The sequence below is a fragment of the Porphyromonas sp. C0026D3 genome (assembly GCF_056590775.1).
Genome location: NZ_JBWPWU010000002.1, coordinates 230,686 through 288,356, shown reverse-complemented (window position 1 = coordinate 288,356; position 57,671 = coordinate 230,686). Strand labels below are relative to the sequence as shown.

49 protein-coding genes and 1 pseudogene (1 of these 50 running past the window's edge) are annotated in these 57,671 nt (G+C 49.1%); 22 read left to right on the top strand and 28 right to left on the bottom strand.

The genetic code is table 11. The features are described 5' to 3' along the window. Positions 1 to 91: 91 nt before the first annotated feature. The 12 genes from AC1EK1_RS02735 to AC1EK1_RS02680 form a co-directional block, all read right to left on the bottom strand. Positions 92 to 1,267, bottom strand: a complete 1,176-nt coding sequence (locus AC1EK1_RS02735; RefSeq protein WP_480305574.1) for a discoidin domain-containing protein — start codon at positions 1,265 to 1,267, stop codon at positions 92 to 94. Between the two features lie 35 nt (positions 1,268 to 1,302). Continuing rightward, entirely contained in the window at positions 1,303 to 2,319 is a 1,017-nt protein-coding gene (locus AC1EK1_RS02730) for a BT_3044 domain-containing protein (RefSeq protein WP_480305572.1), read from the bottom strand. Positions 2,320 to 2,350: 31 nt separating this feature from the next. Then, entirely contained in the window at positions 2,351 to 4,351 is a 2,001-nt protein-coding gene (locus AC1EK1_RS02725) for a RagB/SusD family nutrient uptake outer membrane protein (protein ID WP_480305594.1), read from the bottom strand. Positions 4,352 to 4,420: 69 nt separating this feature from the next. Next, positions 4,421 to 7,543 (bottom strand): SusC/RagA family TonB-linked outer membrane protein, encoded by a 3,123-nt coding sequence (locus tag AC1EK1_RS02720; protein ID WP_480305570.1) that lies wholly within the window; start codon positions 7,541 to 7,543, stop codon positions 4,421 to 4,423. A gap of 20 nt (positions 7,544 to 7,563) precedes the next feature. Continuing rightward, the gene (locus AC1EK1_RS02715; protein ID WP_480305568.1) at positions 7,564 to 9,048 is read right to left on the bottom strand and encodes an IPT/TIG domain-containing protein; all 1,485 of its coding nucleotides are present in this window, start codon (positions 9,046 to 9,048) and stop codon (positions 7,564 to 7,566) included. A gap of 1,141 nt (positions 9,049 to 10,189) precedes the next feature. Continuing rightward, positions 10,190 to 11,305 carry a lipid-A-disaccharide synthase gene (gene lpxB, locus AC1EK1_RS02710; protein WP_480305567.1) on the bottom strand — a complete coding sequence of 372 codons (1,116 nt, stop codon included), beginning with the start codon at positions 11,303 to 11,305 and terminating at the stop codon, positions 10,190 to 10,192. Between the two features lie 16 nt (positions 11,306 to 11,321). Then, positions 11,322 to 12,089 carry a 5'/3'-nucleotidase SurE gene (gene surE, locus AC1EK1_RS02705; RefSeq protein WP_480305565.1) on the bottom strand — a complete coding sequence of 256 codons (768 nt, stop codon included), beginning with the start codon at positions 12,087 to 12,089 and terminating at the stop codon, positions 11,322 to 11,324. A gap of 43 nt (positions 12,090 to 12,132) precedes the next feature. Continuing rightward, positions 12,133 to 12,645, bottom strand: coding sequence for an FKBP-type peptidyl-prolyl cis-trans isomerase (locus AC1EK1_RS02700; protein WP_480305563.1), 513 nt, complete (start codon positions 12,643 to 12,645; stop codon positions 12,133 to 12,135). Positions 12,646 to 12,665: 20 nt separating this feature from the next. After that, positions 12,666 to 14,207, bottom strand: coding sequence for a glycine--tRNA ligase (locus AC1EK1_RS02695; RefSeq protein WP_480305561.1), 1,542 nt, complete (start codon positions 14,205 to 14,207; stop codon positions 12,666 to 12,668). Between the two features lie 347 nt (positions 14,208 to 14,554). Next, entirely contained in the window at positions 14,555 to 15,769 is a 1,215-nt protein-coding gene (locus tag AC1EK1_RS02690; RefSeq protein ID WP_480305559.1) for an OmpA family protein, read from the bottom strand. 272 nt (positions 15,770 to 16,041) lie between these two features. Next, entirely contained in the window at positions 16,042 to 16,623 is a 582-nt protein-coding gene (ruvC, locus tag AC1EK1_RS02685) for a crossover junction endodeoxyribonuclease RuvC (protein ID WP_480305557.1), read from the bottom strand. Next, entirely contained in the window at positions 16,620 to 17,678 is a 1,059-nt protein-coding gene (locus tag AC1EK1_RS02680) for a hypothetical protein (RefSeq protein WP_480305555.1), read from the bottom strand. The genes ruvC and AC1EK1_RS02680 overlap by 4 nt, the downstream gene beginning before the upstream one ends. A 163-nt stretch (positions 17,679 to 17,841) precedes the next feature. On the opposite strand from AC1EK1_RS02680, the gene AC1EK1_RS02675 reads away from it, so the two are divergent. After that, the gene (locus tag AC1EK1_RS02675) at positions 17,842 to 18,048 is read left to right on the top strand and encodes a winged helix-turn-helix domain-containing protein (protein WP_480305554.1); all 207 of its coding nucleotides are present in this window, start codon (positions 17,842 to 17,844) and stop codon (positions 18,046 to 18,048) included. A 237-nt stretch (positions 18,049 to 18,285) separates the two neighbouring features. On the opposite strand, the gene AC1EK1_RS02670 is transcribed toward AC1EK1_RS02675, so the two are convergent. Genes AC1EK1_RS02670 through AC1EK1_RS02655 form a run of 4 tightly spaced genes read right to left on the bottom strand, consistent with a single transcriptional unit; the run spans position 18,286 to position 22,734 of the window. Continuing rightward, the gene (locus AC1EK1_RS02670; protein ID WP_480305552.1) at positions 18,286 to 19,191 is read right to left on the bottom strand and encodes a coiled-coil domain-containing protein; all 906 of its coding nucleotides are present in this window, start codon (positions 19,189 to 19,191) and stop codon (positions 18,286 to 18,288) included. A gap of 2 nt (positions 19,192 to 19,193) precedes the next feature. Continuing rightward, positions 19,194 to 19,847, bottom strand: a complete 654-nt coding sequence (locus AC1EK1_RS02665) for a DUF3256 family protein (RefSeq protein WP_480305550.1) — start codon at positions 19,845 to 19,847, stop codon at positions 19,194 to 19,196. Then, entirely contained in the window at positions 19,844 to 21,298 is a 1,455-nt protein-coding gene (locus tag AC1EK1_RS02660; protein ID WP_480305548.1) for a glycoside hydrolase family 125 protein, read from the bottom strand. Before AC1EK1_RS02660 ends, AC1EK1_RS02665 begins: the two co-directional genes overlap by 4 nt. After that, positions 21,295 to 22,734 carry a PDZ domain-containing protein gene (locus tag AC1EK1_RS02655; RefSeq protein WP_480305546.1) on the bottom strand — a complete coding sequence of 480 codons (1,440 nt, stop codon included), beginning with the start codon at positions 22,732 to 22,734 and terminating at the stop codon, positions 21,295 to 21,297. The genes AC1EK1_RS02660 and AC1EK1_RS02655 overlap by 4 nt, the downstream gene beginning before the upstream one ends. Before the next feature lie 531 nt (positions 22,735 to 23,265). Between AC1EK1_RS02655 and mnmL the strand changes: the two genes are divergently transcribed. Continuing rightward, positions 23,266 to 24,201, top strand: a complete 936-nt coding sequence (gene mnmL, locus AC1EK1_RS02650) for a tRNA modification radical SAM protein MnmL/YtqA (RefSeq protein ID WP_480305544.1) — start codon at positions 23,266 to 23,268, stop codon at positions 24,199 to 24,201. Here the strand turns inward: mnmL and ribF are convergent. The 4 genes from ribF to AC1EK1_RS02630 are packed head-to-tail and all read right to left on the bottom strand — an operon-like array spanning position 24,174 to position 28,949. Beyond that, positions 24,174 to 25,151: a riboflavin biosynthesis protein RibF gene (gene ribF / locus AC1EK1_RS02645; RefSeq protein WP_480305542.1), complete on the bottom strand. Its 978-nt coding sequence runs from the start codon at positions 25,149 to 25,151 to the stop codon at positions 24,174 to 24,176. The two genes, mnmL and ribF, sit on opposite strands and share 28 nt — an antisense overlap. Next, complete coding sequence (locus AC1EK1_RS02640) at positions 25,148 to 26,422, bottom strand: murein hydrolase activator EnvC family protein (RefSeq protein WP_480305541.1); 1,275 nt, start codon at positions 26,420 to 26,422, stop codon at positions 25,148 to 25,150. Before AC1EK1_RS02640 ends, ribF begins: the two co-directional genes overlap by 4 nt. Next, the gene (locus tag AC1EK1_RS02635) at positions 26,419 to 27,243 is read right to left on the bottom strand and encodes a hypothetical protein (RefSeq protein ID WP_480305540.1); all 825 of its coding nucleotides are present in this window, start codon (positions 27,241 to 27,243) and stop codon (positions 26,419 to 26,421) included. Before AC1EK1_RS02635 ends, AC1EK1_RS02640 begins: the two co-directional genes overlap by 4 nt. Then, entirely contained in the window at positions 27,240 to 28,949 is a 1,710-nt protein-coding gene (locus AC1EK1_RS02630) for a tetratricopeptide repeat protein (RefSeq protein ID WP_480305539.1), read from the bottom strand. Before AC1EK1_RS02630 ends, AC1EK1_RS02635 begins: the two co-directional genes overlap by 4 nt. Before the next feature lie 261 nt (positions 28,950 to 29,210). Between AC1EK1_RS02630 and AC1EK1_RS02625 the strand changes: the two genes are divergently transcribed. After that, the gene (locus AC1EK1_RS02625; protein WP_480305537.1) at positions 29,211 to 29,465 is read left to right on the top strand and encodes a type B 50S ribosomal protein L31; all 255 of its coding nucleotides are present in this window, start codon (positions 29,211 to 29,213) and stop codon (positions 29,463 to 29,465) included. A 173-nt stretch (positions 29,466 to 29,638) separates the two neighbouring features. After that, on the top strand, positions 29,639 to 31,012 hold the full coding sequence (gene mnmE, locus AC1EK1_RS02620) for a tRNA uridine-5-carboxymethylaminomethyl(34) synthesis GTPase MnmE (protein WP_480309147.1): 1,374 nt from the start codon (positions 29,639 to 29,641) through the stop codon (positions 31,010 to 31,012). Between the two features lie 64 nt (positions 31,013 to 31,076). Here the strand turns inward: mnmE and AC1EK1_RS02615 are convergent, their stop codons facing one another. Beyond that, complete coding sequence (locus AC1EK1_RS02615; RefSeq protein ID WP_480305533.1) at positions 31,077 to 31,640, bottom strand: double zinc ribbon domain-containing protein; 564 nt, start codon at positions 31,638 to 31,640, stop codon at positions 31,077 to 31,079. Between the two features lie 517 nt (positions 31,641 to 32,157). On the opposite strand from AC1EK1_RS02615, the gene AC1EK1_RS02610 reads away from it, so the two are divergent. The 9 genes from AC1EK1_RS02610 (at position 32,158) to AC1EK1_RS02570 (ending at position 41,609) form a co-directional block, all read left to right on the top strand. Continuing rightward, the gene (locus AC1EK1_RS02610; protein ID WP_480305531.1) at positions 32,158 to 32,754 is read left to right on the top strand and encodes a metallophosphoesterase family protein; all 597 of its coding nucleotides are present in this window, start codon (positions 32,158 to 32,160) and stop codon (positions 32,752 to 32,754) included. A gap of 148 nt (positions 32,755 to 32,902) precedes the next feature. Continuing rightward, positions 32,903 to 33,529, top strand: a complete 627-nt coding sequence (locus AC1EK1_RS02605; protein WP_480305530.1) for a hypothetical protein — start codon at positions 32,903 to 32,905, stop codon at positions 33,527 to 33,529. A gap of 297 nt (positions 33,530 to 33,826) precedes the next feature. Next, positions 33,827 to 34,762, top strand: a complete 936-nt coding sequence (gene tnpA, locus AC1EK1_RS02600) for a transposon Tn4555 protein TnpA (protein WP_004292844.1) — start codon at positions 33,827 to 33,829, stop codon at positions 34,760 to 34,762. Between the two features lie 141 nt (positions 34,763 to 34,903). Then, entirely contained in the window at positions 34,904 to 36,022 is a 1,119-nt protein-coding gene (locus tag AC1EK1_RS02595; RefSeq protein ID WP_004338318.1) for a tyrosine-type recombinase/integrase, read from the top strand. Between the two features lie 247 nt (positions 36,023 to 36,269). Further along, positions 36,270 to 37,127, top strand: coding sequence for a transposon Tn4555 protein TnpC (gene tnpC, locus AC1EK1_RS02590; protein ID WP_004339687.1), 858 nt, complete (start codon positions 36,270 to 36,272; stop codon positions 37,125 to 37,127). Between the two features lie 199 nt (positions 37,128 to 37,326). Continuing rightward, complete coding sequence (locus AC1EK1_RS02585; RefSeq protein WP_004338328.1) at positions 37,327 to 37,701, top strand: excisionase family DNA-binding protein; 375 nt, start codon at positions 37,327 to 37,329, stop codon at positions 37,699 to 37,701. 5 nt (positions 37,702 to 37,706) lie between these two features. Continuing rightward, positions 37,707 to 38,804, top strand: a complete 1,098-nt coding sequence (locus tag AC1EK1_RS02580) for an AAA family ATPase (RefSeq protein WP_004348225.1) — start codon at positions 37,707 to 37,709, stop codon at positions 38,802 to 38,804. 3 nt (positions 38,805 to 38,807) lie between these two features. After that, entirely contained in the window at positions 38,808 to 39,923 is a 1,116-nt protein-coding gene (locus AC1EK1_RS02575) for a DUF6371 domain-containing protein (protein WP_480305528.1), read from the top strand. 282 nt (positions 39,924 to 40,205) lie between these two features. Then, entirely contained in the window at positions 40,206 to 41,609 is a 1,404-nt protein-coding gene (locus tag AC1EK1_RS02570; RefSeq protein ID WP_004292734.1) for a hypothetical protein, read from the top strand. 92 nt (positions 41,610 to 41,701) lie between these two features. Here the strand turns inward: AC1EK1_RS02570 and AC1EK1_RS02565 are convergent, their stop codons facing one another. Further along, positions 41,702 to 42,667 carry a CfxA family broad-spectrum class A beta-lactamase gene (locus AC1EK1_RS02565; RefSeq protein WP_004339683.1) on the bottom strand — a complete coding sequence of 322 codons (966 nt, stop codon included), beginning with the start codon at positions 42,665 to 42,667 and terminating at the stop codon, positions 41,702 to 41,704. Positions 42,668 to 43,760: 1,093 nt separating this feature from the next. Between AC1EK1_RS02565 and AC1EK1_RS02560 the strand changes: the two genes are divergently transcribed. Then, positions 43,761 to 44,882, top strand: a complete 1,122-nt coding sequence (locus AC1EK1_RS02560; protein WP_480305526.1) for a hypothetical protein — start codon at positions 43,761 to 43,763, stop codon at positions 44,880 to 44,882. A 97-nt stretch (positions 44,883 to 44,979) separates the two neighbouring features. On the opposite strand, the gene AC1EK1_RS02555 is transcribed toward AC1EK1_RS02560, so the two are convergent. Beyond that, positions 44,980 to 45,807, bottom strand: coding sequence for a hypothetical protein (locus AC1EK1_RS02555; protein ID WP_480305525.1), 828 nt, complete (start codon positions 45,805 to 45,807; stop codon positions 44,980 to 44,982). A 638-nt stretch (positions 45,808 to 46,445) separates the two neighbouring features. After that, entirely contained in the window at positions 46,446 to 46,601 is a 156-nt protein-coding gene (locus AC1EK1_RS02550) for a hypothetical protein (protein WP_480305523.1), read from the bottom strand. 512 nt (positions 46,602 to 47,113) lie between these two features. Here AC1EK1_RS02550 and AC1EK1_RS02545 point away from each other — a divergent pair. From AC1EK1_RS02545 to AC1EK1_RS02520, 6 genes and pseudogenes are all read left to right on the top strand, one after another. Then, positions 47,114 to 50,212, top strand: a complete 3,099-nt coding sequence (locus AC1EK1_RS02545; RefSeq protein WP_480305593.1) for a DEAD/DEAH box helicase — start codon at positions 47,114 to 47,116, stop codon at positions 50,210 to 50,212. A 2-nt stretch (positions 50,213 to 50,214) separates the two neighbouring features. Continuing rightward, positions 50,215 to 50,607, top strand: coding sequence for a (deoxy)nucleoside triphosphate pyrophosphohydrolase (locus AC1EK1_RS02540; protein ID WP_480305521.1), 393 nt, complete (start codon positions 50,215 to 50,217; stop codon positions 50,605 to 50,607). A gap of 100 nt (positions 50,608 to 50,707) precedes the next feature. Continuing rightward, positions 50,708 to 50,830: pseudogene (locus AC1EK1_RS02535) on the top strand (site-specific integrase); the annotation flags it as partial. A 384-nt stretch (positions 50,831 to 51,214) separates the two neighbouring features. Then, positions 51,215 to 52,066 (top strand): ATPase domain-containing protein, encoded by an 852-nt coding sequence (locus tag AC1EK1_RS02530; RefSeq protein WP_480305519.1) that lies wholly within the window; start codon positions 51,215 to 51,217, stop codon positions 52,064 to 52,066. Positions 52,067 to 52,068: 2 nt separating this feature from the next. Continuing rightward, entirely contained in the window at positions 52,069 to 53,136 is a 1,068-nt protein-coding gene (locus AC1EK1_RS02525) for a hypothetical protein (protein WP_480305517.1), read from the top strand. Positions 53,137 to 53,152: 16 nt separating this feature from the next. Then, positions 53,153 to 53,671, top strand: coding sequence for a phospholipase D family protein (locus tag AC1EK1_RS02520; RefSeq protein WP_480305515.1), 519 nt, complete (start codon positions 53,153 to 53,155; stop codon positions 53,669 to 53,671). Positions 53,672 to 53,941: 270 nt separating this feature from the next. On the opposite strand, the gene rnc is transcribed toward AC1EK1_RS02520, so the two are convergent. From rnc to AC1EK1_RS02505, 3 genes are all read right to left on the bottom strand, one after another. Beyond that, positions 53,942 to 54,724, bottom strand: coding sequence for a ribonuclease III (gene rnc / locus AC1EK1_RS02515; RefSeq protein ID WP_480305514.1), 783 nt, complete (start codon positions 54,722 to 54,724; stop codon positions 53,942 to 53,944). A gap of 35 nt (positions 54,725 to 54,759) precedes the next feature. Then, positions 54,760 to 56,016, bottom strand: coding sequence for a beta-ketoacyl-ACP synthase II (gene fabF, locus AC1EK1_RS02510; RefSeq protein WP_480305512.1), 1,257 nt, complete (start codon positions 56,014 to 56,016; stop codon positions 54,760 to 54,762). A gap of 187 nt (positions 56,017 to 56,203) precedes the next feature. Then, positions 56,204 to 56,449, bottom strand: a complete 246-nt coding sequence (locus tag AC1EK1_RS02505; RefSeq protein WP_480305510.1) for an acyl carrier protein — start codon at positions 56,447 to 56,449, stop codon at positions 56,204 to 56,206. A gap of 153 nt (positions 56,450 to 56,602) precedes the next feature. On the opposite strand from AC1EK1_RS02505, the gene purN reads away from it, so the two are divergent. Together purN and AC1EK1_RS02495 are read left to right on the top strand one after the other, a co-directional pair. Continuing rightward, entirely contained in the window at positions 56,603 to 57,187 is a 585-nt protein-coding gene (purN, locus tag AC1EK1_RS02500; RefSeq protein ID WP_480305509.1) for a phosphoribosylglycinamide formyltransferase, read from the top strand. Further along, positions 57,174 to 57,317 carry a hypothetical protein gene (locus AC1EK1_RS02495; RefSeq protein ID WP_480305507.1) on the top strand — a complete coding sequence of 48 codons (144 nt, stop codon included), beginning with the start codon at positions 57,174 to 57,176 and terminating at the stop codon, positions 57,315 to 57,317. Before purN ends, AC1EK1_RS02495 begins: the two co-directional genes overlap by 14 nt. A gap of 10 nt (positions 57,318 to 57,327) precedes the next feature. On the opposite strand, the gene AC1EK1_RS02490 is transcribed toward AC1EK1_RS02495, so the two are convergent. Continuing rightward, on the bottom strand, positions 57,328 to 57,671 hold the 3' portion of the coding sequence (locus tag AC1EK1_RS02490) for a LysO family transporter (RefSeq protein ID WP_480305506.1). Its footprint extends 277 nt past the window's final position; 344 of the gene's 621 nt are visible here — the last part of the coding sequence; the start codon falls outside the window, past its right edge; it ends in the stop codon at positions 57,328 to 57,330.

The window sequence follows — 57,671 nt, the reverse complement described above, 5'->3', positions numbered from 1 at the left end:
TCCTGTGGCACTACAAAAAAAGCAGGGATTGCCACATGCACTCTCCTGAGGCAGTAGAGCAACCCCTGCTAGGCTTAGTCAGCTGTCAGATCTATAGATCCGTTGTTGTCCAGAGGTAGATCTCACCCATGTTGAACCAACCGTTTTTTCCGGACGGGTCGATGGGGTCGGCATTGCGTCGTGCGACAGGTACAAGCCGAATGTGCTTGACCGGAGCTTCAAACTTGATCCGCTCGTTGCTCAGGCTCTTGGCCTTGCGTCCACCCGGTAGGGGGAAGTGCATGGTGCCGACCTTGGTCCACTCGGAGTCGTCGGTGCCTCCTGTTTCGCTGGTGTAGACTTCGGCGCGCTTGATGTCACCGCCACCGTCGCCATTGTGACGCGAGCTGTACTCCACCTTGAGGTCCGAGATAGGATTGTCGAGCGCTATCTGCAGATAGTGGGGCTTGCCACCCTCCGATGCTTTACTCCATAGGGTATGGAAGTAGGAAGTGGCATCACCGTCACAGATGTTCTTTATCGGGCCTTCACTCGGCTCCTGAGCATTGGTGGAAAACATCTCAGCCCTCAGCGGGATGAGGTTGTAGATGATGTTCTTCTGCTTGATTGAGAAGGAGGCTACCTTGGAGATATCGGATGAGGTGTAGAGGTAGGCTGAGGCATACCGCGGACGCACACCTTCGGAGGGGGCTACTGTGAAGGAGTACTCGACCACACCATCCGAAAGGTCTTTGCGATCCTTGAGCTGCATCCATGCACAGCTATCCGGTATCACGATGTCGGTGATGGGGGCATTGCTACGCACCTGTATCGACACCTCACCTCCGGCCGCCGGTAGGGTCTTGACAAAGGCCTTGGGGTCGGATAGTCCGATCACCTCAAACACCACACTCTTGGGAGAGGTCTGCTCTACATGGATGGTGTAGGCCTTGTGACCGTAGGCTATGTAGATATCTCCCTTGCGGGCACCAAAGTCGGTGTACTCTGGGATTTCTACCAGTACTTGGCCCTTGGAGGGGGTCAGCTTGATCCAATCGGCATTGGCCTCTACGGTCCATTCTTTCACCGGGACATTGGAGAGGATGTGTAGGGTTTTCTCACCACCCGTGTGGGTCATTGAGATCACTCCACGATCCTTGTAGACCACCTCGAAGTGCTTGGCATCAAACTTGGTCTGGTAGTCCGGGGTGCACCCGCCAATGAGGAGCGAGCCTATCGCCACCGCCAGACCGGTAAGTGCACGGAGTCTATATTGGTTACTTTTCATATCTATACGTCTTTCTATTGATCCTGGAAAAAACATCAGTACTTGTCGGCGTGCTTGTCGACACGCAGGCGGAAGCAGGCCTTTACCTCTTTGAATGGTTCCTCGGCCTTCACTCTGTACTTGTAGTGCAGCCTAAACTCCTTGTAGTACTCACTGCGTCCGCCGGGTAGCTTATCCTCGACGAGGCGATAGGTATTGGGGTACTCATAGAGAGCCGGCATCTGCACCACCTCTATTGTCTTGTAGGGCTTGATGGTCACCTTGTAGGAGCTACCGTCGCGCTGGTCTTTTTCGCCTACTTCGAGGACGATACTCCGCTCGTTGATGATCTCGAGAGCATCCTTGTACTCTTTCCAGCGCTCATCTCCGGCCAGCATACGCACCGACCGAGGTCCTACGGGGAAGAGCTGCACAGAGGAGGAGAGCTTGCGTGCCGCATTGGCACCCTCCGTGAGGGTCGCAACGACGGTATTGCGATAGGTGTAGCTTGTGTTTTGCGCTGTGCTGGCAAACTCGTTTTTGACCAGTAGCTTGATGAGGACATGACTCTTTTTGGCGTTGGTCGCCGCTGAGTTTTCGGGATCGAGCTTGAAGTTGAGGAAGTAGGTGGAGTCCGGGGAGAGCTCTCCAAGGTTTTTGAGCATGATGGGGATGCGTCCCTGGCGCTCTCCGGCCTTGATCACACCGGATTTTTCCGGCATGTCGTAGCACTTTTCGGGCAGGATGTGTGCAAACCTTTTCGTGTCGATATCAAAGTTGGTTTTGTTGAATCGATTGAAAAGTGAGTCGTTGGGGAGCACAGCAAACGGCAGATCTTTCTTGGCGTTGCGTGAGCCACTCAGGTTGCCCACTACAGCGATGGTGGGGTTTTCGTCCGTGAGATCCACCACTTGGCGGTCGTAGATCATCTGGTTACCCTTGCTTAGCAGGCCTATCTCGTTTTTGTAAAACTCCTGCTTGAAGTCGTAGTTGTTGCAAGCCACCAAGGTGCTCAGGAGGAGACACGAGAGGGGTAGCTGCTTTATCAGGTTCTTTTTAATGCTGTATATCATATGCTTACTATCCGTCATCTGGGGTTCAAAATTACCTTTCATAGCCCGGGTTTTGGCTGATCTTCGGTGCCTTGATCAACTCATCGTGTGGCCACGGCAGGAGGACCTGCTTATTGGTAGCCATACGGTCGCGTATGTTTTGCGTATCGATCGGTACCAGCTCCCAGAATCCACTGTTGTTGCCCTCTTGGCGCTCTTTCTTGGTATTCAGACCATACCAGTTGGATGACTTGGCATCCTCGGTCAGGTAAGTGCCCCAGCGACGGGTGTCAAAGTAGCGGTAGCCCTCGTTGAAGAGCTCCACCTGACGCTCGTTGGCGATGATGTTTTGCATCTTGGTGGGATCCTGATAGTCTGCCAAGTCCGGTCCAGGGAGGCCGACACGGTAGCGGATCATATTGAAGTACTTTTGCATGTCGTTCACATCGCGGGAGATGGTCAGGGTCACCGGCTCGCCGGCAAGCCCCATCACCTGTACTTCGTGTGAGCCCTCAACATTGTTGAGTGCCTCGATGTACTCTAGTAGGACCTCAGCGTATCGGATGATCGGGAAGTACTTGGGTACCACAAATGCCCCCTTGACGTTGCCCTTGCCGTTGGCATAGGAGTCGTCATCGTGAATGTACTTGGTTGGAACATAGCCGGTGACGGTATAGTCGTTGACGTTGTTGCCGGCGCCACCCTTTCCGGAGTTGTCCTCGCTGGAGAACCAGAATTGCTTATTCGTATAGTCTCCCTCGCTGGCGGAGCTCATCTTCCACAGCCGGCCGGGGAAGCCTATGGAGGCATAGAAGCGAACCTCACGGCCATCATACATCTTGGGGACACCGGCCATGAGAGTGACAGGTCCCATGACCTTCTGTGAGGTGATAGTCTGAGTCAGGTCAGGCTCGTACGCTCCGGACTCCTCGATAGTCTTGCCGTCGCTCATGTAGAATGCATCCACGACACGCTGAGGTACTGCCATACCACCCCATCCACCGTAGTACACGGGGAAGCTGTGGCGAGTGTAGCCGGTGAGTGAGCCTGAGGGTGTTGCCCAGATAAACTCGCGGTTGTTTTGCGCCAAGCTCTCACCGGTAAACATCTCCGAGAAAGAGCGGTAAAAGTCGATGCCACCGACACCGTCGGGGAATGCCGCGGTGGAGACGCCTGTAGGCATAGGCCATGGATTGGCTTCGCGGGGATCGGCATCCACGGTGTGTAGCTTGTAGTACTCCATGTCGATCACCTGCTTGGCGGCTGCGGCGGCCACTGCCCACTTCTGTGGATCGTAGACTTGGCTTACGTAGTGTGCGTTGTCGGATGCACGCACCCAATCACCAAAGCAACGCTTGGCCGCATCGCCACCGTTGAAGAGCGGGGAGGCCTGGTAGAGTCTCAGTCGAGCAATGAGTGCCAGAGCTGCTCCCTTGGTCGGGCGACTGAAAAGGATAGAGGACTGTGCCTGTGGATGCGGTAAAAACTTCGCAGCCTCCTCAAACTCCTTCACGATATAGTCCACACTCTCATCGTAGGTGGCTCGCTCGCGGTTGTACTCCTCGGCCGGACGGTTGTTGGCGAGGTACTCGTCACCAAGAAGGAGGCAGGGACCAAAGTTCATCAGGAGGTGGTAGTACGCATACCCTCTCATGAAGTGGACGTAGCCCTTGTAGAGCTGTCGCTCGCGGGTATTCATGTCCTTTACCTTGTCGATATTGAGGAGCATTTTGTTGCAGCGTCTGATCACCGAGTACATGTTGGTGTAGACGTTGTTGAAGGAGTTCGGTAGGTTGCGCTCGGTGATGGTGCCCTTGGTCAGGCCGATACCGGAAAATTCACCGGTGTCCCAGATACAGGTCATCTCATCGGAGGCCAGCTCACCGGGGTTCCAAGAGCTTCCCCAGATCGCTCCGGGATCGGGAAAGCGAGTAGGGGTATTAAAAAGGTAACCCTCTGCATTGACTTTGGAGTGGAAGATCGAATCCTCGGGGAAGAAATCCTCAAAGTACTTGTCTACATCCAAAAAGCTACAGGACGATGAACCTGCCATCAGGAGTAGAGCGGCAAGAGGAAGTAGGGTTCGTTTGATATATCTATTCATAGTTTCGTCGGTACTGGATTAGAAGTTGAGGTAAACCTGGAATGTGGCGGAGAATGGTATCGGGTATGCGGCACCATTGAATTGCGCCTGATCGGGGTCAAAGTACTTGACCTTGTCGATAGTGAAGAGGTTATTCATCACAAATTCCAAGTCGATGGAGGAGAGCCCGGTGTACCGCTTTACTTTTTCGTCATTCAGACGGTAGCGGGCACTCACCTCCTGCAGACGGATAAAGGATCCATCCCTTTGCCAGAACGTGGAGAGTTGACTGTTGTTACCGTTACCTCCGTAGGAGAGGCGCGGGAGCAGTGCCTTGGGGTTTTCCGTGCTCTTGCTTCCGGAGTACCACTCGGGGGTCCAGCGGTTTTTGGGGTTTTTGGCGTAGGCCAGTACGTTACCGATATCTTGGTTGAGGAAGGGGATGGCTCCTGCATCGTGACCGACTCCGGCGGCATAGTACTTGGAGAGTGCAGAGCCTCTGAAGAGGCAGCCTAGGGTCAGTTTCTTGTACGAAAAGCTGGCACCGATACCGTACATCACACGTGGTAGTTGCGACGAGTAGGAGAGGGGCACCTTGTCGTCGTCATTGATGACTCCGTCACCATTGACATCGCGGTACTTGATGTCTCCCGGGCGAATTTTGCCAAATCCGGATTGGTCCGGGCTGTGGATGATCTCGTCTCGGCTCTTGAAGAGTCCCTCGGCGATATAGCCACGAGCGATGTAGAGTGGCTTGCCGGTATAGTTGAGGTAGTCATACTCACGAGTATTCTCCTCCCAGTTGTCCACCATATTCTGTGACCAGGTGTAGTTTCCTCGCACGGTGAAGCTCATATCTTTATTGATCACATGCGTGTACTCCGCATTTCCGTCAGATCCGAAGCTATACATCCTACCTACGTTTGAGTAGGGGAGGTTCACCAGACCCAAGTACCTCGGTAGAGTAGCGCGCTGCATGAAGATATTGTCACGCCTGTCGTAAAAGAAATCGGTCACAAACTTCAGCCGGTCATTTAGGAAGTTGACCTCGAGGCCGACGTTGGCCTTCTTGGCGATCTCCCACTTGAGGTTGTCGGCACCCACCTGGTTTTCGCTGATACCGTCACCGGTGTAGCCCCAGGTTGTACCTGCATGGTTGTTGATGATGGTCAGGTAGGGGAATCTCGTCCCGGAGATTCGGTCGTTACCCGCCGTACCGTACGATCCACGGATCTTGAGGAAGCTCAGCCACGGGAGGTTGTCGGACATCCACTTGTAGCTGGTGGGTACCCATCCTGCCGCAATAGAGGGAAAGAAACCAAAGCGCTCACCCTTCTTGAATTGGCTGGATCCGGTGTAGCCAAAGTTGGCATCGATGAAGTAGGTGCTCTTGTAGCCATAGGAGAGGCGGCCGGATACGTTTTGTCTCCTCTCGGGGATGCTGTTGATACCCAGCTTGTCGGCTTTCCACTTGGTGGTCTGGTAGTCCTCCATGTAGTAGTAGAGCAGTGCGCCCACGTTGTGGTTGCCAAAGGTGCGGTTGTAGTTGGCCTTGGCATCCAGGTAGTACTTCCGGCCGTAGTTGTGTTGGCGGCTGTAGTTGAGGTTGGATTGCTTCAGTCGCAGCGACTTGATCAGCATACCCTGTGCGTTACGCCCGGTGGCACGGTAGTAGTCCGGCGACTTGAGTCGGTTTTCTTGAGCCTCGTTGTAGAGCTCAAATGAGCCCAAGACATCTAGGCGTAGCCCCTTGAGGAAACCTTTGTTGAAGTTGTGGCTCAGGGAGAGTGTCAGCTTGTTGCGGAAGCTCTGACGCTCCGAGAGTCCGGTGTAGTTCAGCTTGGCATAGGGTGAGGAGAGGTCGTTGCGGCCGTAGGTTGGCAGCGTGCCATCCGAGTAGAGTTTCGGGAACATCAGCGGGGTGAGGTTCATCACAGCGCCCCACAGTGAGCCGGTGTCCTGGATACCCGGCAGAGCATGGTAGGTCAGTGCTCCATCTGCGCTAAAGTATATACGGGTGTCCGGTGTGAGGTTCATGTTGATATTGGCACGGTAGGTGTGCTGGTTGTAGGCAAGGGGTTGCCTAAAGGAGGCCTCGCCCTGCTTGTATGCCGCTCCTTGGAAAGAGGAGCCGAGGGAGAGGAAGTAGTTGGCTACCTTGCCACCACCACTCGCACTTGCATAGTAGCGGTGGGCGATGGAGTGGTTGGACATGATCTCGTCCATCCAGTTGATATCGGGGTAGAGGTCTTGGTCCAGCTTGTGCTTGATCAGCTCCAGCTCCATGTCAGTGTAGACGACATCCTGGCCATTCATGGCACGTGCCTCATTGGCGAGGACTGCATAGTCGTAGCTGTTGAGAAACTTGGGCATCCGCCTCAGGTGGTTGTACTGCACCGTGGCGCGAGCACGGATATCCAGCTTGCCCTCGCGTCCCTTTTTGGTCGTCACGATCACGACACCATTGGCACCTCGCACACCGTATACCGCTGTGGCGGCCGCATCTTTCAGGATCGAGAAGGACTCGATGTCATCCGGGTCCAGTAGTGAGAGATCGCCCTCCAGACCATCCACCAGCACCAGGGCTCCCGAGTTGGCACCAAAGGTACCGATACCACGGATCCAAAAGTTGGAGATGTTCTTTCCCGGCTCACCGGAGGTCAGCGAGGTGATCACACCCGCCACACGTCCACCAAGCATATTGGGGATGGAGGTGGCCGGAGTCTTCAGCTCGGAGACATCCACATTGGTGATTGCACCCACGACCGAGACCTTGCGCTGCGTGGTGAGTCCGGTGACCACCAGCTCATCCAGCTCACTGGTCGATGCCTTGAGGACAATGCGCATCTCGCGATTGGCGTCCGAGGACTTCACCTTGTGCTCACGGGTCTCCATACCGGCCATACTAAAGACCAGCACCTCACCCGTGGCCACCTTGATCCTGAACTGGCCATCCAGGTTGGTGGCGATACCATGCGACTTGTCGGTCTTGACATAGACCGACACACCGGGGAGGGCATCACCCTCCTCATCTACCACGACACCCTTGAGCTCGATGTTGCGCCCCTTGGCATTTTGGGCCGCCGATGTGCCCGGCAATAGGAGCAGCAGGGCAAAAAGCGCCGTGGCTATGCTTAGAATATATTGACTAGAGTGTTTCATATACTATAGATTAGAGATCGTTATTGAATCGCCAGCTTACGTATCACGTGGTTTTTGTGGTCTGCCACGTAGAGGACGGAGCCGTCACTACTTACCGCCACACCTGTGGGGTAATTGAAGAGTGCCTGATCCGGACCTCCGTCTCGGAATCCCGCAGTGCCGGGGATGCCGACAGCGGTATTCACGATAGCTCTCTCTGTCGGAATTGTCGTGTCGATCACACGTACACAGTGGTTGTCTCTGTCTGCAATATAGAGCTTGCCATCACTGGTAAATGCCATCTGTGTAGGCTTGTTGAACTTCGCCCTCAGCAGTGGACCATCCTCCCAGCCCTTACCGCCTTGGGGACCTTCCGACACAGACAGCCCGGCATAGTCTTCTCCTTTATAGTCCGGGTCGCTCGCCAGCTTGTCTAGGTCGATGCGTTTGATCAGGTTGTAGTCGCACAGCCCCACATACATCACGTTCGGATCAATAGGTGAGAAAATATAGTAGTTATCACTACCATTCTTACCGTTGATATTAACCTTGTCCGGCAATATGCTCCTGATCAAAATCTCAGACTGGCGAGTCTTGGGGTTGATCCGCACCAGTTCGCCCTTCCAGAGAATCGTGTACAGCATTTTATCTACCTTGTTGATCAGCATACAGTGCTTCCAGTTCCTACCATCTCCACCGAAGGGGTTACCTTCTGCAAAAAGCATAGCTTGTTTTTGTACAGCATAGTTAGCACCTTTACGCAGACGTAAGTACGACTGCGCCTGATCCTCCGGCACATATATAGACTCTTCGCCCTCTTCGTCTGAAAAGGTAGGGGCATTGAGAGGCTCCCAGTTGAGGTACTTCAGCACCTGCACCTCCTGCTTTTTGGTATCTGCCAGAAGCAGGTTTCCGGCATAGCCACCGTGGTCGGTTCCGCCTTTCTCATTACGCGCACTGACACCGAGATCAAAGCTCCGCTCTGTGATAAAGAGGTTGTCCTCATCATCTAGAGTCACAAACGCAGGTGCAGAGAGCGTAGCGGAAGCAAAGGTTCCTCCTACTGTAGGGAGTTGGTTATTATCCGACACCTGTCCGATCACCGTCGTGACAGAAATCTCAGTACGATACTTGAAAGGCATGCTCTCCGCTTTCGCAGTATAGGACTGACCACCCTTTCCTTCACGCTCTACTTCTACCAGTAGGGTACGTAGGTAGGTTAGCTTTGGGACAGTCAGGTAGAGTTTTTCGCCATTGGAGCTCACGAGACCGGCACGGTGGCGTTGCCCCAAGCTGTCGACGAAGTAGACCCTGAGACCGGTAGTGTCGGACCCAAAGTTCTTTCCGTCGATAATCATCTGTGTGGCGATGCCACCGGAGTCGGGCTGAAACCCTGTAATCTCGATGGGCCTGCTGGAGTCAAATGCCTGATGGGCTCCTCCTAGAGCACCTTTCGGTCGACAGCCTGTGGCGACAAGTCCCAGGAGCGACATCAAGAGCAATAAACTTTTGACTTTGTACTTCATACGATTATTAAAAATTAGTATTTGGTTGGTATATAGTTCTTCTCCACTTGGGGCTGAGCGCCACAGAGCGCAGACAGAGGTGTCGCGCCCGATGTAGAGCATGGCTCACATCGGACGGTACAAAAGTCCCGACCCTCGCCATAGGTGGCGGAGTCGGGCTCCAAACGAAATAAATCTATCGGGATAGTGGTAAAGACGACCTTGGATGTGCGACGATCGCACACCCCGGTGTAGGCTAGCTGATAGGCAGATCCTTGCGAGCCAAGACGACAGAGTGAGTAGTGGTGAGGGGAGCTCTCTCTCTCTCTCTCTCTCTCTCTCTCTCTCTCCTAATTTTTTGGACATAGCCAAGCCAAAGTCGCTAAACATCCTAAAAAAAACGTGCAGTGTAAAAAATACAACAGACAACAATCAGTAGTCATCATACATCGGCATCCCTATCACCACGATGGGCGACAATAAATATCAAAAGCGAAAAGTGATTTTTTGCTTTTTTTGATACCAGGTAGGCAAACATACATAATTAACCCGACAAAAACCCAATAAATACGTAGGTTTGGGCGCTGTTTTGAGTACTCTGGGCGATGTGTTTAATAAACGAAAGAGATAATCATGTGTATATATTAAATAATATTATACAAAGGCAGGCTATTGTTAAAGCAAGAAGAGGAAGGGTCAGGAGTGTTTTGACCGGAGCCTCCGCATTGCCGATTTGATATTTAATTTTTGTGCAAACGTACCGCTCGTAACAAAATAACGCGTCGGCTCTCTTTTTGCCAAAAAAAACTTACAGTCCGGGTCCATTTTCTCCTATTTTCGTGTGAAGGTCTTTTTTTTTGTTTCGGAAGGTGGGGTGCCTTTGATCCGTCTAAGCGATCGCTTCTATCCGTGAAAAGTTTTGCTCCTATCCGTGAAACCAATCGCTTCTATCCGTGAAACTCGAGGGGACTTGTAAGTGTATGAGTATCAATGTTCCCCAGAGTGGCTTTTTGGGGTCCGAAAATCACCTTTTTTGCGCCGTTTTTCGGGGTGCTTGGTCGGGAAATAGGCTCCTAGGCCCCTCGGGTGGCTGTGCCTATGAATAAAAAAAATGACCCTGAGAGGGGTCGTCAATTGGTTCCCGACGGGGTTGGTCGGGAGGTTAGTCTGTGAAGAGGTTGAGGATAAGTGTGGCGGCGTTTTGGGAGGCCGGGGTGTCGGTATGGAGGAGATGGTGGACTTGGTCGTAGCCACTCAGCATGTTGGCTCGTGCTGCGGGGTCGTGTAGGAGACGGGTAAGGTGTTGGCGTACGGTGTCGTCACGGAAGAGCCCACCAAAGAGTTCGGGTACAATTTCGGAGCCGGCAATGAGGTTGACCAGCGAGATGTAGGGTGCGGTGAAGAAGTGTTTGTAGACGAAGTTGGCAAGTCCACCTCCTCGTACTGCATAGCAGACGACTTGGGGGGTGCGGAGTAGAGCTGTCTCGAGAGTTGCGGTGCCGGAGGTGACGAGTGCGACTTTTGCCTCGGCGACTACACGATAGGTGTCGTGCTCGACGATCCGGACGTGTGAGTAGCTGGCGGCGATCTTCTCTATGATTTGTCGGTCTAGTCCGGGTGCGGCCGCAATCACTGCGTGCAGGCCCAGCTCTGCTGTCACTCGGAGCATGAGTGGGAGGTTTTGGCGGACTTCGGATCGTCTGCTGCCACAGAGTAGTGCGATGTACTCTTGTGGAGTTGTCTGCGGTCTGCTGTGGGTGTAGCTGTCGATGGCCTCATAGGTGGGGTTGCCGACGTAGTGGGCTTGGCGAAGGTTGTTTTGCTCAAAAAAGGGTACCTCGAAGGGTAAAATGCAGAGGACCAGGTCGGTGTGTGTGCGGAGTGTGGTGATGCGGTGTTTTTTCCAGGCCCACACTTTTGGGGGGATGTAGTAGACGACTTTGGTGGTCGGTAGGTGGGTTTTGGCAAATGGCAGGATGTAGCGAAAGCAAAATCCGGCGTAGTCAACGCAGATGATGGCGTGTGGCCGGTAGTCGATGAGGGCTTGCTGTGCCTTTTTGGCGATGGCTCGGATCTGTGGCAGGTGTGCCAGTACGTCCACGATCCCCATGTAGGCGAGCTCTTCGGCCTGTGCGATGCAGTGCCCTCCTCGCTTGCGCATCTCTCCGCCTCCAATGTAGGCAAAGTCGGCCTCGGGGTCTTGCTCTCGGAGCTGATCCATGAGGTGTGCGGCGTGGAGATCACCGCTCGCCTCTCCCACTACTAAAAAGTACCTCATCTCCTCCCTTGGGTCACTAGAGCTCCTCCCAGTGCTTGATCTCCTGTATGTACTCGTAGTCGGTGACGTCGATATTGCAGGGGACGAGTGTCGCATACCCTCGGTCGAGGAGTCGCTGATCCCAGTTTTGGTTGATGGGCTCGTTGAGCACCAGCTCACCACTGAGCCAGTAGACGTCTGACCCCTGTGGGGTGGCTTGGCGTACATACTCGCCCTGGTAGCGTCCGTCTGCTTGGCTGCAGACCTTGAGACCTCGGACTACGGGGACGTCGGGGACGTTGATATTGAGGTAGACTCCGTGTGGAATCCCCTCCTTGAGGATCCGTCGGGCAATGTTTCGGGCAAAGCGGCAGGAGTCGAGGAAGTCGCTCTCTTGGTCTCCGTGGATGAGTGAGATCGCAAAGGAGGGTATCCCGTAGATTGTGCCCTCGATGGCGGCACCGAGTGTGCCGGAGTAGTTGACAGCGATGCTTTGGTTGCCGCCGTGGTTGATGCCGGCGACTACCAGGTCGGGGGTGGTGGGTATGATCTCGTTGAGGGCTAGCTTGACACAGTCGGCCGGTGTGCCACTGCAACTGTAGACGGATAGTCCCGGCTCTGTGGAGACGAGTGCGAAGTGTATAGGTACGGCTGTGGTGATCGCACTGGACTGTCCGCTGCGTGGGCTGTCGGGTGATACGACGACTATGTCGCCCAAGTCCATGAGTGCTGTCGCCAGCTCACGTAGTCCTTTGGCAAACACACCGTCATCATTGCTGACAAGTATGAGGGGTCTTTGTGCCATTGTTTTTGGTGTGGATTTGTGAGGCGTGTGGGGAGCCGTCTTTTTAGCTGATGACCTCGAGCAGTGTGATGTGGTACTTGAGGTTGGTGTACGGCGGGATGTCTCTCAGGTAGCTGTACGACCCAAACCCAAGCTGCCATGGTATGATCACCAGCCACTCGTCTCCAACCTCCATGAGCTGGAGGGCGATCTGTAGTCCTCGTGTGATGTTGCGTGCATTTTGTGCGGTGCTGAAGATCGAGAGTGTTTGCTCGTGCGAAGTGGCCAGGATCTGGTCTGTCTGGGCATTTCTCATCTCGATCCTCACTCGGACTCTGCTGTTTTGGTAGGGGCGTCGGTCTCGGTTTTCCTCGGGTGCATTTTTGATCTCTTTGTAGTAGATCATGTAGTCTTCGTTGAGGAAGCGGTAGGGGGTGTACTCTCCGCTTTTTGCCAGCTTTTTGATGAAGGCGTTGCTCTCCTTTTCTTGCTGTGTCAGGACCTTTTGGCTGTCGTCGCAGGCGAAGGCACAGAGTAGCAGTACGGTGAGTAGTAGGGTGTGTTTTAGTCTCTTCATGACCGTTCTTTTGGGGGTGATCAGAGCTTGCGTAGGAGTCCTCTTAGGCTGGTGGCCTCATCGACTAGGTCGTGTAGCTCGGCTATGGGTACTCGCTTTTGCTCCATGGTGTCGCGGAATCGTATGGTGACGCAGTTGTCGTTGAGGGTGTCGTGGTCCACTGTGACGCAGAAGGGGGTCCCCAGTGCATCTTGTCGTCTGTAGCGCTTGCCGATGGAGTCTTTTTCGTCGTACTGGCAGGTAAAGCTGTACTTGAGGTCGTCTACGATCTTTTGGGCAACCTCGGGTAGCCCGTCTTTGCGTACCAAGGGGAGGACGGCGAGCTTGATGGGTGCCATCTGCACGGGTAGGCGGAGGAGGATGCGTGTCTCTCCGTTGTCGAGTTGCTCCTCACAGTAGCTGCCAAATAGTACGCTGAGGAAGAGGCGATCCACGCCTACAGAGGTCTCCACCACATAGGGGATGTAGCTCTCTTGGAGCTCGGGGTCGTAGTAGCGCATCTTGCGTCCACTCATGTTTTCGTGCTGGCGGAGGTCGTAGTCGGTCCTGGAGTGAATCCCCTCCACTTCCTTGAACCCAAAGGGCATCTCGTACTCTATGTCGGTGGCCGCATTGGCGTAGTGGGCGAGCTTTTCGTGGTCGTGGAAGCGGTATTTGTCGTCGCCCAAGCCCAGTGATTTGTGCCACTTTAGACGGAACGCTTTCCAGTGCTCGAACCACTCCAACTCGGTCCCGGGACGTACAAAGAACTGCATCTCCATCTGCTCAAACTCTCGTGTGCGGAAGATGAATTGCCGAGCTACGATCTCGTTGCGAAAGGCTTTTCCGATCTGTGCGATGCCGAAGGGTACTTTCATGCGTCCACTCTTTTGGACATTCAGGAAGTTGACAAAGATCCCTTGGGCTGTCTCCGGACGGAGGTATAGGGTGCGGGCATCCTCGGAGGTGGAGCCTACTTCGGTGGAAAACATGAGATTGAATTGCCGAACCTCGGTCCAGTTGCGTGTGCCACTGATGGGGTCGGCAATCTCCAGGTCTAGGATCAACTGTCGCATGCCCTTCAGGTCGTTGTTGTTCATCACCTCTGTGTAGCGTGCGTGCACCTCGTCGAGTTTTGCTTGGTGTTGGCGTACTCGCTCGTTGGTCTCGCGGAAGAGTGCTTCGTCGAAACTGTCGCCAAATCTGTTTTTGGCCTTGGTTACCTCTTTCTCGATCTTCTCCTCGATCTTGGCCATGTACTCCTCCAGTAGTACGTCGGCGCGGTAGCGTTTCTTGGAGTCTCGGTTGTCGATCAGGGGGTCATTGAAGGCATCTACGTGCCCGGATGCTTTCCACACGGAGGGGTGCATGAAAATAGCGGCATCGATACCTACAATGTTGTCGTGCAGCAGTGTGTTGCTCTGCCACCAGTATTGCTTGAGGTTGTTTTTGAGCTCCACGCCGTTTTGCCCATAGTCGTATACTGCTGCGAGTCCGTCGTAGATCTCGGAGGAGGGGAATACAAATCCATACTCCTTGCAGTGTGCTACTATCTTCTTGAATAGGTTGTCTTGCTCCGCCATATCTTGTGCATTGAATTTGAGTGTTATTTCTTGATGTATGAGTTCCGTTCCCCCAATTCCTTGCAAAGTTACCCAAAAAATGGCCCATTTCAGCACCTTTCGCCAATCTCCTCTTCCGTGCGTACCATCGGACTATCGTATGTGGGCGATCTACTCTGTTGCTTTGGGGGTGCCGGGGGCTGGCTTTTGTCCGTTTTGTTCTGTTACTACGCATACTTGATGGGTGGGCTCTGCAATCGGTTTGCCGGCCACTCAGGGGATAAAAAAAGATCCCCCCGGCTTTTGGCCGAGGGGACTTTTTCAGGGTCGGTATCCTCTTGGAGGATCCGATCGTAAGGTGTTGTCTCTTACTTTGTCTTCATGATAACGACACGGTTCCATGCGTTCTTGCCGTAAGGCTGAGTCTCAGAACCCTTGTAGTCGATTGTGATGAGCTCGGAAGAGATGCCGTACTCCTTGATCAGTCGGTCAGCAACGTTGCGAGCACGCTTCTCAGAGAGCTGCATGTTGTACTTGGCTGTGCCGGTCTTCACGTCAGCGTAGCCAGTCACGGTGATAGGAGTGTTGTTGGCCTTTACGAACTCAGCGGTGTTGAAGAGGTTGATCTCTTGGTTGCGATCAATCTTCGCGCTACCGATGCGGAAGTAAACTACGTTTTCGTAGCTCTTGTCAGCGACAACAGGTGCCACTACCTCGGGGCAGTCAGGGCAGCGTACAGGACGCTTGCTGAGCTCTGCGTTTTGGCTACGAAGGTCGTTGATCTGGCTCTGGAGACCGTTTACGAGCTCCCAGTCCATAGGCATAACACCGTTGAACTCAGTTTCACCAACATTGAAGGTCAGACCACCACGTACACCGTAGAGCAGGTCTGCGTTTTCAAATCCTGGGGTGAAAGCTACTGTAGGAGCGATGGTCAGGGCTACACGACGGTTGAAGTGGATGTTGAAGTCCACACCTAGGTTGGCCGATACAGCGTGGTCGATCTCACCAAAGAAGCGGTGCTTGGTACCTGCTACTTGATCCTTTTTGAAGATAGCCTTGAAGTTTTCGTCAGATGCCTTTTGGTCTGCACCCTTGATGTTGGAGCCAAAGTAACCCACACCGAGGTAAGGAACAACTGAGAAACCACGATCAGCGTTGTACGGGCTGAAGTAGCTTACGAGGTCGAACATGAAGTCGAAGTGAGGGTTGAAGGCACGTAGCTCAACGGGCTTTGCACCACCAAGAACTTTCAGATTGTTGTAGTCAACGGACACACGGGTACCGAAGTAGGGGTTGTGCCATTGGCCAACGCTGAAACCGGTGCTCCAGCTAAACTTGTCGTTGAAGGAGGCATTGTTCGTGCAATTGACGTTGGGGCGCTCATTCCAATAAACAAATCCGGGGACATTGATGCCACCGAAAAGCTGGATGAACCAGTGCTTTGAGCTGGGCTCAAAAGCCACCTTTCTAGCAGGAGTGGTTGCGAGAAACTCCTCGTTTGATCTTACTTCCTGTGCGTTAGCAGAAACAGCCATTAGGCCTGCAGCTGCCAGCGAAAGTGCAATAACAGTCTTTCTCATAATCATTAATTGTTTGTTGTTACTTTCAATTATTAGTCTATATCTCTCTAATGTTTTGTGGTCTACATTCGGCGCTAATCAGTCGATTCTCTAGCGTGCTGTGTCTGTGGTACCACCATTACACTGCACAAATATAAGAAAAAACCAGCAACTGCAAAAATAAGCCCCCGTTTTTGCCTCTTTTTTCATGGGTTCTCTCTTATTGTTTTTGGGGAGATGGTGGTCGGTGGGTGAGGGGGTTGGCCTCCGTTGCTCTTTTGTGACGGCTCTTTTTACTTGACTCTGTCCTGGTTTTTTCGGACAAAGTCCGCCCACGAGGAGGATCCGGAGGTGGGTATCGGTGTGCTCTGCTGTAGATGGTGGCAGAGTGCGACGGCGACAGCATCGGTGGCATCGAGCGCATTGAGGAGGGCGTCTGCCGGGATCTTGAGCTGTCGCTGTAGGATGAGGCTTACCTGCTCCTTGGAGGCGTTGCCTCTGCCTGTGATGGCACGCTTGATGGTCGATGGTGCATACTCGGTGACGGGGAGGTTGGCACTCTTGGCGGCCACTATAGCGGCACCTTGGGCCCGGCCGAGCTTGAGCATGGATTGGACGTTTTTGCCGTAGAAAGGTGCTTCGACGGCCAGGGCTGTGGGCGTGTATCTGCGGATGAGGGCTTGTATGCCGTCGTAGATCTTGTGGAGTCGCTCGTAGTGGTCGTCGAGTGTGCTCAGCCGGAGTACGCCCATGGCGAGTAACGACAGCTCTTTTCGGTCCGAAACAGAGAGGATGCCGTACCCCATGATGATGGTGCCTGGGTCTACACCGATGATGACTTGTGGTTGCGTTTGAGGTTGTCTCTTGGGGCTCATTGGGAATGTTGAGTGGTGCGGTGTTTGCGTCGTTTGCGGTAGAGGAGTCCGAACCCGATCAGGTGCCAAAGTATGAGGGGCAGGGGGGATACGTCACTTATCCGAGGGCGGAAGAGGTGGTCGTGATCAGAGGTGAAGGTGAGTTCAAAGGGTATAAGGGCTTTGCGGATCTTCTCTCTCCGTGTGGCTTGGGGTACGGGCTCGTTGTAGGGGTCTAATGGGTGTGGGCTGTGGGGGACAGTGTCTGTGGCCGTTGCTGATGGGGTATAGAGGTGTGTAGGTGATCCTGCAGTATCCTCCGGTACCAAGCGTAGGAGTAGGGGGAGTGCCCAGCAGAGGAGGGTGATGAAGAGGAGGGAGTAGAGTCTCCCAAAGAGACGGGCGACGAGTGACTTTTGGGCCACTGATCTGCGTGTCTGCCGGCGATCAACAGTCACCAGTGGCATGTAGAGCATCGCCAGACTAAAGAGGACTACGATGGGGAGTAGCTTGGCGTAAGCACCAGGTGCGGTGGCTACATAGTATAGGTGTATGATGGCGGTGGCAAAGAGGAGGTCGATGATACGACGAGGAGTGCTTGACTCCAGCCTGATCAGTGCGGTCAGCCCATAGCCGGCTACTCCGGCCATGAACCATGGTAGTGTAGTCACATGTATCGGCTCTGTCTGCACTTGGGGAAGGAAATGAGTCAGCAATAGTTGGTTGAGCCCCATCTGGATCCCAAAAAGAAGCAACAGTGCTGCACCGCCTCGGCTGAGCGCAGTGGCTATCTGTCGGACTTGCCCTGTCTCTTGCACTGCTTTTTTGAACCCCGATCGTCCAAACTGTATAAGTGCCAGGAGCACTCCGACCACTGCCGGCTGATACTTGAGGAGCAGGAGGGAGGGCTTTTCACCAGTGAGGATTACCGTCCGGAGGTATGCGGCCCCCTGTGTGTGCGCCATCTCGCATGCGGATAGCAGACAGTAGAGTGTCAGCCCTAGACTTGTGACGTAGAGGAGTAGTTGGGGGCAAAGGCGATGCCACGCAGTATGGTGTGGGGGCTCTGACATCATGCTGTCCGTCGGGTGTAAGGATCGTGTGGGGTTAACATCGGAACAAAGTTAAACTATTTCAGGCGATTTCCGATGCTGGAAGCTCTTTAGGTTTAGAGATAATTAAGTATATTTGCGATAGCTATAAGGTTGTGTAACCCCAAAAGATGAATGTACAAAAGTTATGATAGCAACAATAGGAACTAATGCCGGTATCGTATGGCGAGCTTTGGACGAAAGCAAGGATCCACTGACCGTAAAGGAGCTAAAGCGGGTGACGAAGTTGCGCACCGAGCGTGATGTAAACTTGGCTCTGGGCTGGCTTGCCAAAGAGGGTAAGGTGGACTTTGACGATTCAGAAAAGGAGTTTACGGTCCGACTGAGAAGATAGAGCTCGCACGAGTAAGGAGGGAACTTGCGGTACAAAGCCTCTCCATAGCGAGAGGAAGGGAAGGTAAGTGTCGCGCTTCATCCGAAGTGTGAGTAAGGAATCCGAGGGTGTCCAAAACGGTAGTTTTGGCACCCCTTTTTTGTTTCGGTCGGTGCTGTGTAGAGCTAAACAAGGGTGTGCCAATAAGATTTGGCACACCCTTGTTTTTTGGCAACGATGCCGATCGTTAGCTCAGTGTCACTGTAGTGCAAAGCCGGCGTGACCGATTTTGTAGCCGTCGGCGAAGAACTCTATCCGATAGCTCCCCTCGACCAAAAACTCCTGGATATCCCAGTATATGGTCATCCCGACCGGCTCTCCACCGTATTCTACTTGTCGGGATACCGAGTAGGGTACTTTCCCGCTCTCAAAAGGAAAAGTGCCGCTTACACCGGGTTGCTCAAGCAGGACTCCATCCGGCTTGGTGATGCGTAGGTAGATGGTTTTCATCCCCGGCTCGGTCGTGACATTCCGATCCAGTTGAAAGGCGATCTCGAGTTGCTTCATGTTTTGGACCCGCTTGGTGGGTCGGCCTCTGGAGTTGAGCCCCTTGACTTGCAGACCGGATATCGAGAGCTTGGCCGCCAGTTGTACTTGGTTGGCGAGCTCATCTTTCTCGGCTTGTAGACGCTGGCGTTGTGAGGTCACTTGGGAGATTTGTTGCTTGACCTCTTGGTTTTCGGTTCTTAGCTCTTGGTTGGCACGGTTGAGTGAGTCGATCTGTACGACGTAGCTCCTGAGGACTTTTCGGAGTGTCTCAAGCTCTCGTTTGAGGTCTGCGATCTTTGCCGCATTTGTACTCTTCACAGTTTGGAGCTCCTCCATGAGACGCTTGACCTTGGCCTGCTCCGAACTGAGTTGTTGGAGCAGAGAGTCGTCCTCTACTGTGAACTTGAAGCCCTCGTACTGGAGGACTAGATCGTTGTAGTCTTCCTCCAGTAGCTTTTTGTCCAAAGTGGATAGCTCCTGTATCTCTGTGATTTTCTTTTGCTGGTGTACGATGTAGGTGGCTCCACCAACGATGGTCAGAGCAACCAATAGGCCCAAAAGGATGTAGAGGGCTTTGCGTTGTCTGGCTTTGTCTTCAGTTGTGTTTGTGATCATGGTCAGTGAACAAAGCGGTTATGTCTCCACCGGTAGGTGATCTCTTTCAGTAGCTGTGGAACGGTCGGGTGTTGCTTTTTGGCCAATGGCTCATCAAAGGCACTGATCCGAAAAGTAAGGGTCGGCCTATCCGGGTCAAAGGTGGCCACATACTCCCATACCTCTCTCTCAATGCGGGCTTTTTTGTAGTCCAATCTGATGGAGTCCGCCGGTGTGATCAAAAATTGCTCCGGCTCGGGTAGCGCCACCATAGACGATCTGGGGATTGGAGCCCACTTGGTGTCAAAAAATGAAAGGACCGATAGTGCGGGTGATATGGTAGAGGTCACGGACATCCCATAGTATTTGGGCCGAAACCATCGCCCTCCCAGTTGCTTAAACTCAACGACCATGGTGGAGTCTAGCTCCAGCCTCAGATAGCTGTCGGTGATTTTGGTGATCCGGCATGGCCCATTGTAGAGGTTGCGTAGCTCGGTATCAGTCCGGTCATAGTATTGCTCCACTAGGTCGGACTTGAGGTCTTGGTTGAGTGCCGGGATCAGCTCCTCCGGTGTTTGGACAAATATAGAGGCCATCTTGGCCTGCTTTTGGGCCACTATGGGGAGGGCGCAAAAGCAGGCTAAAATGGTAGTGACGATCAGTTGCCTCGGGGTCATAGACTATTGAGGAGCTCCAGCTTGCCCTTCTTTTCCAGTGTCAGGATCAACTCACCAAAGAGTGAGTTTTGCCAGGCAAACCATGGGCGGGTGTAGTTGGAGGCGTCGTTTTTATTGAACGACTCGTGGATCAGCCCGGTATTGCTGTCGGTGGATATCAGCATGCGGAGGCAGTATAGGATCTCGCTGTCGTCTTGGCTGGTAAAGGCTCTCATCATGATGCTCATGGGCCAGACCATATCGTACCCGATGTGTGGACCCCCGATGCCCTCTCCGGCTGTGCCTTTGAAGAAGTAGGGGTTGTCCTCGCTGAGGACGAAGCGACGAGTGTTTTGGTAGATAGGGTCGTCTACGCTCACATCACCGAGGTAGGGTAGTGCGATGAGGCTTGGGACGTTGGCATCGTCCATCAGGTAGTGATTGCCAAAGCCATCCACCTCAAAGGCATAGATCTCCCCATACTTGGGGTGCGTGACTACAGCGTACTCCTTGAGGGCTGCCTCCACCTCGTTGGCAAGAGCTTCAAAGTCCGTGGCCAGCTTTTCTTTCCTACCGATGGCGCGGAGCATCTCTGCTGCCTTTCGGCAGGAGGTAACTGCAAAAAAGTTGGACGGAACCAAAAATTGGAAGTGGGTCGCATCATCCGATGGGCGAAAGGCCGATACGATCAGCCCCACCGGTTTTACCGGCTCTCCGTATCCTTCGTTGGACTTGGTGTCGGTGCTGCGTGTGGTCATGCGTTGAAAGGAGTAGGAGCCCAGCCCTTCTTTGCGTTGCTGGTCCTTGAATGTGGCCAGTATTTTTTGCAGTGCAGTGATGAACGTGCTGTCAAATATTGAGGTATCTCCGGTGACCTTCCAGTATTCATAGGCCAAGCGTATTGGGTAGCAGAGCGAGTCTATCTCCCACTTGCGTTCGTGTAGTTCAGGTAGCATTTGGGTCAGGTCGTCATCCCAGGGCGAGGGTGCGGGTCCGTCTAGAAAAGCGTTGGCAAAGGGATCGAGACAGATTTGTCTCATGTGCATGCGGATCGTCCCCTTGAGCATGTCCTTGACCTTGGGGTCTTGGTTGGCAAAGCGCAGGTAGGGCCATACTTGTGCTCCGGAGTCGCGTAGCCACATGGCGGCTAGGTCGCCGGTGTAGACAAAGGTCTCGGGGTTGCCTTGGTCATCGTACCGAAAGTGTACCGTGGTGTCTATTGTGCTGGGCAGACAGTTCTGAAACATCCAGCGCAGTTTGGGATTTTTTAGGAGTTGGCTTACTCTCTTGATTTCGCGCTCTATAGCATCGCTCGTGAAGAGTCGTTTCTCCACATCGGGGCGTTTGGAGATGTAGGTGTTGTCTTTGACTTCGATACGTGCAAGCTCCATGTAGGGGTGCTTCTCATCAGTCTGTGCAAATGCGCCGGTTGATAGGAGCAAGGTGGGGAGGAGTAGAAGGATCTTTTTCATTTTAGTTCGGTATAGTTTAGTGTGACGAGCTTGGGCGTGACGAGTGCCGATAGTGGCTCTCCGTTTCGCTCGATTTCAAAAACAATCTCCTTGATGATCGGGGAGTTGATGTAGGTCCTGTGGCTAAAAAGGTAGGAGAAGGCCGCACAGTACTTGGGCTGCTGAAGTAGATCGGCCACCTGTAGGTACTTGTCTACGCTCCAGTATCTGCACTGTTGCAGTCCACGGTCGTTGGGGAAGGTAGTGTCCGGGTTGCGTAGTCTCCATGAGGCTTTGATGAAGTCTTTGTAGGCTTTGGTCATCTTCTCAGCGTCACTGTCGAGGGGCATCCCGTTGATGGACTTGATGCGATCCCCCTCCTGCAGTCCGGCTTTGGCAGCCGGACTATTGGGTGCGACAGCTCGGATCAGCTGTAGGTCATTGGCATCGTAGCTGATGCCGGTGTAGCGGTAGGTGTTTTGGTGACGGACAAAGGTGGGGTTCATCACGTAGCGCATGAACGGGAAGTTGGCCAGCAGGAGTGGTGCAAAGGCATCCACGTAGTTTTCAGGGCTGTAGTCTGTATTGAGTAGTTCGCGAGCGGTGACACTCCATACCAGGGTGTTGTCTTTTTGGTCGTATAGCTCTATCTCCAGCCGGAGTCTCTTTTTCCCCGAAAAGGCCGGGGCATTGATGCTCAAAAAGGGGAAGGCCTCGAACCACTCGGTGCGGTAGTCGTACCGATAGTTGCGAAAGTTTGGGTCCAAGTTTGCTTCGCTACCCTCTCGGTAGGAGGGGTTGGGGGTCACTTCTCCACGGATGTTGAGCATCAAGTCTCCTCCGGTATTGACTTCCACCAGTCCTTTTGCTCGGAGTTCTTTGGCTATGGTGCGTCCCAGGTGGGTGTGTCGTTGGTCAGGCAGGACGGTGAAGGTCTTGTAGGCCATGAAGTCTCTCATCGTCGGGAGTGTGTGGATGAGTGGCATGGTGAACCTCCGATCCACCACATCCTCCAGGCTGTACATGGCAAAGGCACTTGCCATCAGGCGTTCGTCCAACTCGTCCACAGGGGTGCACTCATGGGTCAGCTTGATGGGGAGTGACTCGTTGCCCAGTCGTGCCACCTCCAGTGTCACTGATTTGGCGGAGGGGTCGAGGAGTGCATTGGTGATGGCCTCCTCGGACATTTCACGGGTTTCCTTTCCGTTGATAGTCAGGAGGATATCACCTACATGGACTCCGGCTCGTGATGCCATGCTACCGGGGATGACCTCTACCACCACAGCGTGAGAATCGCCCCAGTTGGGTTGGTAGCTGATCTGGTAGAGCAGACCCACATCGCAGTGGGGCATGCCGGCCGAGAAGTTTGTCTTCTTTTGGGCATGCGACTCGGATCCGACCAAGAGGGTGGCTAGGACAACACTGGCAAGTAGCAGCAGTCTTCTTTGTGTATTCATTCGTTGGGGTTCTGTATTGTGTCTTGATTATGGGGGTTGGGAGTGCTCGGTAGTGTACCGGGCATTCCACATAGACAAATGTACCACTTTGTGAGCGATTTACCCACCATTGCGCTCTTATAAATGGCTCGGAGGTGTCCTTTTTGGGGGGCTAAAACCATCATCGAATCCTCTGCTGTGCCGACCTTATTTTTGACCCCAAGTTTAGTGTTTTGTAAGTGTCAGGTTGTCAGTCAATTGTATATGACTGTCGATTTCACGGATAGAAGCAATCTTTTTCACGGATAGAAGCGAAACGTTTCACGGAAAGAAGCGATCGCTTCGACGGACCAAAAAATTCGGCTCCGTGGATGAAAATGTGTCCCGGGCTTTGTGGGGCATTCTTTTTTTGCAGATATCGGGGAATATATCTAGATTTGCGAGTGTTTTTCATAGTATTAGATTTTAGGTTAATAATTAGGGAGAGGTTGTCGTGAGACAGCCTTTTTCTATTTATCTTTACGGGGAGGATACTGTTGTTTTGCTCTAGTTATGACGAAGCCCTACTTAGACTTTTCAGAGTATTACAAGGCTCACTTTGCCTACAAGGTCCAAAAGATCTCCCTCAATGCCGGAAGTACCTGTCCGAATCGTGATGGGGCGCTGGGGCAGGGCGGGTGTACCTACTGCAACAACCACTCATTTTCCCCCGGCTACACCTCTCGTATCAGGCCAATCGTGGAGCAACTTCGGGATGGGATTGATTTTTTTTCGCACAAGTATCCTCAGATGAGGTACTTGGCCTATTTTCAGAGCTATACCAATACCTATGGCGATCGTGGGCGGTTGCGGGCAATGTACGAGGAGGCTCTGGCGCAACCCGGGGTGGTGGGTCTGGTGGTCGGTACTCGTCCGGACTGTGTGGATGAGGATTGGCTCCACTACTTTGGCAGGCTGGGTGAGCGTACTCGGGTCTACATTGAGTACGGAGTGGAGAGCACTCTGGATCGTACACTGAGGAGGGTGAATCGTGGCCACACTTTTGGGGAGGCGGCTGCGACCATCCGTGCCACTGCCGAGATGGGAGTGGATTGTGGAGCGCACCTGATCATAGGGCTGCCGGGGGAGTCGAGGGCGGACTTTCGGCATCATGTGGCTGAGCTATCGGCACTGCCGATCACATCGATCAAGCTCCATCAGCTACAGATCCTGAAAAATACGACGATGGGTAGGGATTACCTACGAGATCCGGAGTCTTTTTCGCTCATGAGTGCGGAGGAGTATCTGGAGGTGGCTATTGAGCTCCTCCGGCACATGCGTCCGAACCTGTATGTGGATCGATTTGTGTCGCAATCACCGCCGGAGTTGATCTTGGCTCCACGGTGGGCTGTCAAAAACTATATTTTCACCAACAACTTGGTCAATACGATGGTGAGCCGTGGCTGTCGCCAAGGTGACCTTTACGGCTTGGGGTCGGATCCGATCTGAAGGAGTAGTGTGTGGTGGGCAAAGAAAGCCTGGGTGATTGCTTCGTCCAAGGCAAGTCGCTGCGCCAGCTCTGCACGGGTCGCAAAGGTTTGGTCGGGGCGGAGGTGCTTGCGGAAAGCGATCTCCACTTGTCGGTCGTACAGGCTGCCGGAGTAGCCGAGGAGGTAGGCTTCGAGCCTTTGTTCGAGGTCACGACCTATCGATGGGCGATGTCCGAGGTACGCCATGGCGGGGTAGACGGATCGACCAACCCTTACCTCTGCGGCAAAGATCCCCTCTCCGGGTAGCACTTGTTGGGCAAATGTGGGGCGTATATTGGCAGTGGGGTAGCTGAGTGTGCGCCCTATCCGGCTGCCGGTCACCACTTCTCCGACCAGTGAGTAGGGTCGTCCGAGCATCTGGGTTGCGGTCTCAAAATCGCAAGTCTTGATGCAACGGCGGATTGCTGTCGAGCTCACTCCCTTGTCGTGTACAAGTACTTGGCTGATGCGGTGTACGGGGAGCCCGAGTGCGAGTAGTCGGGTGTCAAATTCTTGGAGTGACTGACCGGGCTCTTTTCGTCCAAAGCGGTTGTCGTATCCCAGGACCAGCCCTTTTAGTCCCAGCCGGATGAGTGGTTCGAGGAAGGCCTCGGGGGTTTGGTCGGCCAGGTTTTTGGAAAAGGGGATCACCAAAGTGGCCTCTATCGGTTGTCCGGATAGGAGCCTGAGCTTGTCGGGTAGGGGGGTCAGGCACTCCGGTGTCGGGAGGTCGGGGCGGAGCACTTCTTGGGGGTGTCGGTCCAAGGTGATGAGTACGGAGGCACAGCCCTGAGTGGAGGCTTTTTGGGCGAGTGTGGCAATCAGGGCTTGGTGGCCGAGGTGCATGCCATCAAAGTACCCCATGGTCGACACAAAGGGTCGGCCACAGAGGTAATGCTCTAGCTCGTCAATGCTGTGTAGGACTGTCATCGTCGGATCCAGGTGAGAGGGTTGAGCTTAGTCGTCTCTCGCCATACCTGGAAGTGTAGCTGTGTGGCTCCTCCCAGCTCGGGGTCGGAGAAGATTTTACCTATTGCTTGTCCTGTGCTGACCTTGGAGCCTGTGGTGACGTAGACTTCGGTGAGGTTGCTGTAGACGGTGAGGTAGTTGCCATGGCGGACGATGATGGAGTTGTTGAATCCCTCAAGCGTGAATACACGGGTCACCACACCGTCATAGACTGCTTTGGCTTGTGCATTGGGCTCGCCTTGGAGGTCTATGCCGGAGTTGTTGACACGCACGTGACGAAGGGCTTCGTGCTGCTGTTCGCCAAATTCGCTCACCACACGGTACGATCCGGTGATGGGAGCCGGGAGCCGGCCCTTGTTGTTTTCGAAGTTTCCAGAGAGCTTGAGTTCCTCTTGCGTCATTGCGTATCCTCCGGTGGTTGCAGATTTTCTGGTGGTCGCTTTTTCTCCCTTTCGTTGTGCCTTCTCTGCTGCGAGTGCGGCTTGGCGTGCCGCCTCGATCTCTTTTCGGATCTGAGCTTCAATCTGTCGATTGAGTAGGCGTGCTTGCCTTTTTTGCTTGTTGAGCTCTTGCTTGAGCTGTGCTTCGTTTCGGCGTAACTTTTGGAGGTGTGTTTCAGCTTTTGCTTGGTCGGACTTGATCTGGTCGGTCTCCTGCACACGCATCGACATGAGTTTCATCTTATCGGCTCTTGTCGCTTGTAGCTCGGTTTTTTGCTTTTCGATCTCTGCACGCAAGTCTCGGAGCTTGGAGGCTTCTTGTTTTTGCCACTGAGCGTACTCTCGGAGGTATCGGGCCCTTCGCATGCCTTCTGCAAAGTCCTTGGCTGATAGGATAAAAAGCAGTTGGTCCTCTGCGTTGGCACCATACTGAAGTGCCCGAATAGACTTCACGTAGCTCTCCTGTCGCTTCCCAAATTTTTCGCTGAGGCGGTTGACCTCTTCTTCCAAGGCAGTGATCTGGCTGTCCGTCTCCCGTATTTCGTCGTTTAGGGCCTGGACCATCTCTTGTCGTTTGCGGACTTGCTCGCGGATCAGCGTGAGTTGACTCAGCTGTTGCTTCACCGTCGTTGCCGCTTCGCTGAGTAGGGTGTTGATACGTGCGATGTCGGCTTGGAGGTTTTTGCGTCGTGCTTCTAGGCGCAAGACCTCTGCCGATTTTTTTTGTTGCGCAAAGCCTACTACGGGTACTTGTAGTAGGAGTAGGATCATGAGGTACCAGAGTCTCTTCATAGGTTTTTCAGGATCTCTATTAGTTCTTTTATGCCGATCTCTCTATAGCCCTCCGTGGGTGTCGTATCTGCTGTGGTCGTCGCTTGGTAGCTTAGTTTGTTGAGCTTTAGATCGAGGCAAAAGGTCCGATCATCAGAGAGAGTGATTGCCACACGGGTGCTCTGTGGTACTCCGGTCTCGGAGTAGTCCGCATAGATCACCTCCGCATGCCAGCCTTTGTGCTGCGAGAGGAGACTCCGCGTCAGTCGGAGCTCGTGGTCAAACTCGTGTCGCACCCCCTCCTTTTTGTTTTCAAAAATGTACTGCCCGTCCTCCCCGTAGTGCATTTTCATATGACGGAGTACAGTCGCCCCCACCTCTCTCCTCGTGAAGGGCTCGCACAAGGCGATCGCACGAAGTAAAGTGGGGTCCAAGCCGATCATGGCACTTGTGGCATGTCGTAGGCCTTGTGAGGTGTGTGATATCCGGAAGTATCGCCTATTGATCCGATCTTGTACCAGCAGGGTCTCTCGGTCGACATCAATGCGCCCCGCCTCCACAAAGGGCAGAGGACGCAACGACAGTACCAGCCCGGCACTCCGATCCAGTGAATAGCGCACGGGGACCCGCATCCCATCGTCTCCTAGACGAGCGGTCAGTGTCCCTGTGGCTTGCACACACTGTGGCGGAGTCTTGGCTAAGTATTGGTCCAAAAAAGCACGCTCGGACAGTGCGACACCACTCCGATCGCCCTTGTTTGTCGCTTTCCGAGACAGACTACAGCCGGATAGCAATAGCAGGAGGGGGATTAGGATCGCTAGGATTAGCTTAGAGGTTCTCATTTTGCTTCTCCTTTGAGGGCTTGGATCTCCAGTACTTCACGACTGACGAGGTCAGCATCCGCACCATGCTCCAGTGCTTTGCGCCAAGCCTCTATCGCCGCATCGTACTCCTTGAGGGCTTTTAGTATATAGGCGTAGTGCTCATAGTACACCGAAGACTCCTCATCGCTTTTTCCTAGGGCACGTTCCATGTATACTTTCGCTAGAGAGTATGCCGAGCGTTTGTACAGGATCCAGGCGTAGGTGTCGAGGTAGGTTGGTTCGTCGGGAGAGGCTTTCACGACCGATGCCGCGAGTTTTTCGGCCAGCTCCAGATCCTCCGGGCTGTTGCCGTGCTTGGTCAGAAAGTAGGCAAAGTTGTTGGTGCCCATGATGTGTCCCGTCTCAACTACTTTTTCGTAGTACCGACGGGCCTCATCCCAGTTGCCAATCTTTTCCAGCGCATCTGCCTTGATGGCCAAAAATTGTGGGTAAAGGCGATCCTTCTCCGACACAACACTGAGTGCGGCATCCACTTTTTTCAAAAGCTCCGTTGTCTCGGGTTGTTTTTGAGAATAGACAAATAAGTCGTTTAGCAAGAAAAACGCATCATTCGGAAACACCTGGAGGGCTTGCTTTGCCAGAATACCTATTGAGTCGGTGGCTTCTTTGGCGATTAGGGAGTTGAGGGTGTACTCATAGGCTTTTCGGACCTTTGCACCCTTTGCGATCAATGCATTTGCCTCTTTGGTGGCCTGGATCGAGTCGGAGACCAGTAGGTAGTAGTTTAGAGCATAGCCCTGTATTGTTTCGTCGTCTTGGTACCGTTCGTTGAGTCGCTTGACCATCGGAACCAAGGAGCCCATCATCTGAATCTTGTCCTTGGCGTTGGGAAATGCAGAGGAGAGCATCGCACCTATCTCATCGGCCGTGCTGCCTTTCATTTGCCCATAGGACTCAATGACTTTGGCCATCTCGTCGTACTTCCCCAGCCCCGAAAGATAGATGACTTGGACGGTAATGGCTTTTGGCGAGTTGGGGTGGTACTTCATCAGCTCATCCACTACTCTCGCCCCGACCTCGGGTGTCTGCCCCATTTTTTGCAAGAGCATCACCACAAACAGCGAAGCCTTGATCTCACCGGGGTGATCTAGTAGGTATCCCTGTAGGACCTTCAAGGCCTCGTCGTAGCGTTCGCTTGCGATCAGTAGGTCGACCAGGCTGTAGGTGTAGCCACTGTTTGACCGATCCTTGGCCAACAAGCCCCTAAGGACCTCAATGGCTTGATCCTGCTGTTGCGACTTTTCGTAGATCTCCATCAGCAAAAATAGGACCTGCTTGTCGTCCGGATACTTTTGGAGCAGTGCATCTTTGGTTTGGCGTAGCACAGACCACTCCCCAAAGTAAGCCGATGCCACCATCAATTGTAGACCAATATCCAGGTCATGATCCGATTCGCGAAAGGCACGCTCAAGCAGATCGACAGTGGCCACTGACTCAGTGCTACCGGCGAGGTCGACCAGCGCAGAGGGCTGTAGCGAATCGGCCAAGTAGGCCATCCAGATGTGATTCATCCTGGAGGAGAGAGCCGTCCGAGAGTTGTCGGGACTCATCCGTAGTGCTCTGGTGTACACCTGGTCATAAAGGCTCTGGGCACGCAGTGGTGCTACCCCTAGTAGCACAAGTAGCAGTCCCCACACGGTATATTTGATGTATTTGCCGATCATCCGTTGCGCAATTAGTCATTGATTGCGTAAAGATACCCATTTCTGCCAATGTGAGACCTTTGTGTCTCAATCCGAACTCTATAACCGCACTACTTGGTTGTTTTGGGGGAATGAAAGGGCAGGGAGCTCTTTTTAGGCGAAGGGGACTGCATGGAGAAGGGTGAAAGAGAGTTTGAAAAGAAGAAAAGAAAATGGTACCTTTGCGGAAACATTACACTCCCCCGGGAATATAACAATAACTAAGGCAGATAACATACAGCGATGAAACAGGGTATACATCCAGAAAACTACCGTGAAGTGGTATTTAAGGATATGTCGAATGATGAGATCTTCATCACTCGCTCTACTGTGGAGACAAAAGAGACAATCGAGGTGGATGGGCAGACCTATCCGCTCATGAAGGTCGAAATCTCCAATACATCCCACCCATTCTATACCGGAAAGGCCAAGCTGGTCGACACCGCAGGACGTGTGGATAAGTTCATGAACCGCTACGGTAACCGTAACAAGAAGTAATCCCGGCTGAGAGGGAGCACTCCTCTCTCGGAGTAGACCTCTGTGAATCGGTACAGGGGTGAAAGATAGATTGCGTGGATAGCCACGTACCAAAAGAAAAGGCTACATCTCGGGTGGATATCCATACCGAGGTGTAGCCTGAACTATATCCACACTTTTCCTCCAATCACTACATGATGAATGATATCATAGTCGCTATAGCCACAGCCCCGGGCAGAGCCGCCCAAGGGGTACTCAAGGTCTCCGGTACAGGATCGATAGAGCTGGTAGGGAGGATCTTTCGGGCCGTGCGTACCCCTCTGGAGGAAATGGAGGGGTATCGGGCTACATATGGGTGGGTTTGCGATCCGACCATAGGGGAGCAGATTGATGATGCTATGGCCCTCGTCTATCGAGCCCCACACTCCTATACAGGCGAGGATACGGTGGAAATTTCTCTCCATGGCAATCCCCTGATTCTCTCGCTGGTGATGCAACTGCTTATCGACCAAGGTGCTCGGATAGCTGAGCCTGGTGAGTACACAAGACGTGCTTTTGCCGCAGGCAAGATGGATCTGAGTCAAGCTGAAGCGGTGGCAGACCTGGTGGCCTGTCAGAGCAGATCGGCGTTGCGGCTCTCTGTCACCCAGATGCGAGGGGGATTTAGAGACAGGATAGAAGCATTGCGCAGTGAGCTGATTGACTTTGCCTCCCTGATTGAGTTGGAGTTGGATTTTAGCGAGGAGGATGTCGAGTTTGTGTCACGTGATGAGCTAGCTCGGAGGTGTAGGGAGATACTCAAGGAAACAACCGACTTGGCTGACAGCTACCGTGTGAGTAGGGTCATCAAGGAGGGTATACCAATCGCTATCGTAGGGGAGACCAATGTGGGCAAATCAACGCTCCTCAACGCCCTGCTGGGCGAGGAAAAAGCGATCGTGTCCGACATTCACGGTACGACTCGAGACACGATAGAGGATACCCTATTCATACGAGGGCAGCAGTTTCGGATCATAGATACTGCCGGGATCCGGTCCACGGAGGACACCATCGAGAATATCGGAATCGAACGCTCCTATATGGCTGTGGCCAACGCCGAGCTAACCCTATGGGTGATTGATGCGACTGCGGAGCCAAATAGGCTCAAGGCTATGTATGCTGGTCTCTCCGAACATACCGATCCGCAGAGGATTGTCCCGATCATCAATAAGTGTGATCTGGCGGATCCGACCGGTATTCGTTGCGAGGTGGGAAACGATGCTTTGGCGATTTCAGCAAAAGATAGCTCATCGGTGGAGCGGGTGAAGGAGCTACTAAGCGATCGTTTCGGGGGGTACCAGGCTGAGGTGGGTGATGTGATGGTGACCAATCTCCGACAAGCCAATGCATTGCGCGAGGCGTCCGATTACCTAGAGGGTGTCCTCGAAAAGCTTGAGCAGGGCTTGTCGGGCGACCTTGTTGCGCAAGACCTGAGGGCGGCCACTGATACACTGTCTACGGTGATTGGACAAGTCACCACCGACAACCTGCTTCACAATATTTTCGACCACTTCTGCATCGGCAAGTAACTCCTTCTTACTTATTATCTATTCTTTCAATTATTTGATTCAAAGTCTTTTACAAAATAGCTGGTCACTTGCTAGCCACTTCGCGTATAGCAATCAATGTTTGAGTGAACTTGGGCAGAGCTGTAGCTTTGTCTTCCTTGTTGAAGGTTGCAGTGAGAGTGTAAGCTATATCAAGGATTTTAGCCTGTACTCGTATTGACGTAAGGGAAATTATGACGTCCAACTTGCAATCAAATGAAACATAGGACTTGATATATTCAACTATCTCGTTGATTAAAATAGTCTCTTGAGCCTTCTCAATGGCAATCCGCTCTTCTCTCAATTTTTTTTCCTCTTTTAATTTTTCCCTCCTCGCCTCCGCCTCCGCCTCTTCTTCTGCCTTCTTTTGCAGATAGGCTTCAGGTAATGCTATTTTCTCTTCATCGGTAAGTTGATTGTACCTCTCAACATCTTCTTCGGTTATTTCCTTTCCACAGTTATTACAGTGGAGGGAGGGTTCATAAGCTCCGCAATAAGGGCAGAAAGAACCTCCTTCTGTCATTTCTTCTCCACATTCAGTACAGGTGTTTGCTTCGTAATTAATTTCCATCCCACAATGTGGACAATATTCAATATCAAAATCAATCATAATAATATGGTCCTTGTTTGTTATTTGTGAAGTTACGATTTTTTCCTTCTTAATACTCCAAACATCTTTCTCAAATCACAATATCTTTCTCGCAATCCAAGCAAAGCCTCTGTGTCAGCCAATGCAGGATGATGGTATAACTTTTTGTTCTCTGTCATTGTCCATATTCATTTGTTTTTCAGCAAAAATACGACAATGGTATGCCAGATTAAGGCCGGGCTTTGAGGGTGAGTGAGTTTTTCTCTCTTTCTTTCAATTATGTCTATAAATGTGTCGTAAATGAGTGGATCGGTTTTGTTTGTATAGGATGATATGCCTGGAGGCAAGTGTTTAGAGTATATTGATTGTAAAATATGTACTTAAATAAATGCAGCCAAATCTAATCAATGCCCTAATTTGGCATAGGTGAGTATTACCTTTGTGGTGTAGATAAACGTGGGGTATTTGCCCGCATTTTGTGAGCCAAAATAAATGTGACAATTATGTCACAGATGATTGAAGTATTTAAGAGAAACCGATGAAAGTATTAGTAATGAGTGATACGCATGGAATGCATTGGCATATAGGGAAGCTCCCGGAGGCTGATTTGCTGATTCATGCGGGTGATTTCTCTATGATTGGAACTAAGGAGGAAGCCCTAGACTTCTTAGAGTGGTTTACTGCCGTACCTTACGAACACAAAGTATTTGTTTGCGGAAATCATGATGAAGCACTATTAAATGGGAAAGTAAAAGGTTTGCCTTCAAACTGTCATAATCTCAACTATTCAAGTGTAAATATTGAGGGGATACGTGTGTATGGGATTCCCTTTTTTGTGGAGAGACACGATAATAGTGAAACAATGCCTGAACTTGAAACTATCTGTGACACAGATATATTGATTTCCCACCAACCGCCTTTTGGAATTTTAGATTACTCGGAACGATATGGACATTACGGAAGTCAGACTCTATTAAATCTGGTAAAGAAGCTAAAACCGAAATTTCATATCTTCGGGCACATACACGAAGACTATGGCGTAAGAGAAGAGAACGGAACGACCTTCATTAATTGTGCTTTGATGGGGGAGAGATTTGAGGTTTTGCCCAAGTCCCCAATTCAATTCGAAGTTTGAAATATGGAAATGAAATTCTTTGACTGGAATAAACGTGATCCGCAATTCGAAGAAGTGGCTCATTTTGTAGTTGAGACACAGAATGTCAACATAGATACTATATAACAGAAGTTCTCCCTTGGTCGCAGAAGAGCAAACAAAATTATAATTGGCGCAAACTTATATCGTTGAGAAGGAGGATATATTTGGGATAGCACCTCGACAAATCTATTGTTGTTGTGACCGCAAGCTCGAAAAGAAAATTAACGCTTATACGACTTTGTCTCGTTTGCAGCCTTTAGAGGATAAGTGGCAACAAGATATCCAGACTAAAGTCGTAGATGAAGAAGCGGATCGAAAAGACTTCAATACTATTGATATCGATCAAGAGGCAGAGGAGTTCTTTAAGTTTTTGCGTCATGATATGAGCAAGGAGGACTGGGTAGCATACACAGGCGCTTTCAATGAGCTGAAGGAGGAGTGGATTATGCGAGAATATCCATGGGGTGGAGATGGTTCCTACACAGAAATACTTGAACTCATAAAATTTAAGATTGAACGAATGCTGGATTATTTAGAATTATTTGGACAATCTTCAAATGGACATATGGTCGTAAGCACTATGCGTACGACATGTCGGGTGATTGATATTGTACTCAATTATGGCAATGAGAACAAAGGCTGTGATGTATTTCCGCACCGAGTAAATATGCGAAACGCCCATAGATTTCCTAAATGTATTTATAACCATAGAACAACCAAAACTAATCAGAAATATCCGAGTGTAAATCTTTAATTACCAGCATATTCTAAAATTTAACACTTTTCGGTTGCCATTTGTCGCTTCCCAAATTTCCACATATTTTTGAGACGTATTTCTGACGTGGAGAATTTGCGGGGCTTGTTTTTTGTCACACCGTGCAGACAGTTGACAAGGGTTTACAACCGTTTACGACAAGCGACAATAACCGCCCCGATATGCGGAAACAGTCACACTGTGTAGAAAAGCGACAATGGTTGACTTCCGTTCACATCCGTTTACCATTTCAGAGATATAGGATTGAAGAAATGAACCATTAAACGATAAAACGGTATGAAAGCAACCAGAAAATGCAGTTTTTGCGGCAAGTCCTTTGTAACCCGAAGCGGTATGCAAAGATATTGCAGTGAGGCTTGTCAGGCAGAAGCCAAACGAGCCAGAGTGATGCAGAAGAACAACCTCTTCAAAGTCGCCCAACCCTTGATGGAGATACAGCATCAGGAGTATCTCACCTTTTCCAAAGCAGCCATCCTCATGGGCTGTTCCCGACAGTACATTTACAAACTTGTAGCCATCGGCAAGCTGAAAGCCTCACGCATCAGCAACCGCATGGCATTCATCCGCAGAGCCGACATCGAGCAGATGTTGGAGGGCAATCCCTATCACCGCATCCTGCCCGGCAACACCTCCACACCAAGGAAATCATCTTCATCTTCCTTACCTGCCAAAAGAGAAAAAAGGGAAAAGGAAAGCGAAGAAGTGTTGGACTTCTATTCGGGCGAGGAGGTGATGTCCCTTTTTAAGGTAAAGCAGTCATGGCTTTACACTTCCGCCAAGCGTAACCATATCCCCATCTGCCGTATCGCAGGAAAGAACTATTACAGCAAGAAGCATATTGACGAGTTTTTCGGTGTGGCAGTTGATATTAGCGAAATTACCGACTGGCTACTGACCGAGGAGGTGGAGGAACTGTTCGGCATGAAGCCGACCGCACTCCGTGCCTACACCTATCGCCATAAGATACCCACTAAAAGAGAGTACGGGCGTACCTATTACTCCAAATCACATTTGAACGAACTCCGCAGAACTGACCTTGTGAACGATGAACGCTACTATACCGTTGAGCAGGTGCAGCAAATCTATGGTCTTTCGTCAGCCAACATCTGCCATATCGTCAAGGTGAAGCACATCGAAAAGATAAAGGTGGGTGTGAAAAACCTGCTTTTGCGCTCAGATGTGGAGCGTGTCATGGCTGAAAGGAACAAATAACCGTGAAAAATCGGGATTATCGAAAATTATTTCAAAATGATGTATCGTGGAGGTATTCACGGATATTTCACGTTGTTCCTTTGCCATCGGAAACATGGATACAACTCCAAAATGTATACAACCAATTAAAACATAATTATTATGAGTAAATGCAAAACAGTTACCTTGCGTAAGCGCAAGATTAAGAACGGGACACAGTATTCACTATGCCTTGACTACTATCCCGGCTACCGTGACAATGTCACCATGAGAGTGATTACACGTGAAGCCTTAGGAATTTACATCTTCGCCAAACCTGCAAACCAGCAGGAACGGGACTTCAACGCACGCATGATGAAGAAAGCGGTCATCCTGCGCAACCAGCGCTACGAAGCCATTTTCAATGAAAACAACGGCTTTTTTGACAAGACCAAGATGAAGGGCGATTTCCTTGCCTATTTCAAAGGACTGGCTGACCGCAAGAATATCAAGTGGCAGCACGTATACAAGCATTTCCAGCGGTTCGTGAACGGCAAATGCACCTTTGAGGAGGTGGATGTGGATTTGTGCCGCAAGTTCATGGAATACCTGCTTGATGCACCCCAATCCATCCACACCAACCAAAAGCTGCACATCAACTCCGCAGCAGGCTATTGGTCAACTTTCCGTGCCGTGCTGCACACCGCTTACCGTGACAGGAAGATAAAGGAGAACCCAAACGGCTTCTTAGACCGCATCGAGTGCATTCCCACCATCAGGGAGCATTTGAGCCAAGAGGAACTGATACGGCTTGCCGAAACACCCTGTGAGGAGGAGGTCTTGAAAAAAGCTTTTCTTTTCGCCTGTCTTACGGGACTGAGAAAGAGCGACATCAGACAGCTCACGTGGCAGCAGATACAACCATACACCAACGGCAGGATGTTCGTTACCACCCGTATGCAGAAAACCAAAGAAATAGTGCATAACCCCATCAGTGATGAAGCCTATGGACTGCTGGGAGAACGGGGCGAGGGACTTATCTTTGAGGATTTCAAGGACAAGATGCTGCAAGGACCACTCCAACGGTGGCTCACGGCAGCAGGGATAACCAAGAAAATCACCTTTCACTGTACCCGCCACAGCTTCGGAAGCCTGCACGTGGAAATGGGAACGGACATGGCTGTCATCCAAGCCTATCTCGGACATAAGAACATTACCACCACACAAATCTATTCCAAGATAGCAGCGCAGCAGATGTGTCAGGTGGTGGACAAGATAACCTTGAAGCGCAAGGAGGCATAAATGTCTCACATTGACAGGTATTCAGAGGGGCGGTTATGGCTACAAGGCTATAATCGCCCCTCTATGTTTTTGGCTTGATGCCACCATTTATAAGCCCCTCAGAGTATGAAACAGAGTATGATATGATGACATTTCGTGAAATACATTGAAAAAGACCGTTCTAACCGCAAATAACGGGCAGTAATTGGGAAAAATAGCATTAACTTTGCACAAAATAATACAGGAACATTCAATCTCTCAACGAAATATGGAATCATCAATCAAGGACAAATACATCATCTTGGGCTTTGTCGGCTTCGCCATCGTCCTAATATCTTCCATTGCCACGCTGGTAATAGCGGACAGCTTCAACCAAGACAACTTTGTCAGGTGGATAGTATTCGTATGCTGTAACCTGTTGGGATGGTTGCTCTATCTCTCCTTTCAGACACTTATCTTTGATACATACGAAATCTACAAAATCAAGTTCGGCAAGAAAGAAACGATTGCCGAAGCCATAGAGGTGCAGGAAGAACTGTCACAAAATACACTTGAAGAAGCCACATCTGTGCCTGGACCTACATCAGTCCCTGAGCCTGTACCCGAATCATCCCCGACAAAAGAAGAGACACTTATCCAAACACAACCGATAGAGCTTACTATCGCCCCGGATCTTCACGAAAAGAACCGTGCCAATTACGCAAGCAGAGAGCAACGGGAAAAGGAAGAGCGCATCCGCATGGTCATGGAGTATTGCCATTATTACCTGCCTCGCATTGCCGACCAAGAAACCGTGAACCACATCTGTACTGAGGTGGACAAATGGATGAATCTTAACACTTATACCCCGAAGCCCATACAAAGACCGTTTACCAAAGACATCAACAACATTCCACTCCGTCACTTCGTATGGAATATCTCTGAGCGTTTCCTGTACAAGAGATACTACAATGGGGATAACCGTGCCAAGTTCATCAAAGCCCTTTTCCCGAAATCGTTTGCTGATACAGACTTATCAACCATCAAGAATTTCAAGGTAGAGCCGTTAAAGACGGAAATTCCCATTGATGAACCCGAAAACGGCAAACTTGATTTCCACTATCCCGAGGATTATGTGCGGAATTAGGATAATCACGACACCAACGACAACCATCCGGTAACTCATAACCGCCTGTTTTACATCGTTTCCCGAGTAATTTTACCCGTCATTTATGGCTGGGCTTAATTATTCGGGAATTATTTTGCAATGACGTGTCGTGGAGATATTCACGGATATATCATTTCAGTCCTTTGCGCCAAGTCTTACAAAAGAGACGAGTACGCGAATGGAAAAATCAATTCTTACCTTCAACGACCTCCCCGAGGTTGTCGCTCAGCTTCGAGACGAAGTGATGAGCCTGAAAAGCCTGCTCGCCGAGCAGCGCAGTGTGAACAATGCCAAAACGGTGGACACCCACGTGCCCATGTCTGTGGACGAGGCAGCAGAGTATTTAGGTATCCCTAAGGGTACGCTCTACATGAAACTGTCAGAAGGGACAATCCCTGCCACCAAGCCCGGCAAACGCTATTGCCTTTACCGTGACGAACTGGACAAGTGGCTGGAAACCGCCCGAAAGAATCCCATACCGTTGTCAGACGAGGAACTGAACAAGTCCTTATCCTCTTCCCACCGTCGCAAGCCCAACCCACGTAACTGGTGAATGATATGGAAGAGGATAAGAACTATATCAACCTGATACGTGGCGACCTCACAAAAGCATCCCAAGCGCATAACGGTATGCCCGACAGTGTAGGCATGATGAATATCAAGACGGCAAACCAAACCATTCTTGAAGCATCGTTATTGCCTACGCCCCGTGCGCTGTGGGACAGCTTTTGGTACGAGGGGGAACTCTCCTGCTTGTTTGCCGATTCCAACGTGGGCAAGTCCATCCTTGCCGTGCAGATAGCCGACCGCATCGCCCGAACCGACAATGTGCTGTATCTGGACTTTGAACTGTCCGAAAAGCAGTTCCAGCTCCGCTATACCAACGAGCATGGAGAGCTCTACACCTTTCCCGACAAACTCTATCGGGTGTCTATTGACTGCAACCAGCTTTTGGATGCCAACTTTGAGGAAGCTATCATAGGCGGCATTGAACAGATGGCTGTGCAGACCGACTGCAAGATTTTCATCATTGACAATCTTACCTACCTGTGTTGCGCCATGGAGAAAGGCGATGCCGCAGGACGGCTGATGATTCAGCTGAACAATCTCAAAAAGAGATATGCGCTCTCTATCCTTGTCCTAGCACATACGCCCAAACGCTCTTTGGATTGTCCCATCACATCCAACGACCTTGCCGGAAGCAAACGGCTCTACAATTTCTTTGACAGCGTGTTCACCATTGGAAAAAGTGCCCAAGACGGAGGGCTTCGCTATGTGAAGCAGCTTAAAGTGCGCTATGGCACGTTCTCTCATGATGCGGATAATGTAATCGTTTACGAGATTGACAAGGTGGATGCTTTCTTGCAGTTCGTGTTCAGGGGCTATTCCACGGAAAAGGAACACTTGAAAAAATTGGGCGACAATGAATCAAGCCAAAGGGATTGCCAAATTCTGCAACTCTCCCAATCGGGCAAGTCCGTCAGGGAGATAGCCTCACAGGTGAATTGTGGCAAGTCCACCGTAAACCGTATCATCCAGCGCAGCAAAGAGAGTAAAAACGCAGGTGTCCCAAGTGTCCCACTGTCCCAACCCTTAGAGTGTGGGACAATGGGACAGGATGGGACAGCCGACAATCAACCATCAAAAACGGACTAAGCTATGGGCAATTATTCATTACAGAAGTATAAAGGAACGGCAACACGGCATACCTGCCCCAAATGCGGAGACAGGCATTCTTTCGTCTATTACGTGGACGAAAATAATGTGCCGTTGCATCCATCGGTCGGCAGATGTAACCACGAAAGCGGTTGTGGGTATCACTACACTCCGAAAGAGTATTTTCAAGAGCATCCTGAACACAGAACTACCAATGATTTCTCTTTTGACAGGCAAAGAGCAGAGCAGAAGAAAGTGAAGCAGCAAAGTAAGCCGACAGCCATCGGCTATATTCCCCCTCACTATGTGGAGAAGTCGCAAAGCGAGCGTAGCAATTTCTTCCGTTTCCTCTTCACACTCCTTACTTCCTACTATGGCGACAAGGCGAAAGAGGTGTTGAAGCGGTTGTTGGAGGAATACCGTTTGGGGGCTACCCATGACGGCTCTGTTATCTTTTGGCAGATAGACAGGACGGGCAAGGTACGCACGGGAAAGGTGATGCAGTACAATCCCGAAGACGGACACCGTATCAAGGGAGGACAGACATCGGCAGTGAACTGGATACACAGCATATTGAAAAAGCAGCGTGTGTTGGCAGAGGATTGGCAACTATCCCAATGCCTTTTCGGGGAACACTTGTTGAAAACGCATCCCGACAAGGTGGTGGTCTTGGTGGAATCCGAGAAGAGTGCCGTTATCGGTTCTGCTATCTTCCCCGATTATGTATGGCTGGCTACGGGTGGTAAGAGTCAGATGAGAGAAGAGAAACTCCGTGTACTGTCAGGGCGAACCGTGCTTCTCTTTCCCGATGCCGATGCTTATGCCGAGTGGAAACAGCGAGCCGAGAGCATGTACTTTTGTAAGGTGGTGGTTTCGGACATCATCGAAAGGAATGCCACCCCGAAACAAAAAGAAGCCCATATCGACATAGCCGATTGGATTATCTTTCAGATACGGGAGGGCAAGGTGATGAGTACAGCCAACCACTTGGTCGAGGCTGAGAGAATCCTCCAGCGGATGATAGAGAAGAATCCCGTCCTGCAAAAACTGATAGACGATTTAGACCTTGTGCTGGTCGGTGCATCTCCAATCGGCAACGATGATGAAAAACCTCCCTGACGGAGGAGAGCGGAAGCCGTAGGCTGGAGTTTGCAGACAATGGCTTGCCATTGATATAGCCCACTATAACTACACGCTCCGCTTACGTAGTTGTGGGCTCTCCCGAGGGGATTAGGGTTTTACCCTAATGACCCACTCAGGGCGTTTCTCCCCTGAGAACCCAGAGCAAAGAGTGACCCTCTCTTTGCAATCTCCGCTTATGGGTTGCACCCCTAAGAACCCCATGCGTTTACGGACAGCGGAAAAGCAAACAATAAAGTACAAACCAAAAAACAAGTATCTATGGCAACAAAATCAAGCATACATATCAAGCCCTGCAACATCGCATCGAGCGAGGCTCACAACAGGAGGACTGCCGAATACATGCGCCACATCGGAGAGTCCAGAATCTATGTCGTTCCTGAACTATCCACCGATAACGAACAGTGGATAAATCCCGACTTCGGCAGTCCGGATTTGCGGATGCATTATGACAATATCAGACAGATGGTAAAGGAAAAGACCGGACGTGCCATGCAGGAAAAGGAGCGTGAACGCAAAGGCAAGAACGGTAAAATAGTCAAGATTGCGGGATGCTCCCCCATACGTGAAGGAGTGCTGCTTGTCAGGTCGGACACCACACTGGCAGACGTGCGTAAATTCGGTGAGGAGTGTCAAAGACGCTGGGGAATCACACCGCTGCAAATCTTCCTGCACAAGGATGAAGGGCATTGGCTGAACGGTCAGCCGGAAGCGGAAGACAGGGAAAGCTTCAAAGTCGGGGACAGATGGTTCAAGCCGAACTATCATGCCCATATCGTTTTCGACTGGATGAACCACGAAACAGGAAAGAGCCGAAAGCTCAATGACGATGACATGATGCAGATGCAGACCCTTGCATCCGACATCCTGCTGATGGAACGCGGGCAGTCAAAGGCTGTCACTGGTAAGGAGCATCTGGAACGGAACGACTTTATCATTGAGAAGCAGAAAGCTGAACTGCAACGCATGGATGCAGCCAAACGGCACAAAGAAGAACAGATAAATCTTGCCGAGCAGGAACTGAAACAGGTGAAATCAGAAATACGCACTGACAAGTTAAAGAAGACAGCCACCACGGCAGCGACAGCCATAACTAGTGGAGTTGCTTCTCTTTTCGGGAGTGGAAAACTGAAAGAACTGGAACGTGCCAACGAAAAACTGCAAGACGAGGTTTCAAAACGGAACACCAATATTGAAAAATTGCAGAGCCAAGTACAGCAGATGCAGAAACAGCATGATACGCAAATCCACAATCTCAGAGAAATGCACAGGCAGGAACTTGACATGAAAGAAAAAGAACTGTCACGGCTCGCCAGAATCATAGACAAGGCTTTCAGGTGGTTTCCGATGTTCAGGGAAATGCTGCGCATGGAAAAGTTTTGTGCCATGCTGGGATTCTCTAAAGAAATGACTGAAAGTCTTATAGTCAAAAAAGAAGCCCTGAAATGTAGCGGTAAAATCTATTCCGAGCAACACAGGCGGAACTTTGATATAAAGGATGATATTTTAAGGGTGGAAAATGACCCTGACGATGAAAGCAGGCTGAACCTGACAATAAACAGGAAGCCGATTGCCGACTGGTTCAGGGAGCAATGGCACAGGCTTAGATATGGAGCAAGAGTGCCGCAACAGGAAGAAAGAAAAAGTAGAGGATTCAAATTATAATAGAAGCAATTTGATTAGTAATCTAAAAGCACTCCGATAACGATTAGAGTGCTTTTAGATTGTTTATCATTAATTATCAAAGCAAGTGCAGTTTAAGATTTTACTGAAGTTTGCATTAATAAAGAATATACTACAGCTGATATATGCGCAACATATTGTGACGCTTGTGATTCATTTCCCTTGAAATCCTTAACAAATACCGCTAAGGTATAACTGATATTATTAGGCAGACATATATAGGCAACATCATTGTGAGCTGCAAGAACACCATTTTCATTAACATAACCTGAACCTGTCTTATGCGCTATAACAACCCCTTCTTTATCAAGAAGTGGAGCTGCTATCCTATCTACACCTGTTTTGCATTCTTTTAACGTATTCTTAATGAAACTTTGTTTCTCATCATCGATAAGACCTTCAGTAAACAAACGATTCATCAACATTGCAGCACCAAGAGGAGATGTATAGTTAGAGTAAGCCTTGTTATGGTCAGCCGACATTTCCTCTTCCGTATAAGCTATCTGAAAACTTGAACGAGGAATGAGTGTGGCTATAAAACTATCTGTTTGAGCGACATTAACCATATCCTTAAACATAAGGTTGCTTGCATTGTTGTCACTCTGAGTAAGAGTATAACGCAGCAAATCTCTCACTGTCAATGATATGACTGGCCCTGAATAATCTTTCAGCATAGGACTCCAAGTCTTTGGGTCAAGTTTATCCCTATTTATATTTACTAAGGTATCAAGTGAAATTCCTTTATTGTCAAAGTCATTACAAAGAGCTAATGCCTGATGAACCTTAAACACACTCATCATAGGATAAACACTCTTATTATTGACCTTAACCGTATCTCTGTTATTAACAATAACCGCCACACCAATTTCGCCAGGACAAGCTGAGACAATTTGAGAAATGCTATCAGTCAAAACATTTGTTAAAGGAGGATTTGCGCTATCTTTTGTCGCTGATTTATGGAACAATGAAAATACCAAGATGAAAATGCAAACTAAAGCTATACTCAAAACTACGATTTGTTTTTTTCTGTTTTTTTCCATGTTTATATTATTTATATTTGTTTGACGAGAATATCTTTATTTGCCGACAAAGGTACATAACTTTACGGAAAAATATGTTTCTAAAATATATAAATAGACAGCTGTGGGGAAAATGTGGGGAAAAATTAGATAATTAAAAAGGCTAAATGACTGGAAATAATCACTTAGCCTTTTAATCCGTACCCAGACCCGTACTTCGTAATTGCTGCGCCCATCATTCAAGACTGTCAAATCGGGTCTTTCCTGTCAAGCCAATGATGCCTATGCGTATGCCAAACACATGGATTACGGATTTCTCGTTCCGTGAACAAACACTTTATCCGCAACTCTGCTATGTGGTGTATTGGCTTAACTCCATTTCTATGGGCAACACTTTTGTTGCAGATTTCAAGCAGCTTTTATCGAAATACCCATCAGTAAGAACTCGTTTATTAGGCTTTCCTCATAATTGGGAACAAGAGCCTTTGTGGAGATAAAATAATTGCCCTGTTTCTTAAAAAGCACTGGGGCAAACCAGCTCCGTCTTTAATTGTTTCCAATAAATGGATTGTTTCAAGCCCCTATAGAAAGAGAACAAAAATTCCTGTGTGAAAATTAATCTACGACAAGGAGCAAGCAAGGAGCAATATCAAACAAAAATCAATACCTTTGCAGTACATATGAGATAGACCAAAACAAAAGTGGAATATCGGAAACGAATAGCAAGGAAAAGAGAAGAAACGACCCAAGTTGATGTCCTTTTTGAGTTAATAATCAATAAAAGCGTTAAATCTTCACCTTTTAGAATGTGCAATTAAAAATAACAACCATATTTCTGACTTATTATCTATAAAATATTGAGTAATAATCGGTTGTAAATACTGATTATTACAGGAAATCGGAGATCCTTATGATCACGGAGAGAAGCAAAAAGTACGATATAATAAAGCTTACTGCCTGCTTTTAGGTTTTTAGGGAGGCATTTGATATATTGGTGGAGTTAAAAGTAAGTGTAGGCTTGAAAGTGCACTTAATCATCCACATATTTCAAAATAAAAAAGAGTAGCTATCGTCAACGATAAGTCTTATGCGACATAACAATTACAAACAAAATATGCTTGCTGCCATTACAGATAAAGGACACGAACATCTTAGGCAGTTGTCATTCACTAAAGCTAAGGAGCTATACGGAGAACAACTTCCCAACGATGTTTCTGATAGAATAAATTTTGAGTTGCAAATCATTGAAGAACGTGAGGTCTCGGATTTTTTCCTTTTCTTGCATGAGGTAGTCACCGTAGCACAGGCTCATCTCGGTGTATGGGTGGGCCCTGGTCGTGGTACTGCAGCCAGTAGTTTAATAAACTATTGCTTGGGTATAACTAAAGTAGACCCATTGAAGTATGATTTGTTATTTGAACAATTCATTAGACCACTAGATGCACTAACCCCATATGTTGCGTTGGATATTGACTTGGAAGGCAAGGAATCTGTCATGGATTGGTTGCGACAAAAATATGGTGATCCGTGCGATTTTCTTAATGGGGAGTTTGAGCTCTATGGATTGGAGGCATTGTCAATAATGAGGGATACCATAGAGGTAATCAAAGCAAGTAAAAGGGTAAGCATAGATGTAGAGAAAATTCCAATAGATGATACTAAGACATTCGAGTTGTTCCAAAAAGGGAGAACGGAAGAAATATTTCAGTTCGAAACGAAAGAGATGCGGGAGCTTCTCATTGAGTTTCATCCCACATGCCTTGAGGAATTAGCAGCATTGAATAGTTTATTTCAAGCGTATAGGACAGCTGACATCAGAATGCTTATTAAACGAAAAAACAAGAAGCAACCAATACGGTACCCTCTTCCAGAGGTTGGAAAAATTCTGGACAAAACATACGGAGTAATCGTATACCAAGAGCAAATAATGCGGATAGCACGCTTAATCTCAAACTTCACAAGGGACGAGAGTGATCTGCTAAGGAGGGTTGTATGTAAAAAACGAATAGCTTTAATTCCTACGTTAAAGGCTCAATTTATGGAAGGTGGTCTTGAAAATGGACACCCAAGGCATAACCTAAAAAAGACTTGGGACGCAATTGAGAGAAATGCTGTCTTCGCTTTCATGAAAGCACATGCCGTTTGCTACACTTGGATCGCCTACCAAATGGCTTATTTGAAAGCAAACTATCCTGAGGAGTTTAAGGAAGTCATTGAAAAGTATTCTTTAGAATGACCTATTCGGTCCTGTCAATCTGCATAAAGCTCTTTAGAAAACAAAGAAATTACTATTGAAGTAGTGGTGTATAGGTCAAAGTGGCCTGGAGGTGTTTCTAGTTATAAAAATCATATTTACTCCAGTCAAGGTCATCATAATCACCAGAGTATGTAGTATAAGAACTCTCTAAAATTAACTCCACACTAAAGTCTCTAACCCAAAGCAGGTCAAAGATAGAGAAATGCATATGCTCCCATAGGTTGTGAAACGCATAAATAAGATGAAGGTCCTTCGTGTACTCCTCGTCCAATCCTTCATTCCAATTGTCAATTTCCTCACCGAGATATAGTACTTGATTACAAGAATCGTATTCTAACCCATCAACCGATGGTTGTACACTAAAGCAGTGGGTTACACCATCATCATACAGAGGCTCAAAAGTGGCAAGGCAACCATTAAGTATATTCCACATCTTTTTGGCACGAATAGTCTGAACAGGATGTATACTTGAGTAGTTATACCCCAAGAAACACTTCCCTATCGCCTCTGTATCAGAGAAAGGACTGCGATATACTGCTTTCTCTCCGAGTGCAATCGTTTGCTTCCACATCTCTTCCAACTGAGCCTTTAAGGCACTATTAAATTCCACCAATAGTTGCCTACTCGCTTCATTTAGTTGGAAATCCTCCTCCAGCAAATATTTACGGAGGTTGAGCAGTTGCTTTATTGCAAATACCTTCCTAGCACGCCTATCCTTTCTTCTTTCATACTCCTGATAAAGACTAAGGATATCACACTCAACCTTCTTGATACAAGATTGATTGAATAAGCTCCTTACCTCATCTTCAAAAGCGATTCTATCTACCATTGAGAGACTATTTATAATTGTTACACTTAAACGACCACTGCAAATATAAAGAGGAGCTATGCCATTTATGGACATAGCTCCTTTCTTTTGTAGTATAGATTAATTAATAGGTATTGGAAATTAAGTGGATTCTAATTGCAAAGTGTTAAAATGAGAATTAAAGATCTATCAGTTCAATGCCTTTAATATCGTCTCTGTTTATCACGGCAATCCTTTAAAAAAACTATCACTTCCGATAATGTAGTTAATCCAATCAGAGCTCACGCATTTGAAGTTTAGAGGTAGTCGACTGGTGATGATATCGGTGGGGTCTTTGGTGGCATTAATCTTTTACAGAGCCGCTAGGGTTCTTTTCTTCTTTTTCTTCAACCGCTCGAGAAGGAAGAGTGCTATTTTGCGAATGATATTAACGTTCTTGGCGCCGTTTCCCTTGTGTCTGAGGAACTTGTCTTCTCCCATGACCATGTCGAGGCAGTGATGCAGATTGTTTTCTATCCGCCCAATGACTCCGGATCAGACGGAATACTTTGTGGGATCTTGCAGAGAAGAGGTGAAGTAGGAGGCTTCGACACTCTTTGAGCCCTCTTTTCTGCTGTATCTTCGCTTTGTCATCTTGTGAATAGGGCGCAATCCTTCCCAGTGGTCCAAATCCTTGTACAGCTCTATCTGTTTGAATCTCGGAGGATCAACAATGGACTCCATCACTTGACTTTCTATGCGACCATGCCCGGTGTCCGTTTCTTCGGTCTTGATGATCTCATCTTTGAAAAGGGCTTAAAGTGCTTTGCTATTTCAAAGTGGTTGCCCGGCCTATTCCCCTTGAACAAATAATCTACAGGATATGTAAGTTTTCTTTGTTCTTCTTCCATTAGAGTCAGCTTTTTACGGTGGAGATTAACTGCTTCGTACTCTCATTCCACCTTGGCTTTCATCTGGACATTGAATATCCATGAGCTGCAGCATATTCCTTCACAGAGATAAAGTCCATATCCACCATCACTAAATACTATTCCAATGCAAATATACTCCTTCCTTGCCGTCATCGGCAAGGAGCATGCGTAACTCATAGTCTAAATTGGCTATTTCCAAATGGAAGCTAACCTTTCATTTCCGAGGTGTACCGAGAAGTTTGTTGAGGCCTGGAAATGAAGTTGATACAAAAGGAGGGAAATGAGTGTATCGGCAAGTGAAGCTACGTTTTATCCTGCAGCAATCATCACGGAGGCACTCAGAGGACCAAACAAACTTGGAATTCAAGAAGCCCTGTGAGATTTTTTGTACATTGTACTCGTATGTTTGCAATGGTCATCAACCTATCCTTTGCTATCCGAGATAGTGAAGGCCCCTAAAGGTTAGAATAAAAGCAATCAATAGAACTGTGATGAAGTCTGGAGTATACGAACATATAATTAATAGGGAAACAGAACGTGATATTCAGCAAGCAGAACGGTCTGGGTTGGTATGCGTTCAGCAACCTATAGACAGTGCCGAGTCGCCACAATTATTGGCAAATTATCTTGCCAAAGCTATCTGTCAGAAGCTTGAGGATATTGAGGGACAGCAGGATCGAGTAAATCTTATCAATCGCATTATGATTGATGCGGGGTTGCTTGATGACAAGCAAATCGTAAAACCAACAGACTTATTAGCTGAGGTTATGAGCCGGCAAAAGGCTACTCTACAAGCTCAGAGTAATACACATACTGTTCGCCCTATATCCGGCTTTCGTGTCAGCAACCTTTTTACAGGTGGTAGTAGTACACTATCTTTGAGTGAGGAGATCCGCCGAGAGATTGCAAGTGCTGATGAGATATGCTTTATCGTATCATTTCTAAAAGTTTCTGGTGTCCGACTTTTGCTTGATGAGCTCACTAAATTTTGTAGCCGTGAGGGAACTCGTTTGCGTATCATCACCACGACCTACTGCGGAGCCACACAGGCAAAGGCCATTGTACAGTTAGCTGAATTGCCGAATACAGAGATAAGGATCTCATATAACACCAATATAGAACGCTTGCACGCAAAGTCGTACATTTTTGTTCGCAATTCTGGCATGAACACAGCCTACATTGGCTCATCAAATCTATCCAAGTCCGCACAGACCGAAGGTCTGGAATGGAATATGCGTGTTACGAGTGTTGAGAACCCACATATCATAAAGACCGCACTTGCGACCTTCGAGATGTATTGGAATAGTCCCAACTTTGAGGATTTCCGTATAGGTGGCATTGAGAAGTTCAATAAAGAAATTCATCGCAACATATTCCACTCAAATACTTTTGAGATGGTTTATCAACGATATTCGTTGTTACCCCATCAGAAACAGATACTCGACAAGCTACGTGTAGAGCGGGAGGACAGAGGCAATTTCAAGAATCTTATTGTAGCTGCAACCGGAACAGGCAAGACCGTTATTTCGGCATTCGACTACCAAGAGTTTGCCCGAACGCATTCGAGAGCTCGCATCCTATTCACAGCTCATAGAGAAGAGATACTAAGACAATCGTTGAGTACATTTAGAAGTGTATTGCAGGATGCCAATTTTGGGACACTTTGGGTAGGGGCAAATAGCCCGCGTGACGCAAGTGAGTACGATCATTTGTTTGTCTCTATTTCTATGTTCAATTCTCGTTTCGAGGAGTTCTTTGCGTCGTTGGATGCAGACTATTACGACTACATTGTTATTGACGAGGCACATCATAGCCAAGCAAATAGCTATCGCAAACTATTTGACCACTTCACTCCAAAGCTCCTTATCGGTCTAACTGCAACACCGGAGCGTATGGATGGTCAAGACTTACGTCCCGATTTTGGTGGCAGAATAAGTGCTGAAATACGATTACCTCAGGCGTTGCAGGCGGGATTGCTAACACCATTCCAGTACTTGTGTGTTTCTGATGACACAGACCTAAGCGATGAGAGTCTATGGAGTGGACTGAAGTACAATATTGAGCGTCTGGCCGATAAGCTATGCTCTAAGGCAAGAGCAAGACTTATCGTTGATTCATTGCACAAATATCTGGCGGATGAATACACCTGCCGAGCCTTGTGTTTCTGCGTAAACAAACGCCATGCAAACTTTATGGCTGAGCAGTTGGGGCTATATGGCTTCAGAGCACAAAGCCTCACATCAGACACGCCACCTGATGAGCGCAAGCGACTCTCTGAGAAATTAAGAGATGGTTCTCTTCATTATCTCTGTGTCGTTGATATCTTCAACGAAGGTATCGATATTCCCGAAGTTGATACCGTGCTATTCCTTCGTCCTACCGAAAGTTTAACCATCTTCCTCCAGCAGCTAGGTCGTGGTTTGCGTCTTTCTGCCGGAAAGACAGAGCTGACAGTCCTCGATTTCGTTGCACAAGCCAATCGCAAATATGACTTCGCTAGCCGATTCCGGGCACTCACATTACACCCTGAAAAAAATATCCAAAAACAGATAGAAGAAGGTTTCACTCTACTTCCTATGGGGTGTAGTATTGTGATGGAGAAGATGGCACGACAATATATCCTCGATAATATATCAAGTGCTATCTATAACAAAAGGCGTCTCATCAAGGAGATAAATAGTTACCCATCGATACCGACCATCTCACAGTTTTTAGAGAATAATGGGCAGGATATTCGCGTGATCTATCAGGGGGCCAATTGCTGGTCTTCTTTGAAGCGTGCAGCTGGACGAATCGCATATAGTGATGATGCAGTAACAAAGCGTTTGGAGAAAGGAATGGCAAACTTGATTCACCACAATACCGTTTCATTCCTCCGCTTTGTCATGCGGTTTATTGATGGCGAAAGGGTACACCTCGACGAAGCGTATAAAACGTATGCGATAATGCTATATTATGTGCTATTCCAGGATAAGATCAGCAAAGCCGGCTTTAGCAATATAAATGAAGCATTGGATCTGCTATTCGACAAAAAATATGCTTGTTTCAAGCAGGAAGCATCCGAAATAGTCGCCTACTTATTAGCTAATATAAGTATCAAGACCACGCCCATTGGTATCGAGAGTATCCCTGGGATGGAATTGTATGGCTGCTACACTCGTGAGGAGGTATTTACACTCGTCGGACGACAGACTGCAGAAGTAAAAATGCAGGGTGTGGCATCTGGTGTGTTCAACCTACAAGAGCACAATACCACGCTATTATTTGTAACACTGAACAAGTCGGAAAAGGACTTCTCTCCTTCCACGCAGTATAATGACTACTTAATTAATGAAGACTTCTTCCACTGGCAGTCGCAGAATACAGACTCGCACAATAATAATGGTGGTCGCCGATATACAGAGCAATCGCAAACAAAAAGCAATATCATACTTTTTGTCCGAGAGGAGAAGAAAGATGGATTTGGCTTTACATCCCCTTTTCATTGCTTCGGAATGGTCGACTATGTTTCATCACACGATGACTTCCCAATGAATGTGACTTGGAAGCTACACAAACCCGCAATGTCACAATACTTAAAAGCTATCTGACAATGAGGAATATAGAAGTCGTAGCTGCAGTCATACATCGTGGCGGGACTTACTTCGCCACACAACGTGGATATGGAGAGTTTGAGGGGATGTGGGAGTTCCCCGGTGGCAAGATCGAACCAGGCGAAAGTCGTGAGGTCGCTCTCCAACGCGAAATCCAAGAGGAACTAGGTGTAGAGATTGCTATCGACAAATTTCTCTACACCACCGAGTACGACTATCCATCATTCCACTTGATTATGCACTGCTACCTGTGTCAAATTACGGCTGGAGAGATTGAGCTTCGAGAACATAAATCAGCACGCTGGCTAACTGCAGAAACCCTCGATAGTGTGGAATGGTTACCAGCAGATAGGAAACTTATAGGGGTATTAAAAACACAATTGACGAGATAACGATTGCATTCAAAGCTAGCCCATAAGTTTCTAGTAACTCACAAATGAGACCAACCAGAAAACCTATTCGGATAATCAATCTAGTACTCCAATGCTCCATGGAACAGACATCTACACCGTCTCCAAAATGCTGACCCACAAGAATGTCTCCACCACCCAGATCTACGCCGACCTCATCAACGCCAAGAAACGCAAAACCACCAACAAAATCTGCCTGAAGTAAGCATTAAGAAAGCTGCCTATCTAAGCGACTCGCAAAGCTAAATATCTCACAAGTTGAGATATTTAGCTTTGTGGCTAAAAGCCTCCTCCCTCCTCCTTTGGTTCTCTGCCAAAGGGAATAGAAAGTATCCCAATAAATACTTCACAAATTACTAATATTCACGAGAGTGTGATTCCAATAATCATGTGCCCACAATTGGCACAAGGTGTTCTTACCTTTGTGTTGGAGAAATAAGCGGGAATAGGCTTCCACACTTTGTGTAAGCTTGGTGGAGGAGATAGAATAGCATGTGAGCACGCTATGAAATAATTAAAGAGAAGAAATAAAGAATGGATGTAGCCTACTGAGAAGAATCGTAGTAGAAAGCAAAATAGTACCATGTCTATGGATAAGATAGTAAGGATGCACGACTTGACTTTTGATAAGTCGCTATTTGAGACCTTTGAATCGGGAACAATAATTGATTCATTGATGTCGTCTTACAGCGGTCTCCCAAAAGGAGTGCACTATATGATTATCGGAGATCCAGGGACTGGAAAGACTACTATTCTTCTTGATTTTCTTGCAAATGTAATGCAAAAACACAGTACTGCAAGAATTCTTTTCATCAGCGCAGAAATGAATGAAATTGATCTTGCAATATATGTACATCGCTTCCCTAAATTTAGCTTCATTAATATCCTATTTATAGAAAGTCATGTATTCGAAGAGGAAAGTACCCATAATTGGACTACGATAATGGAAATTGTGAATCAGGGATGGGATATTATAGCGATCGATTCATTCTATGAACTCCAAGGAATAATAAAGGAGGAAGAGGATATTACGATGAAGGAAGCAGAAAGTTATTTACTCTCCCTAATGAAGAAAAACAATAAGGCGATTAATTTAAGAAAAAAACATACTACTTTCATCTCAATTCAGCAGGTAACCAAGAGTGGTACTTTTATTGGCTCTAATCGATTGAAACATAGTATTTCTGCAATGATGGAATTGAGACTTGATAATCCAAGAAACATCTACTCAGAGCGCTATATCGTATTTTCCAAGCATAGAAGAGGGGACGTAGGAGTAAAACTCTACTATAACCTTGCAACAACGGGGGATGTCGAATTTGATTTAGAACGCTTTGAAAATGATATAAAAATTAGGAATATGAGACATGATTTAGCTAGAGATATCAGGAGAAGCAATATGGCTTTTGATGAATTATTTAGTACAAACATAGATGATTAATTATGGAACTGACAGATTTCAGAAAGTATCGAGACAATGCCAGTAAAAAAATATCCCCTCACAAAGTGGTAAGACTTGACGAGATCAAGCAAGTAGAGGGTGAGATCTTTAACGTCTCTGGGGTCGACTTGGAAATGTCACCTAGGGTGATAGATAAGTTGAATAGCAGTATCGGGACGAGTAAGAGGCAATTAGAAGAGGTTAGAAATTGCTCGGGGGTACAAGGAGAGGCTAACTTTAGGAATTACTTAACAGTAGCTAATAGTATGACCTCAGTAAAAGAGGTGGTCATCTTAGCAGATCCAGATGCTAAAGTGGTCACAAATCTCCTAATTCCCAAGCAACAATTTATCCCGGTAGACGCATTCTTTGACTTTGCAGAGCTTTTCATAGATTCTACAAACATGAGAGTAGAAAAGATAGAAAGTTCATTGCATGGAGAGATGGATATCGTAATCTATTTGCAGCAACAGACCCCACGAATATCATCCATCGTAACGCGAAATGACTTTACGACAGATGGGCTGTATCTTAAGTGGGATGGCGTCTCTATAGAGCTTGGTAATTATTATGTGAGATTAGTCTGCTTAAATGGTCAAACACAGCAAATCAACCAGATGAAAAGTCGGGTTTATGACTTTGCATCCTCAAGGCTAACTGCACTGATAAAAGTCTCAAAAAACGAAGAAATTATCCATGCTGGGCTGGAGCAATTTAAGAAAAAAGCCAATGAAGCGATTGAAACTTTTGTGTCCATGAGAGAATTGACGAGAATATATGGCTTTCTACAGACCTTAAATACAAGGGTACCCGAAGCCATATTGGATGAACTGGTGCCATATAAGGAGATCGCCAACCAATATCAATTGCGTGGTATCAATCTCAGTGGGCGAGAGCATTTAGCTATGTCTCATATCAACTGGTGGGATTTGTACAATGACCTTACGGAATTTGCTACTCACAATGAATATATGCCTCAGGATGACCTCACCAGGAATAGGATTGCTCAATTTGCCATGAATTCATTATTAGACAAGCACGATATCAAGAATTATATTAGTTTGACATAAAAAATAGTAAACACAGATGAATACCACCCTACCCTATATTAAGTACATAGCTGATATGGAGCACTATAATGATGTACTCTCTATGGCTTTATCTACTAAGCATGAGCTTTGGTTAGGCACATCAGATTTGAAGGATTTATACGTCCGTAGAGGGCGGGAAGTAATTCCTTTTCTAGAAGTCTTATCAATATTACTAAGGCGAAACGTAGAGGTTCGATTACTACACGCCAAGCAACCAGGAGAGATTTTTATGAAGGAGCTCCATTCATATCCGATACTAGGAAATCAACTATTGAGGATGCGATGTCCTCGAGTGCACTTTAAGATAATTATTATTGACTGTCATACAGCTTATATTGGCTCTGCTAATCTAACTGGAGCTGGGGTGGGTATCAAAAGTCAATTTAGGCGAAACTTTGAGGCAGGCATTCTGACTAATGAGTCAAGTTTAGTGGATGCAGCCATTAAACATTTTGATAGTGTGTGGAGTGGTAGTCATTGCTCGCAGTGCGGGCGAAAATTGTATTGTGAATAAGAGTCTCATTATCCTTGGAGGACCAGTCTTTTAGGACCCTATTTTTCCCGCTCGGAGAGGGGCAAAAAGTTTCACGGATAGAAGCGATCGGTTTCACGGATAGAAGCGAAACTTTTCACGGATAGAAGCGATCGCTTAGACGGATAGATGGAAAAAGGCGTCCGGCTTTTGGAGTGAAGATGCCAAAAAGAGGGGGTGTGTCCAAACTCAGTTTGGACACACCCCCTTAGCAATTTGGAGTGGGGTGGGGCCCCATGTGGCCTTGACGGCTTACTTTTGGTCCGGCACCCACAGAGTCAGATTCTGCTCGTTGGCGCGGATCCACTTGAGGGCTTTTTGTGCCGCATCTTGGTGCGCATTTTTTTTGCTCGTACCTTCTCCCGTGGCGATGGTCTCTCTGTCGGGGCCGATGGCTAGGCGACAATGGTGTATGATCCGGTTGGGCGCTGTCATGGTGGCCCCTAGGTATTCAAAGTCGTAGTCTACTTTGTGTTTTTGCATGAGGATGATGAATTCTGTCTTGTAGTCTTCCTCTTTTGTCGACACGGATTCAACGTACTTTTGTGACTTGATGATGTGTCGTCGCACAAAGCTCACGGCGACTTTCATGCCGTGGTCGAGGTATATGGCACCTACCAGAGCTTCCAGTGCATTGCCCAGGATGTCCGACTCTTGGAGGTTGATGCCGGGGCCTGTGCGTAGGACTTTGCTGAGTCCGATATTGGAGGCGGCTCGATTCATGTTGTTGCGACTGACTAGGTAGCTACGCAGCTGTGAGAGCCCACCCTCGTCCTCCTCCGGATATAGGTGGTAGACTGCATCGCTGATGATCTGTGACAAGACACTGTCGCCCAAAAACTCAAGTCGCTCGTTGCTCCCACCTTTGTCCATATAGGGGTAGGAGGCGTGAGTGACGGCCTGCTCGTAGTGGCGGATCTCTTTTGGCTTGGTGCCGATCTGCTTGCTGACAAACTCGATGAGCTCCGAGTTTTGGGTCAGGAGACGCTTTGGGGGCGTGAGGATGGCCCTGAGTTTTGAAACGAAACCGGACATTTAGGGGTGTGTTTGTCGCTTTGCCGTCGTGGTGGTCAGTCTTCTACTCTTGTGAAAATAGCGGATGCGTTGTGTCCGCCGAAGCCGAATGTGTTGGAGAGGGCAACCTTTACGTCACGTTTTTGTGCTTGGTTGAACGTGAAGTTGAGCTTGTAGTCTATCTCCGGGTCTTCGTCTCCCTCGGTGTGGTTGATGGTGGGCGGGATGATGCCTTCCTGGATTGCTTTGATGCAGACGATGGCCTCAAGTGCTCCGGCTGCACCAAGTAGGTGCCCGGTCATAGACTTGGTGGAGCTGATGTTTAGGGCATAGGCGTCTTCTCCAAAAACGTCGAGGATGGCCTTGACTTCGCTGATGTCTCCCACCGGAGTGGAGGTGCCATGTACGTTGATGTAGTCGACGTCGGATGGGCGAAGTCCTGCATCGCTGAGGGCATTTCTCATGACTAGCTTGGCGCCCAGTCCTTCGGGGTGTGAGGCTGTGAGGTGGTAGGCATCGGCGGAGAGTCCGCAGCCCTTTACCTCTGCATAGATCGTGGCCCCGCGCTTTTTGGCATGCTCGTACTCCTCCAGTATGAGTGCGGCTCCACCTTCGCCCAGTACAAAGCCGTCTCGGCTGGCACTAAAGGGGCGTGAGGCGGTCTCGGGGCTGTCGTTGCGTACGGAGAGGGCATTCATCGCATTGAATCCTCCGAGCCCGCTGATGCTGATGGCTGCTTCGGCGCCACCGGTCACGACGACGTCTGCGCGACCGAGCTGGATCGTGTCGCATGCACTAATGATCGCATTGGTGGATGAGGCGCATGCGGATACGACACCATAGTTGGGACCGTGGAGACCGTACTTCATGGAGATGTAGCCGGCCGCCATGTCGGAGATCATCTTGGGGATGAAAAAGGGGTTGTATTTTGGGCCTCTTTGTGGATCGTACTGCATCGCTTCTTCCTCAAATGTAATGATCCCGCCAATTCCGCTGGAAAAAACTACTCCGATGCGATTGAGGTCTTCTTGGGACAGATCAAGCCCGGAGTCGGCGATTGCTTCGTCGGCGCTGATGCTGGCAAACATGGCATAGCGATCGTACTTGCGTGCTGTCTTTCGATCAAAGTAATCATTGGGGGAGAAGTCCTTCACCTCACAGGCAAACCGGGTCTTGAAGCGCTCGGTGTCGATGAGTGTGATAGGTGCCGCACCGCTTTTTCCGGCTTTGAGGGCTTCCCAGGTCGTGGGGGCATCTTTGCCGAGGGGGGTGATCGCTCCGATTCCGGTGACTACGATTCTTTTTTTAGGCATATATCTTGGGCTTTACTTTAGGGAAATACAATACACGGACAACATCATCCCGATGGAAACCAGGGGGATACGCTCTCTCACATGGTGTGGATAACAATTTGGGCAAAAACACTGCTCTGGCTCGTTGGTCGTGAGCCGGAGTCTCGGTTTCTGCCCAAAATATGCATCTTGATTTGGTCCGAAAACCTTACTTGAGGGCTTCGGCTATGTGGGTGATAGCGTCTCCTACTGTCTGGATCTTCTGAGCTTGGTCGTCTTCAATCTCAATGTTGAACTCCTGCTCAAACTCCATGATCAGCTCTACGGTGTCCAGCGAGTCTGCACCAAGGTCATTGGTGAAGTGTGCATTCTCGGTGACTTCGGAGGCATCTACGTTTAGCTTGTCGACGATGATGTTTTTTACCTTTGCGGCAATTTCTTCTCTTGTTGCCATATCTTTCTTGTTGCTGTTTGGTTATTAATTATTTATATCTAACTTTGTTTTGGCAAATCTACCATTTATTGTGCATTTGTCGTATTTTCTCTGTGCAAATATACCAATAATCTGCACATCGCCATATCTAGTGTGCAGTTTAGACCCTTTTGTATGATTACTTTAGCTGTTTTTGCTTCCGGAAGTGGAACGAACATGGAGGCCATTGCCCATTACCTAGATAAAAATTCCAATCTCGGGATACGGATCGGATGTGTCGTTGTGGATCGTAAGGATGCCTATGTCCGTGAGCGCGCCAAAAGGTTGGGGATCGCAGAGCACCACTTTACGGCCGCTGAGCTCAACGACCCAGGGGTTCTCCTTCCTTTTCTGAGAAGCTATGGGGTGGACCGCATCGTCCTAGCTGGCTATCTCCGAATGATCCCTCCTTTTTTGCTAGAGGCTTATCCGAATCGTATCCTCAATATCCACCCTGCGTTGTTGCCAAAGTACGGGGGTAAGGGGATGTATGGGCATCATGTGCATGAGGCGGTGTTGCAGGCCCGTGAGACGGTCACCGGAATCACCATACACGAGATTGACGAACAGTACGATCGGGGACATACGGTCTTTCAGGCTCGTGTGGCTATCGACCCTGATGTAGACACAGCTGATGATGTGGCCAACAAGGTGCATGCGCTGGAGCACAAGTATTTCCCCCAAGTGATAGCTGAGTGGTGTGCCGGTGGCGTGCAGTGAATCTCAGGCTCGTGTGGCTATCGACCCTGATGTAGACACAGCTGATGATGTGGCCAACAAGGTGCATGCTCTCGAGCACAAGTACTTCCCCCAGGTGATAGCTGAGTGGTGTGCCGGTGGCGTGCAGTGAATCCTCTCAATCAAATGCCGGATAGGGCCAGCTGCTGTGCGCAAAAGAAGCTGACGCAAAACGGCACGGAAAATGTGCATGCAATGCCGTTGTAGATACAGGGTACGGCATACTCTTCTCCGCAGTTGCGGAGAATCACCGGTAGGACAACGTCCGAGGTATTGGCGCCACCACAACTGATCGTCGCCAAGGGACCAAAGTTTTTGGCCACAAGTGGGGCCAGGATCAGTGTCGATACTTCGCGGAGGACGTTGGAGAATAGCGCAGCGGCCGCAAGCGATGGTCCGAGTATGTCGCCAATGATCACGCTGGAGGCTGAGTAGTAGCCCAGTCCGGATCCAATAGCCAAACCCG

Coding starts and splice junctions, on each gene's coding strand:
- tnpA (WP_004292844.1), top strand. CDS start 33,827: ATGAAAGCAACCAGAAAATGCAGTTTTTGCGGCAAGTCCTTTGTAACC.
- lpxB (WP_480305567.1), bottom strand. CDS start 11,305: ATGAGGTACTTTTTAGTAGTGGGAGAGGCGAGCGGTGATCTCCACGCC.
- AC1EK1_RS02690 (WP_480305559.1), bottom strand. CDS start 15,769: ATGAGAAAGACTGTTATTGCACTTTCGCTGGCAGCTGCAGGCCTAATG.
- mnmL (WP_480305544.1), top strand. CDS start 23,266: ATGACGAAGCCCTACTTAGACTTTTCAGAGTATTACAAGGCTCACTTT.
- AC1EK1_RS02545 (WP_480305593.1), top strand. CDS start 47,114: ATGAAGTCTGGAGTATACGAACATATAATTAATAGGGAAACAGAACGT.
- AC1EK1_RS02525 (WP_480305517.1), top strand. CDS start 52,069: ATGGAACTGACAGATTTCAGAAAGTATCGAGACAATGCCAGTAAAAAA.
- AC1EK1_RS02725 (WP_480305594.1), bottom strand. CDS start 4,351: ATGGCAGGTTCATCGTCCTGTAGCTTTTTGGATGTAGACAAGTACTTT.
- fabF (WP_480305512.1), bottom strand. CDS start 56,016: ATGCCTAAAAAAAGAATCGTAGTCACCGGAATCGGAGCGATCACCCCC.
- AC1EK1_RS02720 (WP_480305570.1), bottom strand. CDS start 7,543: ATGAAACACTCTAGTCAATATATTCTAAGCATAGCCACGGCGCTTTTT.
- AC1EK1_RS02560 (WP_480305526.1), top strand. CDS start 43,761: ATGCTTGCTGCCATTACAGATAAAGGACACGAACATCTTAGGCAGTTG.
- AC1EK1_RS02530 (WP_480305519.1), top strand. CDS start 51,215: ATGGATAAGATAGTAAGGATGCACGACTTGACTTTTGATAAGTCGCTA.
- ribF (WP_480305542.1), bottom strand. CDS start 25,151: ATGACAGTCCTACACAGCATTGACGAGCTAGAGCATTACCTCTGTGGC.
- AC1EK1_RS02680 (WP_480305555.1), bottom strand. CDS start 17,678: ATGATGTCAGAGCCCCCACACCATACTGCGTGGCATCGCCTTTGCCCC.
- mnmE (WP_480309147.1), top strand. CDS start 29,639: ATGATGAATGATATCATAGTCGCTATAGCCACAGCCCCGGGCAGAGCC.
- AC1EK1_RS02615 (WP_480305533.1), bottom strand. CDS start 31,640: ATGATTGATTTTGATATTGAATATTGTCCACATTGTGGGATGGAAATT.
- AC1EK1_RS02505 (WP_480305510.1), bottom strand. CDS start 56,449: ATGGCAACAAGAGAAGAAATTGCCGCAAAGGTAAAAAACATCATCGTC.
- AC1EK1_RS02635 (WP_480305540.1), bottom strand. CDS start 27,243: ATGAGAACCTCTAAGCTAATCCTAGCGATCCTAATCCCCCTCCTGCTA.
- AC1EK1_RS02625 (WP_480305537.1), top strand. CDS start 29,211: ATGAAACAGGGTATACATCCAGAAAACTACCGTGAAGTGGTATTTAAG.
- AC1EK1_RS02715 (WP_480305568.1), bottom strand. CDS start 9,048: ATGAAGTACAAAGTCAAAAGTTTATTGCTCTTGATGTCGCTCCTGGGA.
- AC1EK1_RS02735 (WP_480305574.1), bottom strand. CDS start 1,267: ATGAAAAGTAACCAATATAGACTCCGTGCACTTACCGGTCTGGCGGTG.
- AC1EK1_RS02670 (WP_480305552.1), bottom strand. CDS start 19,191: ATGATCACAAACACAACTGAAGACAAAGCCAGACAACGCAAAGCCCTC.
- tnpC (WP_004339687.1), top strand. CDS start 36,270: ATGGAATCATCAATCAAGGACAAATACATCATCTTGGGCTTTGTCGGC.
- AC1EK1_RS02695 (WP_480305561.1), bottom strand. CDS start 14,207: ATGGCGGAGCAAGACAACCTATTCAAGAAGATAGTAGCACACTGCAAG.
- AC1EK1_RS02640 (WP_480305541.1), bottom strand. CDS start 26,422: ATGAAGAGACTCTGGTACCTCATGATCCTACTCCTACTACAAGTACCC.
- AC1EK1_RS02540 (WP_480305521.1), top strand. CDS start 50,215: ATGAGGAATATAGAAGTCGTAGCTGCAGTCATACATCGTGGCGGGACT.
- AC1EK1_RS02700 (WP_480305563.1), bottom strand. CDS start 12,645: ATGAAGAGACTAAAACACACCCTACTACTCACCGTACTGCTACTCTGT.
- rnc (WP_480305514.1), bottom strand. CDS start 54,724: ATGTCCGGTTTCGTTTCAAAACTCAGGGCCATCCTCACGCCCCCAAAG.
- AC1EK1_RS02585 (WP_004338328.1), top strand. CDS start 37,327: ATGGAAAAATCAATTCTTACCTTCAACGACCTCCCCGAGGTTGTCGCT.
- AC1EK1_RS02665 (WP_480305550.1), bottom strand. CDS start 19,847: ATGACCCCGAGGCAACTGATCGTCACTACCATTTTAGCCTGCTTTTGC.
- AC1EK1_RS02520 (WP_480305515.1), top strand. CDS start 53,153: ATGAATACCACCCTACCCTATATTAAGTACATAGCTGATATGGAGCAC.
- AC1EK1_RS02610 (WP_480305531.1), top strand. CDS start 32,158: ATGAAAGTATTAGTAATGAGTGATACGCATGGAATGCATTGGCATATA.
- purN (WP_480305509.1), top strand. CDS start 56,603: ATGATTACTTTAGCTGTTTTTGCTTCCGGAAGTGGAACGAACATGGAG.
- AC1EK1_RS02660 (WP_480305548.1), bottom strand. CDS start 21,298: ATGAAAAAGATCCTTCTACTCCTCCCCACCTTGCTCCTATCAACCGGC.
- surE (WP_480305565.1), bottom strand. CDS start 12,089: ATGGCACAAAGACCCCTCATACTTGTCAGCAATGATGACGGTGTGTTT.
- AC1EK1_RS02570 (WP_004292734.1), top strand. CDS start 40,206: ATGGCAACAAAATCAAGCATACATATCAAGCCCTGCAACATCGCATCG.
- AC1EK1_RS02580 (WP_004348225.1), top strand. CDS start 37,707: ATGGAAGAGGATAAGAACTATATCAACCTGATACGTGGCGACCTCACA.
- AC1EK1_RS02595 (WP_004338318.1), top strand. CDS start 34,904: ATGAGTAAATGCAAAACAGTTACCTTGCGTAAGCGCAAGATTAAGAAC.
- AC1EK1_RS02730 (WP_480305572.1), bottom strand. CDS start 2,319: ATGATATACAGCATTAAAAAGAACCTGATAAAGCAGCTACCCCTCTCG.
- AC1EK1_RS02655 (WP_480305546.1), bottom strand. CDS start 22,734: ATGAATACACAAAGAAGACTGCTGCTACTTGCCAGTGTTGTCCTAGCC.
- AC1EK1_RS02565 (WP_004339683.1), bottom strand. CDS start 42,667: ATGGAAAAAAACAGAAAAAAACAAATCGTAGTTTTGAGTATAGCTTTA.
- AC1EK1_RS02630 (WP_480305539.1), bottom strand. CDS start 28,949: ATGATCGGCAAATACATCAAATATACCGTGTGGGGACTGCTACTTGTG.
- AC1EK1_RS02575 (WP_480305528.1), top strand. CDS start 38,808: ATGGGCAATTATTCATTACAGAAGTATAAAGGAACGGCAACACGGCAT.
- ruvC (WP_480305557.1), bottom strand. CDS start 16,623: ATGAGCCCCAAGAGACAACCTCAAACGCAACCACAAGTCATCATCGGT.
- AC1EK1_RS02555 (WP_480305525.1), bottom strand. CDS start 45,807: ATGTCCATAAATGGCATAGCTCCTCTTTATATTTGCAGTGGTCGTTTA.
- AC1EK1_RS02675 (WP_480305554.1), top strand. CDS start 17,842: ATGATAGCAACAATAGGAACTAATGCCGGTATCGTATGGCGAGCTTTG.
- AC1EK1_RS02550 (WP_480305523.1), bottom strand. CDS start 46,601: ATGGAAGAAGAACAAAGAAAACTTACATATCCTGTAGATTATTTGTTC.